Annotated in this window: 60 protein-coding genes, 1 other RNA gene and 1 pseudogene; 35 read left to right on the forward strand and 27 right to left on the reverse strand. The window is 60.5% G+C overall.

Going from position 1 to position 55373, the window contains the following annotated elements; genetic code table 11:
* The 3 genes from BMY36_RS00005 to ychF form a co-directional block, all read right to left on the reverse strand.
* Positions 1-273: IS3 family transposase (locus BMY36_RS00005; RefSeq protein ID WP_074818330.1), on the reverse strand; the 273-nt coding region annotated here is incomplete at its 3' end.
* Positions 245-553 carry a hypothetical protein gene (locus BMY36_RS00010; protein ID WP_139193888.1) on the reverse strand — a complete coding sequence of 103 codons (309 nt, stop codon included), beginning with the start codon at positions 551-553 and terminating at the stop codon, positions 245-247. The genes BMY36_RS00010 and BMY36_RS00005, both read right to left, overlap by 29 nt.
* 381 nt (positions 554-934) lie before the next feature.
* Positions 935-2032: a redox-regulated ATPase YchF gene (ychF, locus tag BMY36_RS00015; RefSeq protein WP_050521302.1), complete on the reverse strand. Its 1098-nt coding sequence runs from the start codon at positions 2030-2032 to the stop codon at positions 935-937.
* Between the two features lie 141 nt (positions 2033-2173).
* Here ychF and trpA point away from each other — a divergent pair, with 141 nt between their 5' ends.
* The 5 genes from trpA to BMY36_RS00035 all read left to right on the forward strand — a co-directional run bounded on the left by trpA (position 2174) and on the right by BMY36_RS00035 (position 6845).
* Positions 2174-2965: a tryptophan synthase subunit alpha gene (gene trpA / locus BMY36_RS00020; protein WP_050521459.1), complete on the forward strand. Its 792-nt coding sequence runs from the start codon at positions 2174-2176 to the stop codon at positions 2963-2965.
* An 88-nt stretch (positions 2966-3053) separates the two neighbouring features.
* Positions 3054-3821 carry an aminotransferase class III-fold pyridoxal phosphate-dependent enzyme gene (locus BMY36_RS00025; protein WP_231579798.1) on the forward strand — a complete coding sequence of 256 codons (768 nt, stop codon included), beginning with the start codon at positions 3054-3056 and terminating at the stop codon, positions 3819-3821.
* Positions 3793-4116 (forward strand): hypothetical protein, encoded by a 324-nt coding sequence (locus tag BMY36_RS20380; protein WP_231579799.1) that lies wholly within the window; start codon positions 3793-3795, stop codon positions 4114-4116. Before BMY36_RS00025 ends, BMY36_RS20380 begins: the two co-directional genes overlap by 29 nt.
* 99 nt (positions 4117-4215) lie before the next feature.
* The gene (locus tag BMY36_RS00030) at positions 4216-5607 is read left to right on the forward strand and encodes a glutamine synthetase family protein (RefSeq protein WP_050521303.1); all 1392 of its coding nucleotides are present in this window, start codon (positions 4216-4218) and stop codon (positions 5605-5607) included.
* 71 nt (positions 5608-5678) lie between these two features.
* Positions 5679-6845: an alpha-hydroxy acid oxidase gene (locus BMY36_RS00035; protein ID WP_050521304.1), complete on the forward strand. Its 1167-nt coding sequence runs from the start codon at positions 5679-5681 to the stop codon at positions 6843-6845.
* Between the two features lie 3 nt (positions 6846-6848).
* Here the strand turns inward: BMY36_RS00035 and BMY36_RS00040 are convergent, their stop codons facing one another.
* Positions 6849-7988, reverse strand: coding sequence for an MFS transporter (locus BMY36_RS00040; RefSeq protein WP_139193889.1), 1140 nt, complete (start codon positions 7986-7988; stop codon positions 6849-6851).
* 188 nt (positions 7989-8176) lie between these two features.
* Between BMY36_RS00040 and BMY36_RS00045 the strand changes: the two genes are divergently transcribed.
* From BMY36_RS00045 to BMY36_RS00065, 5 genes are all read left to right on the forward strand, one after another.
* A complete protein-coding gene (locus tag BMY36_RS00045) occupies positions 8177-8794 on the forward strand; it encodes a 50S ribosomal protein L25/general stress protein Ctc (protein WP_050521306.1) in 618 nt (205 codons plus the stop codon).
* 112 nt (positions 8795-8906) lie between these two features.
* Complete coding sequence (pth, locus tag BMY36_RS00050) at positions 8907-9611, forward strand: aminoacyl-tRNA hydrolase (RefSeq protein ID WP_050521307.1); 705 nt, start codon at positions 8907-8909, stop codon at positions 9609-9611.
* Positions 9612-9636: 25 nt separating this feature from the next.
* Entirely contained in the window at positions 9637-10788 is a 1152-nt protein-coding gene (locus BMY36_RS00055; RefSeq protein WP_050521460.1) for a serine hydrolase domain-containing protein, read from the forward strand.
* A gap of 18 nt (positions 10789-10806) precedes the next feature.
* Entirely contained in the window at positions 10807-11178 is a 372-nt protein-coding gene (locus tag BMY36_RS00060; protein ID WP_050521308.1) for a DUF2237 family protein, read from the forward strand.
* Positions 11179-11241: 63 nt separating this feature from the next.
* A complete protein-coding gene (locus BMY36_RS00065) occupies positions 11242-11640 on the forward strand; it encodes a group III truncated hemoglobin (RefSeq protein ID WP_050521309.1) in 399 nt (132 codons plus the stop codon).
* On the opposite strand, the gene BMY36_RS00070 is transcribed toward BMY36_RS00065, so the two are convergent.
* From BMY36_RS00070 to aroA, 13 genes are all read right to left on the reverse strand, one after another.
* On the reverse strand, positions 11637-11819 hold the full coding sequence (locus BMY36_RS00070) for a hypothetical protein (RefSeq protein ID WP_050521310.1): 183 nt from the start codon (positions 11817-11819) through the stop codon (positions 11637-11639). The genes BMY36_RS00065 and BMY36_RS00070 overlap by 4 nt on opposite strands.
* A gap of 160 nt (positions 11820-11979) precedes the next feature.
* On the reverse strand, positions 11980-13212 hold the full coding sequence (gene trpB / locus BMY36_RS00075; protein ID WP_050521461.1) for a tryptophan synthase subunit beta: 1233 nt from the start codon (positions 13210-13212) through the stop codon (positions 11980-11982).
* 2 nt (positions 13213-13214) lie between these two features.
* The gene (locus tag BMY36_RS00080) at positions 13215-13406 is read right to left on the reverse strand and encodes a hypothetical protein (RefSeq protein ID WP_050521311.1); all 192 of its coding nucleotides are present in this window, start codon (positions 13404-13406) and stop codon (positions 13215-13217) included.
* 145 nt (positions 13407-13551) lie between these two features.
* Positions 13552-14007 (reverse strand): GNAT family N-acetyltransferase, encoded by a 456-nt coding sequence (locus BMY36_RS00085; RefSeq protein WP_050521312.1) that lies wholly within the window; start codon positions 14005-14007, stop codon positions 13552-13554.
* Entirely contained in the window at positions 14004-14642 is a 639-nt protein-coding gene (locus BMY36_RS00090) for a phosphoribosylanthranilate isomerase (RefSeq protein ID WP_050521313.1), read from the reverse strand. Before BMY36_RS00090 ends, BMY36_RS00085 begins: the two co-directional genes overlap by 4 nt.
* 3 nt (positions 14643-14645) lie before the next feature.
* Complete coding sequence (locus BMY36_RS00095; RefSeq protein ID WP_331458155.1) at positions 14646-15008, reverse strand: LapA family protein; 363 nt, start codon at positions 15006-15008, stop codon at positions 14646-14648.
* Positions 15009-15017: 9 nt separating this feature from the next.
* Positions 15018-15299, reverse strand: coding sequence for an integration host factor subunit beta (gene ihfB, locus BMY36_RS00100; RefSeq protein ID WP_022704589.1), 282 nt, complete (start codon positions 15297-15299; stop codon positions 15018-15020).
* 191 nt (positions 15300-15490) lie between these two features.
* Positions 15491-17173, reverse strand: coding sequence for a 30S ribosomal protein S1 (gene rpsA / locus BMY36_RS00105; protein WP_074818332.1), 1683 nt, complete (start codon positions 17171-17173; stop codon positions 15491-15493).
* A 218-nt stretch (positions 17174-17391) separates the two neighbouring features.
* Positions 17392-18021: an NAD(P)H-dependent oxidoreductase gene (locus BMY36_RS00110; protein ID WP_050521315.1), complete on the reverse strand. Its 630-nt coding sequence runs from the start codon at positions 18019-18021 to the stop codon at positions 17392-17394.
* Between the two features lie 123 nt (positions 18022-18144).
* A complete protein-coding gene (locus tag BMY36_RS00115; RefSeq protein WP_050521316.1) occupies positions 18145-18660 on the reverse strand; it encodes a glutathione peroxidase in 516 nt (171 codons plus the stop codon).
* A 45-nt stretch (positions 18661-18705) separates the two neighbouring features.
* Complete coding sequence (locus tag BMY36_RS00120) at positions 18706-19314, reverse strand: (d)CMP kinase (RefSeq protein WP_050521317.1); 609 nt, start codon at positions 19312-19314, stop codon at positions 18706-18708.
* Positions 19311-20423, reverse strand: coding sequence for a cystathionine gamma-lyase (locus BMY36_RS00125; protein WP_050521318.1), 1113 nt, complete (start codon positions 20421-20423; stop codon positions 19311-19313). Before BMY36_RS00125 ends, BMY36_RS00120 begins: the two co-directional genes overlap by 4 nt.
* A 3-nt stretch (positions 20424-20426) precedes the next feature.
* Positions 20427-21770, reverse strand: coding sequence for a 3-phosphoshikimate 1-carboxyvinyltransferase (gene aroA / locus BMY36_RS00130; RefSeq protein WP_050521463.1), 1344 nt, complete (start codon positions 21768-21770; stop codon positions 20427-20429).
* 120 nt (positions 21771-21890) lie between these two features.
* On the opposite strand from aroA, the gene BMY36_RS00135 reads away from it, so the two are divergent.
* The gene (locus BMY36_RS00135; RefSeq protein WP_082224982.1) at positions 21891-22958 is read left to right on the forward strand and encodes an MBL fold metallo-hydrolase; all 1068 of its coding nucleotides are present in this window, start codon (positions 21891-21893) and stop codon (positions 22956-22958) included.
* A gap of 60 nt (positions 22959-23018) precedes the next feature.
* Here BMY36_RS00135 and BMY36_RS00140 read toward each other — a convergent pair whose 3' ends face one another.
* On the reverse strand, positions 23019-23555 hold the full coding sequence (locus tag BMY36_RS00140) for a L,D-transpeptidase family protein (protein WP_050521319.1): 537 nt from the start codon (positions 23553-23555) through the stop codon (positions 23019-23021).
* Positions 23552-24724, reverse strand: a complete 1173-nt coding sequence (locus BMY36_RS00145) for a MalY/PatB family protein (RefSeq protein WP_050521465.1) — start codon at positions 24722-24724, stop codon at positions 23552-23554. The genes BMY36_RS00140 and BMY36_RS00145 overlap by 4 nt, the downstream gene beginning before the upstream one ends.
* 145 nt (positions 24725-24869) lie before the next feature.
* Here BMY36_RS00145 and def (BMY36_RS00150) point away from each other — a divergent pair, with 145 nt between their 5' ends.
* The 4 genes from def (BMY36_RS00150) to fmt are packed head-to-tail and all read left to right on the forward strand — an operon-like array spanning position 24870 to position 27315.
* Positions 24870-25391, forward strand: a complete 522-nt coding sequence (gene def, locus BMY36_RS00150; RefSeq protein ID WP_050521466.1) for a peptide deformylase — start codon at positions 24870-24872, stop codon at positions 25389-25391.
* Positions 25391-25867, forward strand: a complete 477-nt coding sequence (gene def / locus BMY36_RS00155) for a peptide deformylase (RefSeq protein ID WP_050521320.1) — start codon at positions 25391-25393, stop codon at positions 25865-25867. Before def (BMY36_RS00150) ends, def (BMY36_RS00155) begins: the two co-directional genes overlap by 1 nt.
* On the forward strand, positions 25864-26358 hold the full coding sequence (gene def / locus BMY36_RS00160; protein WP_050521321.1) for a peptide deformylase: 495 nt from the start codon (positions 25864-25866) through the stop codon (positions 26356-26358). Before def (BMY36_RS00155) ends, def (BMY36_RS00160) begins: the two co-directional genes overlap by 4 nt.
* A gap of 60 nt (positions 26359-26418) precedes the next feature.
* Entirely contained in the window at positions 26419-27315 is an 897-nt protein-coding gene (gene fmt / locus BMY36_RS00165) for a methionyl-tRNA formyltransferase (protein WP_050521322.1), read from the forward strand.
* A 7-nt stretch (positions 27316-27322) separates the two neighbouring features.
* On the opposite strand, the gene BMY36_RS00170 is transcribed toward fmt, so the two are convergent.
* Positions 27323-27673 carry a hypothetical protein gene (locus BMY36_RS00170; protein WP_050521323.1) on the reverse strand — a complete coding sequence of 117 codons (351 nt, stop codon included), beginning with the start codon at positions 27671-27673 and terminating at the stop codon, positions 27323-27325.
* 160 nt (positions 27674-27833) lie between these two features.
* Here BMY36_RS00170 and BMY36_RS00175 point away from each other — a divergent pair, with 160 nt between their 5' ends.
* From BMY36_RS00175 to BMY36_RS00190, 4 genes and pseudogenes are all read left to right on the forward strand, one after another.
* On the forward strand, positions 27834-28769 hold the full coding sequence (locus tag BMY36_RS00175) for a threonine-phosphate decarboxylase (protein ID WP_050521324.1): 936 nt from the start codon (positions 27834-27836) through the stop codon (positions 28767-28769).
* Complete coding sequence (cbiB, locus tag BMY36_RS00180) at positions 28766-29674, forward strand: adenosylcobinamide-phosphate synthase CbiB (protein ID WP_050521325.1); 909 nt, start codon at positions 28766-28768, stop codon at positions 29672-29674. The genes BMY36_RS00175 and cbiB overlap by 4 nt, the downstream gene beginning before the upstream one ends.
* Positions 29675-29772: 98 nt before the next feature.
* Positions 29773-30934 (forward strand): annotated as a pseudogene (locus BMY36_RS00185) (lytic murein transglycosylase).
* Positions 30931-31824, forward strand: coding sequence for a glycosyltransferase family 2 protein (locus BMY36_RS00190; protein WP_050521326.1), 894 nt, complete (start codon positions 30931-30933; stop codon positions 31822-31824). Before BMY36_RS00185 ends, BMY36_RS00190 begins: the two are co-directional and overlap by 4 nt.
* Here BMY36_RS00190 and BMY36_RS00195 read toward each other — a convergent pair.
* Together BMY36_RS00195 and smc are read right to left on the reverse strand one after the other, a co-directional pair.
* Positions 31821-32843 (reverse strand): lysine-2,3-aminomutase-like protein, encoded by a 1023-nt coding sequence (locus BMY36_RS00195; RefSeq protein WP_050521327.1) that lies wholly within the window; start codon positions 32841-32843, stop codon positions 31821-31823. The two genes, BMY36_RS00190 and BMY36_RS00195, sit on opposite strands and share 4 nt — an antisense overlap.
* Positions 32843-36298: a chromosome segregation protein SMC gene (gene smc, locus BMY36_RS00200; RefSeq protein ID WP_050521467.1), complete on the reverse strand. Its 3456-nt coding sequence runs from the start codon at positions 36296-36298 to the stop codon at positions 32843-32845. The genes BMY36_RS00195 and smc overlap by 1 nt, the downstream gene beginning before the upstream one ends.
* Positions 36299-36549: 251 nt before the next feature.
* Here smc and BMY36_RS00205 point away from each other — a divergent pair, with 251 nt between their 5' ends.
* Positions 36550-37002, forward strand: coding sequence for a GNAT family N-acetyltransferase (locus tag BMY36_RS00205; RefSeq protein WP_050521468.1), 453 nt, complete (start codon positions 36550-36552; stop codon positions 37000-37002).
* A 94-nt stretch (positions 37003-37096) separates the two neighbouring features.
* Here the strand turns inward: BMY36_RS00205 and BMY36_RS00210 are convergent, their stop codons facing one another.
* Together BMY36_RS00210 and mnmC2 are read right to left on the reverse strand one after the other, a co-directional pair.
* Positions 37097-37990 carry a DMT family transporter gene (locus BMY36_RS00210; RefSeq protein WP_050521328.1) on the reverse strand — a complete coding sequence of 298 codons (894 nt, stop codon included), beginning with the start codon at positions 37988-37990 and terminating at the stop codon, positions 37097-37099.
* A complete protein-coding gene (mnmC2, locus tag BMY36_RS00215) occupies positions 37987-38661 on the reverse strand; it encodes a tRNA (5-methylaminomethyl-2-thiouridine)(34)-methyltransferase MnmC2 (protein WP_050521469.1) in 675 nt (224 codons plus the stop codon). Before mnmC2 ends, BMY36_RS00210 begins: the two co-directional genes overlap by 4 nt.
* Before the next feature lie 52 nt (positions 38662-38713).
* Here mnmC2 and BMY36_RS00220 point away from each other — a divergent pair, with 52 nt between their 5' ends.
* The gene (locus tag BMY36_RS00220) at positions 38714-39754 is read left to right on the forward strand and encodes an NAD(P)/FAD-dependent oxidoreductase (RefSeq protein ID WP_050521329.1); all 1041 of its coding nucleotides are present in this window, start codon (positions 38714-38716) and stop codon (positions 39752-39754) included.
* Positions 39755-39757: 3 nt separating this feature from the next.
* Here BMY36_RS00220 and BMY36_RS00225 read toward each other — a convergent pair whose 3' ends face one another.
* The gene (locus BMY36_RS00225; protein ID WP_050521330.1) at positions 39758-40309 is read right to left on the reverse strand and encodes an NADPH-dependent FMN reductase; all 552 of its coding nucleotides are present in this window, start codon (positions 40307-40309) and stop codon (positions 39758-39760) included.
* A 118-nt stretch (positions 40310-40427) separates the two neighbouring features.
* On the opposite strand from BMY36_RS00225, the gene BMY36_RS00230 reads away from it, so the two are divergent.
* Positions 40428-42077, forward strand: a complete 1650-nt coding sequence (locus BMY36_RS00230; RefSeq protein WP_050521331.1) for a thiamine pyrophosphate-binding protein — start codon at positions 40428-40430, stop codon at positions 42075-42077.
* An 88-nt stretch (positions 42078-42165) separates the two neighbouring features.
* Here the strand turns inward: BMY36_RS00230 and BMY36_RS00235 are convergent, their stop codons facing one another.
* Entirely contained in the window at positions 42166-44121 is a 1956-nt protein-coding gene (locus BMY36_RS00235) for a lytic transglycosylase domain-containing protein (RefSeq protein ID WP_050521332.1), read from the reverse strand.
* A 162-nt stretch (positions 44122-44283) separates the two neighbouring features.
* Here BMY36_RS00235 and dapA point away from each other — a divergent pair, with 162 nt between their 5' ends.
* The 10 genes from dapA (at position 44284) to rsgA (ending at position 51774) form a co-directional block, all read left to right on the forward strand.
* Positions 44284-45159, forward strand: coding sequence for a 4-hydroxy-tetrahydrodipicolinate synthase (gene dapA, locus BMY36_RS00240; protein WP_050521333.1), 876 nt, complete (start codon positions 44284-44286; stop codon positions 45157-45159).
* Positions 45160-45247: 88 nt separating this feature from the next.
* Entirely contained in the window at positions 45248-45913 is a 666-nt protein-coding gene (locus tag BMY36_RS00245; protein WP_050521470.1) for a cupin domain-containing protein, read from the forward strand.
* Positions 45914-45957: 44 nt separating this feature from the next.
* Positions 45958-46824 carry a DMT family transporter gene (locus BMY36_RS00250; protein WP_050521334.1) on the forward strand — a complete coding sequence of 289 codons (867 nt, stop codon included), beginning with the start codon at positions 45958-45960 and terminating at the stop codon, positions 46822-46824.
* Between the two features lie 42 nt (positions 46825-46866).
* Positions 46867-47340, forward strand: a complete 474-nt coding sequence (smpB, locus tag BMY36_RS00255) for an SsrA-binding protein SmpB (protein WP_050521335.1) — start codon at positions 46867-46869, stop codon at positions 47338-47340.
* A 79-nt stretch (positions 47341-47419) separates the two neighbouring features.
* Positions 47420-47698, forward strand: a complete 279-nt coding sequence (locus BMY36_RS00260) for a hypothetical protein (RefSeq protein ID WP_050521336.1) — start codon at positions 47420-47422, stop codon at positions 47696-47698.
* A gap of 131 nt (positions 47699-47829) precedes the next feature.
* Positions 47830-48690, forward strand: a complete 861-nt coding sequence (sseA, locus tag BMY36_RS00265) for a 3-mercaptopyruvate sulfurtransferase (protein ID WP_050521337.1) — start codon at positions 47830-47832, stop codon at positions 48688-48690.
* 22 nt (positions 48691-48712) lie between these two features.
* Positions 48713-49897, forward strand: a complete 1185-nt coding sequence (locus BMY36_RS00270) for an amino acid aminotransferase (protein ID WP_050521338.1) — start codon at positions 48713-48715, stop codon at positions 49895-49897.
* Positions 49898-50527 carry an HAD family hydrolase gene (locus BMY36_RS00275; protein WP_050521339.1) on the forward strand — a complete coding sequence of 210 codons (630 nt, stop codon included), beginning with the start codon at positions 49898-49900 and terminating at the stop codon, positions 50525-50527.
* Positions 50528-50566: 39 nt separating this feature from the next.
* Positions 50567-50665: signal recognition particle sRNA small type (ffs, locus tag BMY36_RS00280), an RNA gene on the forward strand.
* Between the two features lie 101 nt (positions 50666-50766).
* On the forward strand, positions 50767-51774 hold the full coding sequence (gene rsgA / locus BMY36_RS00285) for a ribosome small subunit-dependent GTPase A (protein ID WP_231579801.1): 1008 nt from the start codon (positions 50767-50769) through the stop codon (positions 51772-51774).
* Positions 51775-51787: 13 nt separating this feature from the next.
* Here rsgA and BMY36_RS19760 read toward each other — a convergent pair whose 3' ends face one another.
* On the reverse strand, positions 51788-52237 hold the full coding sequence (locus BMY36_RS19760) for a protein-tyrosine phosphatase family protein (protein ID WP_050521340.1): 450 nt from the start codon (positions 52235-52237) through the stop codon (positions 51788-51790).
* 93 nt (positions 52238-52330) lie between these two features.
* On the opposite strand from BMY36_RS19760, the gene BMY36_RS00295 reads away from it, so the two are divergent.
* Genes BMY36_RS00295 through recR form a run of 3 tightly spaced genes read left to right on the forward strand, consistent with a single transcriptional unit; the run spans position 52331 to position 55065 of the window.
* Positions 52331-54082 carry a DNA polymerase III subunit gamma/tau gene (locus BMY36_RS00295; protein ID WP_050521341.1) on the forward strand — a complete coding sequence of 584 codons (1752 nt, stop codon included), beginning with the start codon at positions 52331-52333 and terminating at the stop codon, positions 54080-54082.
* Positions 54083-54084: 2 nt separating this feature from the next.
* Positions 54085-54429: a YbaB/EbfC family nucleoid-associated protein gene (locus BMY36_RS00300; RefSeq protein ID WP_050521342.1), complete on the forward strand. Its 345-nt coding sequence runs from the start codon at positions 54085-54087 to the stop codon at positions 54427-54429.
* 3 nt (positions 54430-54432) lie between these two features.
* Positions 54433-55065 (forward strand): recombination mediator RecR, encoded by a 633-nt coding sequence (gene recR, locus BMY36_RS00305; protein ID WP_050521343.1) that lies wholly within the window; start codon positions 54433-54435, stop codon positions 55063-55065.
* The last annotated feature ends 308 nt before the right edge of the window (positions 55066-55373 follow it).

The following is a 55373-nucleotide window of genomic DNA, read 5'->3' on the forward strand; positions in this document are numbered from 1 at the left end:
CGAGGCATTGGCCAAAAAATCCCGTTCCACCACAAGTTGGCCAATCTTGGAATGCAGCTTGTCGAGTTCAGCCGCACTTACCTGCTCCGGGGCGGCACCTCGGCGCGCAAAAGCTGTCGCCATGTTCTCTATCGCCGCGCGCTTCCAAGTGTCGATTTGTGTCGGATGAACATCGTACTTCTTCGACAGCTCCGCCAGCGTCAGCTCCTCACGGATCGCTTCAAGCGTAACCTTGGCCTTGAAATCAGGCGAATGGTTCTTTCGTTTCTTCATTCTGGATCACTTCTCTCATCATGCGATCCAACTTAACAACTGGTCCGAAATTCCGCGACCAACTCTCTTTTTCACTTAAGACCGGAACGAAGATGCCGAAGAAGAACATGAAGGCGGCTGAAACCCACACTATGACGAAAATCGCCTTCATAGGTGCTTCGTTAAATTCAGCGACTAACTTTGCCCGTTCGTCTTTGCTTTTTATCGCGCCCCATATAGTGACCGCAACGCATCCAAACAAAAGGCAAAATGCCAAGAAACCCATAGTATCCCCGATCAAAGTAATCTTCTTTGACAGTCGGCGGAACCTTCGAAGTTTACACGAAAAAACCGCCCACAAAGGGACGGGAGTTCCTTCTTAGTGGCCTTGGGAAGATCAAAACGCTTAGGCGGGGATGCCCCAAGATCTTTTCCGTCAGCCATCTCACGCGCCGCAACCGTCCTGTTCTGGCTTGGAAAATCAATGGGTCTGATGCCTAAATGCACAACCCAAACCCACGCCGCCCCCCAGCGCGACAGGCCACCCCAAACCGCAATGGAAAACCCCCAAACCGCACTGCGATTCAGGGGTTAAATTTCAGTTAACAAAAAAAACGAAAACTACTTAAAACAATTGCTTACCGAAAGCATCGCGCGCGATGCACCCCGCAAATCGCGCCCCTCAGCCGGAAAACAGAAAGTGCAAAACATCCCCATCCTTCACTAGATAGGTCTTGCCTTCCACCCGGAATTTGCCCGCTTCCTTGGCCCCGGCTTCGCCATTTCCGGCGATATAATCATCATATCCAACCGTTTCGGACCGGATAAATCCCTTTTCAAAATCGCCATGAATAACGCCCGCCGCCTGCGGGGCCAGCGTGCCTTTCGGGATCGTCCAGGCCCGCGCCTCTTTCGGCCCCACGGTGAAATAAGTCTGCAAGCCCAGCAGCGCATATCCCGCGCGGATCAGGCGGTCCAACCCCGCTTCCTCCAGCCCCATTTCGCCCAAAAACATCTCTGCCTCATCCGCTGCAAGCTGACTGATTTCTTCCTCAATCCGGGCGGAAATTACCACCATGCCGGCCCCCTGTTTGGCCGCCATTTCCGCCACGCGGGCCGATTGGGAATTGCCCTGAGATGCCGAAGCCTCCTCCACATTGCAGACAAAAAGCACAGGTTTCGATGTCAAAAGCTGCAACAGCCGCCAGTTCCGCACATCATCCTCCGCCACCGCAATCGACCGCGCCGGGCGGCCTTCTTCCAGCACCTTTTGGGCCATTTGAAGCAGCCGCACCTGATCGCCCGCATCCTTGTCGCCGCCCTTGATCTTGCGCGCCAAATTCGCCAGCCGCCGCTCAATAGACTCCAAATCAGACAGCATCAGCTCCGTCTCGATCGTCTCGGCATCCGCGATGGGGTCGATTTTGCCCTCAACATGGGTGATATCATCATCTTCAAAACAGCGCAGCACATGGGCCACCGCATCACATTCGCGGATGTTGGCCAAAAATTGGTTGCCCAACCCCTCGCCCTTGGACGCGCCCCGCACCAGCCCTGCGATGTCCACAAAGGTCATCCGGGTCGGGATAATTTGCTTCGATCCCGCAATCGCCGCCAGCTTTTCCAACCGCGCGTCAGGCACCGCCACATCGCCCACATTCGGCTCAATCGTGCAGAACGGAAAATTCGCCGCCTGCGCCGCCGCCGTGCGGGTCAGCGCGTTGAACAAGGTGGACTTGCCCACGTTCGGCAGCCCGACAATTCCCATCCGAAAACCCATGCGCGTCTCTCCTTGCTTTTCCCGGCCCTCATAGGCCAAAACCACAGCAATCCGCAAGCGGGCCCCGCATATTCGCATCAGCCATTGATTTCCGCGCCACCTTTGGGCAAACCGGGCAGCAACACGCAAAAGGACGCCGCCATGACCCGGATTGACCAAAAATTTGCCAGCCTGCGGGCCAGCGGCACCAAGGCCTTCGTTTCCTACATCATGGCGGGGGACCCGGATGTGGAAACCTCGCTGGCGATTATGAAGGGGCTGCCGGGCGCGGGCGTCGATATTATTGAGATCGGGTTGCCCTTTACCGACCCGATGGCGGACGGCCCGACCATTCAGCTGGCAGGCCAGCGCGCGCTGGAAGGCGGCATGACGCTGGACAAAACCCTTGCCATGGTCGCGGATTTTCGCACGGACGACGACACGACCCCGATTGTATTGATGGGCTATTACAACCCGATCTATTCCCGCGGCGTGGACCTGTTTTTGACCCAGGCCAAGGCCGCCGGCATCGACGCGCTGATTGTGGTGGACCTACCACCCGAGGAGGACGCAGAGCTGTGCATCCCGGCGCAAAAAGCTGGCCTCAACTTCATCCGACTGGCGACACCCACCACCGATGACCAGCGCTTGCCCGTGGTGCTGCAAAACACTTCAGGCTTTGTCTATTACGTTTCTATCACGGGCATCACGGGCGCCGCCGCCCCGCAGGCCGCCGATGTGGCGCCTGAGGTGAGGCGCATCAAGGCGCAAACCGATTTGCCCGTGATCGTGGGCTTTGGCATCACCACACCCGAGGCGGCGCAGGCCATTGCAGGCATTGCGGATGGCTGCGTGGTAGGTTCTGCCATCATCAAAGACATTGCCGAGGGCAAGCCCGTGGCCGAGGTGTTGGCCCGTGTCGCCGCCCTGGCTGCCGGGGCGCATCGCGGCTGACCGCACAACCAGCGGGCCGAACCATAATGGGTAGGGTGGGTGCAACCCACCGCCCCCGTCGGCACCGCCCGCAACCCAAGGGACCCGCATGATCGCCGGAATTGATCCCACCCGACTGGCCACCTTTACCCAGCGCGAAATCGCCCGGTTCGCCGCCAGCCGCCCCAACACCCAAGCGGCGCTTGCCACAGGCGCAGCGGCCTATCTGGCAGGCGTGCCGATGCATTGGATGCGCGACTGGCCGATGCCGTTTCCCTTGGTCATCGAATCCGCCAAAGGCGCGCGGATTACCGATATTGACGGGTATGGCCTTGATGATTTTTGCCTTGGGGATACGGGCAGTTTGTTTGGCCATTCCCCTACCCCCGTGGCCCGCGCAGTCGCGCAGCAAGCGCGGCGGGGCTTGACCTATATGCTGCCGTCCACCGATGCGCTGGAGGCGGGGCGGCTGTTGACCAAACGCTTTGGCAATTTTCGCTGGCAGATCGCGACCACCGCATCCGATGCCAACCGCTGCGCCATTCGCATCGCGCGGGGGGTGACGGGGCGGCCCAAGATTTTGGTGTTCAACGGCTGCTATCACGGCACGGTTGAGGATGTGATGGTCACGCTGGACGCCGGGCGCACGGTGACGCGCCCCGGCATGGTGGGCCAAGTGGCGGACCCCGCTGCGCATGCTGTGGTGGTGGAATTTAACGATTTGGCTGCCCTGCACGCGGCACTTGCGACGGGTGACGTGGCGGCGGTGCTGGCCGAACCTGTGATGACCAATTGCGCGATGGTCCTGCCCCAGCCCGGCTTTTGGAACGCCATGCGCGCGGCCTGCGATGCGGCGGGCAACCCTGTTGATTATTGATGAGACCCACACCGTATCGAGCGGTTTGGGCGGCTGGGCGCGTGGGCATGTCGTGCGGGTTGGCGCGCGGGTGGAGTTTATTTGCGCCCCCGGCCCTTTGCAAAACGGGGCACAGGCGATGGATGCGCATGTGCCCGCGGTGGAACGGGCGGTGCATCTGGCCCTTGTGAACCGGGGCTGTTTGATTGCACCGTTTCACAATATGATGCTGGTGTGCCCTGCCACCAAAAAGCGGCAGGTCGATGGGTTGATCGGTGCCTTTGTTGAGGTGTTGGAAGCGTTGTTTAAAAGATGACCTTGATGGCGAACGCCGGGGGCGCGTTGCCCCCCGGACCCCCAAAAGATATTTGAGCCAAGACGAATTGACGTTTGAATGTGTTAAGGAATTGAGAAGATGAGCGCAGAATTGAGCCCTTCAGGATCCACCGTGGCCGAAGCGGAAGCGTTTTTGGCCGCGCACCCCGAAATTGAAGCAATTGATCTGGTGATGCATGACGCCAATGGGATTGGGCGCGGTAAGATCATTCGGCGGCACGAGTTGTTGGGGTTTTACAAATCTGGGCGACATTTGCCGATCTCCATCCTCGGCCTCGATATTTGCGGCGAGGATGTGCATGAGACAGGGTTGATTTGGGACCAAGGCGACAGCGATTTGCGGGCTTGGCCGGTGCCGGGCAGTTTGGTGCCGCTGCATGGAACGGTGCCTGCGCGCGCCGAAGTGTTCATGTGCATGTATGGATTGGACGGCACCCCGATGACTTCGGACCCGCGCCACGCGTTGCAGCGCCAAGTCGATGCATTGGCCGCTGATGGATTATACCCGGCGGGCGCGTTTGAGCTGGAGTTTTTTCTGTTGGCCAATGAGCGCGGCCCTGACGGGCGGGTCCAGCCTGCGCGCGATGTGGTGGACGGGCGTTTCAGCACCAAGACCGAAGTGTATTCGGTGGACCATTTGCATGGTATGTTGCCCCTATTTTCTGCGATTTACGCTGGGGCAGCGGCGGCGGGCATTAAGGCCGAAACGATGATTTCGGAATATGCGCCCGGGCAGTATGAATTGACGCTGCATTACCGCGAGAACGTGATGCAGGCGGCAGATGACCTGATGCGGTTAAAGCGGATTGTGCGGGCGCAAGCGCGGGCGCAGGGGGTCACCGCCTGTTTCATGGCGAAACCGATTGAACATTATGCCGGGTCTGGGATGCATTTTCATGTGTCGATGCTGGATAAATCTGGGCGCAATGTGTTTGTGGAGGCGGTGGAGGGGCAATGGTCGCCCAATATCTTGCACAGCATTGGCGGTTTGCGCGCGACGATGGCGGAATCGATGCTGGTGTTTGCGCCCCATGCCAATTCGTGGCGGCGGTTTGTGGGGCAATCTTATGCGCCTATCAGCCCCTCTTGGGGGGTGAACAACCGGTCGGTGGCGCTGCGGATTCCGGCGGGCGACATTAAGGCGCGGCGCATTGAACACAGGCCAGCGGGGGTGGATGCGAACCCTTATCTGGTGGGCGCAACCGTTTTGGCGGGTATTCGCGCCGGGTTGTCGTACCGCGTCGATCCGGGGCCAGAAACGACCGGGAACGGGTATGAGGGCGCAGAGGCGGGCGAAATGCCCGTCGATTGGCGCGGCGCGATTGAAGCGGCGCGCGCATCAACCTTTTTGCGCGATGCTTTGGGCGAGGATATGCACCGCACCTTTGTTGCGATCAAGGCGGCGGAATATGCACGCGTGGCGCGGACCGTGTCCGAGGTGGATTTTGACCTGTATTTGCACTCCGTTTAGGGCGGCGCAAAAGGGTTGTTTTCTGCCCGATATATTGGTAAACAAATATTACCACTTATAGGAGCCACCCCATGCCCGTCATCACCTGCATTGACGACCTGAAGCGTTTACACAAGCGCCGCACGCCCAAGATGTTTTATGATTACGCCGAAAGCGGCAGCTATACCGAACAGACGTTCCGCGAAAACACGTCTGATTTTGCGCAGTTGCGGCTGCGCCAAAAGGTGGCCGTGGATATGTCGGGGCGCAGCACGACAAGTACCATGATTGGCGAAAAGGTCGCGATGCCTGTCGCGCTGGCCCCTGTGGGCCTTACGGGCATGCAGCATGCGGATGGCGAGATTTTGGCAGCCAAGGCAGCCGAGAAGTTTGGCGTGCCCTTTACCCTGTCCACCATGAGCATTTGTTCGATTGAAGATGTGGCAGAGCACACCACCAAGCCGTTTTGGTTTCAGGTTTACACCCTGAAAGATGATGATTTTATGCGCCGGTTGTTTGAACGCGCGCGGGCGGCGAACTGTTCGGCGATCGTGATCACGGTCGATTTGCAGATCATGGGGCAGCGCCACAAGGATTTGAAAAATGGGCTGTCTGCACCGCCGAAACTAACCCCTGCCTCCATCGCCAATATGATGACCAAGGTGCAATGGGGCCTTGGCATGCTGCAAACCAAGCGGCGGTTTTTTGGCAATATCGTGGGACACGCCAAGGGGGTGTCGGACCCATCCAGCCTGTCGTCTTGGACCGCCGAGGCGTTTGACGAGAGCCTGGATTGGGGCCGGATTGCCAAGTTCAAAGAAATGTGGGGCGGCAAAGTGATTTTGAAAGGCGTGATGGACGCCGAGGATGCCAAGAACGCGCTATCCGTCGGGGCCGATGCAATTGTGGTGTCGAACCACGGCGGGCGGCAATTGGACGGTGCGCTGTCGTCCATCCGCGCGCTGCCGAGCATTGTGGACGCGGTGGGCGACAAGATTGAAGTGCACATGGACAGCGGCATCCGGTCGGGCCAAGACGTGTTGAAGGCGTTGTCGCTGGGGGCCAAGGGCACTTATATTGGCCGCGCATTTGTGAACGGTTTGGGCGCGATGGGTGAGGCGGGTGTGACCAAATCGCTGGAGGTTATTCATAAGGAATTGATCACCACGATGGGGCTGGTGGGCGAGCGCCGGGTGGCGGATTTGGACCGCAGCAACCTTTTGATCCCTAAAGGGTTTGAAGGCGATTGGGTGGACTGACCCCTAACGCGCCCGCCGCATCATGGGCGCAAGGACAAGCACAAACGATATGCCAATAGCGGTGACCACAAAGGCCGCGCGCAGCCCAAAACTGCCCGCGATCAGGCCCAACAACGGCGGGCCAAAGAAGTAGCCGAAATAACCGAGCAAGGTGGCGCGGGCGACGGCACGGGCGCGTGCCTCGGGGCGTGCCCCTGCGCCGACCATCGAAAATGCGGTCGGCGCGATCACCGATGCGCCAATGCCCATGATGATGAACCCGGCGTAGGCCATGGCGGGGCTGGTGGCCAAGGCGGCGATCAATGCGCCAATGCTGGCCACAACAGAACCCCATTGCAACAAGGTGATAGGGGCCACGCGTTGAATGATGACTTGCCCACCCAACCGCGAGGCGGCCATGGTCAGCGCCAAAGTGGCGGGGCCAAGCGCGCCTTGGGCCGGGCTGCCGCCAAGGGTTTTTTCGATATGCAGCGCCGACCAGCTTTCCGCGGCGTTTTCGGTCATGAAGGCGACCAGCACAATCGCGCCGCCGATCAGGGGTAGGGTGCCAAGGGCGGCGGCGGCCTTGTCCGTGGGGCGGCGCAAACCGTCGATGCGGCCCGCCGCATCCCATGTGAACAGGGCCACAACCAAGGCGGCGACGGACAGGCTGCCCATCACCAGCGCGGGGTCCGCACCCCCCGCCCGCAACGCGCCGGTGGTCAGCGCCCCCGCCGCGTATCCCAGTGAATACAGCGCGTGGCACAGGTTCATCAGGGGCCGCGCATGAGTGTTTTCAAGCGCGGCTACCCGTGCGTTCATCAACACATCGGTCAATCCCGTGGCCGCCCCGCAGGCCATCATCGCAAGGGGAAACAGAACCATTGAGGCGGTTTGCCCCGGCAATGCGAAACTGGCCGCCATCATAATGGTCGCCAGTGGCAGGGCATAGCGCCCCAAGGCCGCGCCAAAGGCGGGCGCCACCAGCATCGCCAGAACGGCGGTAACGGGGGTGAGAAACAGCAATAGGCCCAGCTGCGCCTCATCCACGCCCAGCATGGTTTTTAGGTCCGGCAACACGGCAGCAAAGGTGCCCCACATCATGCCCATCACGGCAAAGGCACAAAGAGGCGCGCGGGCGATGATAAGGGCGTTGGGGCGCATTTTCCGGATCCATAAGGGCGTTGATCAGCCGTAGAACGGACGCGCAGGCCACACAAGCCCGCATAATACTAAAGAAACCGCCGGAAAAGGGCGATTTCGGCTTTCCCCCCTAGTGATTCCCCGCTATGCCCCGCCTGTCGCGTCGCACACCCTTGGAGGGCGGCGGATTTAACATATGGAGAATTACAATGGCAAAAGAGATCTCAGATCTTGTAGCCGAGGTACGAGTGGGGACAGGCAAGGGGGCCGCCCGCCAAGCGCGTCGTGAGCAATTGGTACCCGGTATCGTTTATGGTGGTGGGATTGACCCACAGCCGCTGAACATCAAGTACAACTATTTGATGAAAAACCTGAAGGCAGGCCGCTTTTTGTCGCAGCTGTTCAACCTAAAGGTTGAAGGCCAAGACGATGTGCGCGTGATCTGCCGTCATGTGCAGCGCGATGTTGTGAAGGATATTCCTTTGCACGTCGACTTGATGCGTTTGCGTCGCACCAGCCGTATCAACCTGTTCATCAACGTTGAATTTATCAACCACGACAAGGCCCCCGGCCTGAAGCGTGGTGGCACGTTGGTTGCAGTGCGCAACGAAGTGGAACTGGAAGTCACCGCTGGCGACATTCCAGAACTGATTACCGTTGATTTGACCGGCAAGACCATCGGCGATGTTATTCACATCAGCGACGTGGTTTTGCCAGCGGGTGCCAAGCCAACTGTCGACCGTAACTTTGTGATCGCCAACATCTCGGCACCATCGGGGCTGCGGTCCAGCGGTGTTGATGAAGCGGACGACGCAGCAGAAGAATAATTCGCACCAGATTGGGCGAATTGGAAACGCGGTAGGGCAACCTGCCGCGTTTTTGCGTTTTGGTGGCGCGGTGGGGCTGGTATAGCGGTTGAAGATTAGAAAGGGATTGGCGATGAAACTGTTTGTGGGTCTGGGCAATCCGGGTGCGAAATATGCGGGAAACCGCCACAATATCGGGTTCATGGCACTGGACCGGATTGCGGCGGACCACGGGTTTGGTCCGTGGCGGCGCGCGTTCAAAGGGTTGGTGGCCGAAGGGCGGTTGGGCGATGAAAAACTGCTGCTGTTAAAGCCCGAAACGTTCATGAACCTGTCGGGCGAGGCGGTGCAAGCGGCGCTGGCCTTTCACAAACTGGCGCTGGCGGATGTGACCGTGTTCCATGATGAATTGGATTTGGCCCCCGGCAAGATGCGTTTGAAACAGGGCGGCGGGCATGCCGGGCACAATGGATTGCGATCCATCCACGGGCATCTGGGCGAGGCCTATGGCCGCGTGCGGTTGGGCATTGGCCACCCGGGGCACAAGGATGCGGTGGCGCATTATGTGCTGCATGATTTTGCCAAAGCCGATCAAGATTGGCTGGACGACCTGCTGCGCGGCATCAGCGATGGGGCGGCAGCGCTTGCGGCAGGGGATGGGGCGACGTTTTCCAATCTTGTGGGCTTGCGCACAGCGCCCCAGCGGCCCTCGACTGGGCAGGAGCGGGCGTGGGCTGCAAAGCTGCCTGCTGCGCCTGAGGCCGCGCCCCTTACCGTCGATACAACAATGCCCGACACCCGCAGCACGTTGCAAAAACTTGCGGATCGGTTTCGGTGACAATTTCGTGTTTCAGGGGGATATAATGCGCCGGAGCATCAAGATTTTAGGGGCGGCGCTGCTGTTGATCGCAGCGCTGGCGGTTTGGAAGCGCGAAGAGATTGGGCGCTTGCAGGCGGTGCTGGGCCTGTTTGATGCGGACACGATTGTTGCAAACTTCAGCCATATGGACCGAGCCTTTGTTAGTCGCGATATTGCTGTATCTGGCCCGGTGATGGCGTTGCCCGCGGGCCCGGCGATGCCTGCGGTTGCAGGGCTTGCCGAATGGCAGGCCGCGCGCAGTGTGACTGCGATGGTGGTGCTGCACGACGGCGCGCTGGTTGCTGAGGATTACCGCCTTGGCACAGGCCCGATGGATCAGCGCATTTCATGGTCTGTTGCCAAAAGCTATTTATCCGCCTTGTTTGGGATTGTTTTGGCCGAAGGTTTGATTGACGACATCAATGACCCCGTCACCAAATATGCGCCCACGCTGCTGGGGACCGCCTATGATGGAGCCACAATCCGCGATGTGCTGACCATGCAATCAGGGGCCGCCTTTGATGAGGATTATCTAGATTTTTGGAGCGATATCAACAAAATGGGCCGCGTTATGGCGCTGGGTCAGTCGATGGACGGGTTCACGGTCGGAGTGACCGACCGCGAAAAGCCGCCGGGAACTGCGTGGCAATATGTGTCAATCGACACCCATGTGATCGGAATGGTGATGCGGGGGGCCACGGGGCGCGCGATTGTGGACTTGATGGGCGAAAAGCTGCTGCACCCCTTGGGGATCGAAGCACGGGCCTATTATGTAGCCGACGGGTTGGGGGAGCCGTTTGTGCTGGGCGGTTTGAACATGATCACCCGCGATTATGCCCGGTTGGGGCAGTTGTTTTTGCAGCGCGGCCAAGTGGGGGACCGCCAGATTGTGCCCGCCGCTTGGGTGGATGCATCCACAAGCCGCCAAGCCAACACAGTACCGGGAGACATTGGTTATGGCTATCAATGGTGGGTGCCGGAAGGGGCTGCACCCGGCGAGTTTTTGGCGCGTGGCATTTATGGCCAATACATCTATATTAATCGAAGCGCGGGTGTTGTTATTGCAGTCAATTCCGCTGATCGCGGGTTTCGCGATGTCGGATCTGCACAAAGCAACATGGCGATGTTTCGCAGCATTGCTGCCCTGTACCAATAGCCCACAAAGGGGATCAGCATGACCAAACTGCCATCCATAAACGTGCTGGGCACCGCCCTTGCCGCCTGTTCCACCACACCGTTGACCGGGTTTTTTCGCAATGGCTGTTGTGACACCGGGCCGATGGACCAAGGCCAGCACACCGTTTGCGCCGTAATGACCGCCGAGTTTTTGGCGCTGTCGAAATATCTGGGCAATGATCTGTCGACCCCGCGCCCGGCATACGGGTTTGCGGGGCTGAAACCGGGCGATCAATGGTGCCTGTGCGCAGGCCGTTTTTTGCAAGCGCATGAGGAAGGGGCAGCCCCAATGGTCAAGCTGGACGCGACCCATGCCCGCGCGGTGGATGTGGTGCCGCTGGAGATTTTGCAGCTTTACGCATTGACCTAAGCGCATGCGCCTGCCGCAGCCTGCCCCTTGCAGTCACCGCCCGGCAGGTTTAGCCGTTTGCGCATGAGCTTTGCCCGTTTTCCCATTGCACCCGAACAGATCGACACGGTTGTGGCCGCGTTTTATGCGGGCGTGCGGGCGCATCCCCGGTTGGGTCCGGTTTTTGCCGTGCATGTCACGGATTGGCCGGGGCATGAGGTCAAAATTGGCGCGTTTTGGCGCAATGCGATTTTGATGGAACGGGGGTATGACGGCAACCCGATGGCGGCGCATCGCAATGCGGGCAACGTGCGGCCGGGCATGTTTGATGATTGGCTGGCGCTGTTTGATGCCACCCTGACGGCGCATTTACCCGACGATACCGCAGAACAATGGTCGGCATTGGCGCACCGCATCGGGCGCGGGCTGCGGTACGGCGTGGTGGATGGTGTAACACAACCCAGCCAAGTGCCGCGGTTTTAGGCCTGCAGGGCCAAGACCGCGATGCCATATTCCAACATATCGGCGGTCATATAGACCGGGCCGTCGGGCAGGACCTGTTCGATCTGTCCGGCGTCCACCATCGGGGCTGCCTGCGCCATACCGGCCATGCCAACGCTAAGCCCAAAACCGACCAGAAACCCGACTGTATTGTTGTTCATCGCACCCTCAATTCATCTGTGCCGCAGCGCGGCGCGTTTGGGGCGGTTTGCGGCCTGATTGTGGCGAAACTGGGGCGAATCGGGCGGATTGTTTCGCGTTTAAAAACGATAACGCGGGTGTGAAAAAGGCCAGTCTGTGCGGCTGGCCTTTTTCATCGTGTCAGACCTTCATGTCAAAGCCGAGGTGCTTGGCGACGGTAAAGATGTCTTTGTCGCCGCGCCCGCACATGTTCATCACCATGATATGGTCGCTGGGCAGGCTGGGCGCGATTTTCATCACATGCGCCAGCGCGTGGCTGGGTTCCAGCGCGGGAATGATGCCCTCCAACGCGCAGGACAGTTTGAACGCCTCCAGCGCCTCCATATCCGTGATGGAGACGTATTTTGCGCGGCCCGTATCATGAAGCCACGCATGTTCGGGACCAATGCCGGGGTAATCGAGGCCCGCCGAAATGGAGAACCCTTCAAGGATTTGGCCATCATCGTCTTGCAGCAAATAGGTGCGGTTGCCGTGCAAAACGCCGGGGCGGCCGCCTGTTAGGCTGGCGCAATGTTCCATGCGGTCATCCACGCCTTTGCCACCTGCCTCCACGCCGATGATGTTGACGGTCGGATCATCAAGGAAGGGGTAAAACAGGCCCATCGCGTTGGACCCGCCACCAATCGCCGCGATCAGGGTGTCGGGCAGACGGCCTTTGCCCTCTTGCTCCTCCAATTGCCAGCGGGTTTCTTTGCCGATGATCGACTGGAAATCGCGGACCATGGCTGGGTACGGGGCGGGGCCTGCAACGGTGCCGATGCAATAAAAGGTGTCGCGCACGTTGGTCACCCAATCGCGCAGCGCATCGTTCATCGCGTCTTTCAGCGTCCCACGGCCAGAGGTGACGGGGATCACCTCGGCCCCCAAAAGGCGCATACGAAACACGTTGGGTGCTTGGCGTTCGACATCATGCGCGCCCATGTAGACCACACATTTCAGCCCGAACTTGGCGCAGACGGTGGCGGTGGCCACGCCGTGCTGGCCCGCGCCAGTTTCCGCGATGATGCGGGTTTTGCCCATGCGGCGGGCAAGGATGATCTGGCCCAACACGTTGTTAATTTTATGCGCGCCGGTGTGGTTCAACTCGTCGCGCTTCATATAGATTTTTGCGCCGCCAAGATGTTTGGTCAGGCGTTCTGCGTAATATAGCGGGCTGGGGCGACCAACGTAGTGTTTCCACAAATAGTCCATCTCCGCCCAGAATGTCGGGTCGGTTTTGGCAAATTCATAACGCTCCTCCAACTCAAGGATAAGCGGCATCAGGGTTTCGGACACAAAGCGGCCCCCGAAAATGCCAAAGCGGCCCTGCTCATCCGGGCCGGTCATGTAGCTGTTCAATCCATCCTCGGCCATCGTCATCGCCCCCCGTTTGATTTTGTTGTGCGGCGCCAGACTGTGGGCGCTGCGAAAAAGCCAATAAAGCCGCCGATCGTAAATAGCAGTGCAGCGCCCAAAGGGCCGCCGATGCCAAAGCCGATCAGGCCGGATACGCCGCCAAAAGCGGCCAGTCCGACCAACCGGATCGCCAAGCCGATGATGCGTGCCATGCTGCTGCCCTTTGCGCCGTTTCAAGTGATCTAGCGCAGCGGAACCCGGTTGAAAACCTTTTGCAGCGCTTTAAGGCCAACGATTGAGAAGTTAGGTATTTAAGCCAAGCCGAATTGGGGACCGCACACAAATTTTAGATAAATTTTAAGCAGTTTGATCGAGCGCTTTTTTGAAACCAATGTGGGACGCGGTGTAGCCTGCACGTTCATAAAACCGCTGAGCATCCTCACGGGTTTTGTTGCTGGTTAGCTGTATCAGGCTGCATCCGGCGTGTGTTGCACGCATTTCGGCGTCGCGCATCAGGGCGGTTCCCACCCCTTCGGAGCGCAGTTTGGCGGAAACGCGGACCGATTCGATCTGCGCGCGGCGGCTGGCGACAAGGGACAGGCCCGTGATAAAGGTAAGTTGATAGGTGGCGACCACGCGGCCATCCGCCTCACCCACGATCAGGGCGTTACCGTATTCATAGGTCATTGCATCAAACGCGGCAAGGTATTGGGGCAGATCGCCACTTTCGCGGACTGCGCCCATCGTATCATCGCGCAGCAGGGCCACAATGGCAGGAACGTCGGCGCGCAGCGCCTCACGCCAACGGATCATAATGCAGCCTCCACAAATGCGGCGATTTTGGCGGGGTCTTTGACACCCGGCGCGGATTCCACGCCCGATGACACATCAACTTGTCGCGCGCCGGTGAGGCGGATCGCATCGGCCACGTTGTCGGGCGTAAGGCCCCCGGCCAGCATCCACGGGCGCAACCATTTGCGGCCCACCAGCAAGCGCCAATCAAACGACAGGCCGTTGCCGCCCGGCAGGTCCGCGCCTTTGGGGGGTTTGGCGTCGATCAGGATTTGGTCGGCAGCAAGGGCGTAATCGGTCAGGCCGGCAAGATCAGAGGCATCCGCCACGCCAATCGCCTTCATCACGGGCAGGCCGTAGCGCGCACGGACATAGGCCACGCGGGCGGCAGATTCGTGGCCATGCAGTTGCAGCATATCCAACGGCACCGCGTCCATAAGCGCGTCCAGCGCGGCATCATCGGCATCGACCGTCAGCGCAACTTTGGCCAAGCCGGGCGGGGAGGCGAGGACCAAAGCGCGGGCCTGGTCCAACGTTAGATTGCGGGGGGATTTGGGGAAAAACACGAAACCCGCATAAGCGGCACGCGCAGCAACCACTGCATCCATATCAGCCAGACTGCGCAGGCCGCAGATTTTTACGCGAATATCTGCCATACATCAGCCCGCTTTTGCGGGGCGGTCCAACAGGGCCAACACATCATCTTGCGGGCTGGGGGTTTCGCGGCGCAGCGCCTCAATCTCACGCTCCAACCGGGTGATTTCGCGGGCACGTTCCTTGGCCGAGGAGCGATGTTTGTGTTCGCGTAACCATTCCCACACAAAACCAATCATCAGCCCGACAACGATACTGCCAAAAATCACCAGATACAGCGGCACTGTCAGCGCAAAGTTCAAGTTGGCAAAAGCCGCCATATCCGCAGGCAACGCGTTCAACGTGACAGCGCCCCGATTGGCCAAAGCCACGGTCAACAAGACAATGGCCAAAGCGACGAGGAGCAAGTAGCGCGTGTAGCGGATCATTACTGGCCTTTACCTTCCGTTCAATCGGTCGCGCAGCAGTTTGCCGGTTTTAAAGAAAGGAACTTTCTTATCTTCGACCTGAACCGATTCCCCGGTGCGCGGGTTACGGCCCGTTCTGGCATCCCGCGATTTGACCGAAAATGCGCCAAATCCGCGCAACTCTACCCGGTCGCCACGCGACAACGCCTCAATAATCTCTTCAAACACGGTGTTGACGATACGCTCCACATGGCGTTGCGTCAGATGCGGATTTTCGTCCGCAATCTTTTGGATCAATTCCGAACGGATCATCCGCTTATCCCCCTGAGGTCATCGGCGATCTAGGTGCCACCGATTGATTTTACCCCTCTGACTATAGGGAAAAATTGAGGCGTGATAAACAGGAAAACCAAGCAATCCCGTGCAATTGCGCACATAATGCAAAGGCCCCGCCGTTTGGCAGGACCTTCTTTGTGTGATTTCAGGCAGTAATCAGCCCAAGATCAGTTTTTGTCGCCTTTCAGCGCCGCACCAAGGATATCACCCAAGGATGCGCCCGAATCGGAGGAACCGTACTGTTCCACGGCGTCTTTCTCTTCGGCGATCTCGCGTGCTTTGATCGACAGACCCATACGGCGGGTCTTTGGGTCGATGTTGGTCACGCGCACGTCGATCTTGTCACCCACGCCAAAACGCTCTGGGCGCTGGTCGGCACGGTCACGCGACAGGTCGGAGCGGCGGATGAACGACTTTTGGCCGTTGTAATCCACTTCCACGCCGCCTTCTTCAATCGCGGTCACTTCGACCGTGATGATGGAGCCGCGCTTTACGCCGTCAACCGCATCGGTGAAGGTGTCTTCGCCAAGGGCTTTAACCGACAGGCTGATACGCTCTTTTTCAACGTCCACTTCGGTAACAGCGGCTTGCACCGTGTCGCCTTTGCGGTAGTTGGCAATCGCGTCTTCACCGCGCTGGTCCCACGACAGGTCGGACAGGTGAACCATGCCGTCGATGTCGTTATCAAGGCCGACGAACAGACCGAATTCGGTGATGTTTTTAACTTCACCTTCGATGTTCGTGCCAACGGGGTGGGTTTCTGCAAACACTTCCCATGGGTTGCGCTGGGTCTGCTTGAGGCCCAAGGAAACGCGGCGCTTGGCGCTGTCGATTTCCAGAACCATAACGTCCACTTCCTGGCTCGTGGAAACGATCTTGCCGGGGTGTACGTTTTTCTTGGTCCAAGACATTTCCGAGACGTGAACCAGACCTTCAACCCCTGCTTCCAGTTCCACAAATGCGCCATAGTCGGTGATGTTGGTGACACGGCCCTTGTGGATCGTGCCCAGTGCGTATTGCACTTCGACAGCATCCCATGGGTCGGACTGCAACTGCTTCATGCCAAGGCTGATGCGGTGCGTTTCTTTGTTGATCTTGATAACCTGAACCTTGACGGTTTCGCCGATTGTCAAAATCTCCGACGGGTGGTTGACGCGACGCCAAGCCATATCGGTGACGTGCAGCAAGCCATCAACGCCGCCCAGATCAACGAACGCACCGTATTCAGTGATGTTCTTGACCACACCGTCAACGGTCTGGCCTTCGGTCAGGTTGCCAATGACTTCGGCGCGCTGTTCTGCACGGGATTCTTCGAGGATGGCGCGGCGCGACACAACGATGTTGCCACGGCGACGGTCCATTTTAAGAATCTGGAACGGCTGCTTCATGCCCATCAACGGGCCAGCGTCACGCACGGGGCGCACGTCAACTTGGGAACCCGGAAGGAAGGCAACAGCGCCGCCCAGATCGACCGTAAAGCCGCCTTTGACGCGGCCAAAGATGGCGCCGTCAACACGGGTTTCATCGGCGTATGCACGCTCCAACCGATCCCACGCTTCTTCGCGCTTGGCTTTGTCGCGCGAAATCTGTGCTTCGCCGCGGGAGTTTTCCACGCGGTCCAAGAACACTTCGACTTCGTCGCCAACCTGAATTTCAGCGGTGCCGCCGATTTCAGCAAATTCTTTCAGATCAACGCGGCCTTCCATCTTGTAGCCGACGTCGATGATGGCCTGGCCCGCTTCAATCGCGATAACCCGGCCTTTGACAACAGAACCCTCTTGGGGCGTGTCAATCTCGAGGCTCTCTGCCAAGAGGGCTTCGAATTCTTCCATAGTGTTCATAGTAGCCATTAAAATCAGTTTCCTTTGCGTCGTGTTTTTCTGGCCATGCGGTTGTCTCCGCCGGTCTTTGGGTGGGGCCTTTGCGGAAAACCAAAAGCGCGCCGTAATGCGGCACGCGACAGAATCCCCCTTTAGCTTGGGTGGGGCATAGACCGATTGCCCCTTGCTGGCAAGGGGAATGGGCAGCGGATGCGCGGGGAATAAGCGCGTTTCCCCGCGCGGCCTGCTTATTCGACCACGGTCACAAACTTGTCCATCGCACGGCGCACTTTTTTCGCGCCATTCAACCAATCGCCGTCTTGGGCGCGGTATCCCACGGGCAAAACCGCAACCGATTTCAGGCCACGCTGCGCCAGCCCAAGGATTTCGTCGAATTTCGCGGGGTCAAACCCTTCCATCGGGGTCGCGTCCACTTCTTCAAACGCGGCGGCGGTAACGGCAAGGCCCAAACCGATATAGGTTTGGCGCGCGGCATGTTCAAAATTCACCTTTGCATCCCGGCCAACATAGTTTTTGCGCAGCCCGTCGAAATAGGCGCTCAGCGTCTCGGATGTTCCGCGCTGGTCCTCGTGCATTGCCACCACGCTGTCGATGCGTGCATCGGTGTAATCCGCCCAAGCGGCGAACACCAAAACGGCGGTACCATCAATGATTTGCGCTTGGCCATACGCCGCTTCACGCAGTTTTTCGCGGATTTGCGGGTTTTTTACCACAATCACTTCGAACGGCTGCAGCCCGCTGGAGGTGGGGGCAAGGCGAATCGCCTCTAAAATCTGGTCAATCTTGGCTTGGGGGACCACTTTAGACGGGTCCATTTTCTTGGTGGCATAGCGCCAGTTCAAACGTTCATTCAGCATGTTCACATCCTATGTTCAGGGCGGGGACGCCCGACACTTCCTTCCAATCACAGATAATCTGCGGCCTATGTGCGATAAAGGGCCAAAACCGCAAAGCGACTGTGCGAAAATCGCAGAAGTCGGTTATTGCAGCGCTGCTTTGACCGCCGCAGTGATCTGCGGCCCATCAGGTTTCACAGCCGAATCCCAAGTGCCAACAACTGCACCATTGCGGTCAATTAACACCTTGTTGAAATTCCAGCGCGGCACAAATCCTGCCTGATCGCGCAGCCAGCCGTAAACCGGATGCGCCTGCGCGCCGCGTACACGGGTGATATCGGTCATCGGCAAGGTCAGGTTGAAATTAACCTCACAAAACTCTTTCACCTCGGCGGCGCTGTTCAGTTCTTGTTTGAAATCATCCGATGGCACGGCGACAACGACCAATCCTTGGTCCTTGTACTGGTCATACAACGATTGCAGCGCATCAAACTGCGGGGTGAATCCGCATTGGGAGGCGGTGTTGACCAAAAGGATCGGCTGGCCCGCATAATCCGTCAACGACAAATCCCCCCCGTCGATAGAGGCGAAGGGGACGCTCGGGGGCGCTGCCACAGCGGTTGTTGCGGACAGTATCAAAGCCAGAATAGATGCTTTCATCGCGATCTCCTTTGCAACCAATACGCGCGGCGGCCCAGATTGGTTTCAAAGTTTCTGGCGCATTTGTGCCATGACCGCTGCGGTTGCGCGGTCCACCGCCGTATCAATGTCCATATCCGAGGTATCGAGCATTAGCGCCCCTGCCGCAGGGCGCAGCGGTGCATCCGCGCGGTTGGTGTCGCGGGCATCGCGTTCGACCACTTGGGCCAACACATCGGCAATGGATTGGGGGGCCGCATCGCCGCCCAGTTCCAGCCAGCGGCGGTGTGCGCGAATTTCAGCGCTGGCGGTGACAAAAATTTTCATCTCCGCCTCGGGGCAAATCACGGTGCCGATGTCGCGACCGTCCAGTACCGCCCCGCCCGTGCGGCGCGCAAACTGGCGTTGAAAATCCGTCAGTGCCGCGCGCACATCAGGCAGGGCCGCAACCACGCTGGCCGCCTGGCCCGCGCCAAGCGTGCGCAGATCGCCGCGCGCAAGGTCAGCATCACACAGGCTGCGGGCGGCCTGCACCGGGTCGCCGCCTTTGATGCCAACCGCGCGATAAAGCAGCCCGGTATCCAGATGTGCAAATCCAAATTGCGCGGCGACCGCCCGGCTGATCGTACCTTTTCCAGCGGCGGCGGGGCCATCAATGGCGACGGTAAAGATCACTGGGTGACGTCCAGCGCAGTTTTGATCGCGCCCCACAGCGGCTCCAACGGTTCTACACCGACGGACAGGCGGATAAAGCCGGGTGCCACCGGATCCCCCCACCGCGCGCGCCGCTCCCCCGCGCTGTGTGTGCCGCCAAAGCTGGTGGTTTGTGTGACAAAGGGACAAGCGGCCAAGAAGGCCTCGGCACTTTCGGCGCTGGCAAGTTCAAACCCAATCAGAAACCCAAATCCAGACATTTGCCGTTTGGCGATGGCATGCGATGGGTCGGTGGGCAGGCCCGGAAAGCGCAGGTTGGTCACGCGCGGATGCGCCGCCAACCGTTCGGCGATGGTTTGGGCGCTTGCGCACATCCGTTCCATCCGCACTTCCAACGTCTCAATCCCGCGGTGCAACAGCCACGCCTCAAACGCGCCAGGAACTGCGCCTGACAGTTTGCGCCAATTGCGCACCCGCTCCTCAATCCCCGCATCGCGGGTGGCAACGTGGCCGAACAGAATGTCGGAATGGCCACCGGGTGCCTTGGTATCGGCGGCAACCACAATATCCGCGCCCAAATCCAAGGGGCGCTGCAACAGCGGCGTCATGGTGGTGTTGTCGACAATCAACAAACCGCCCGCCGCCCGCACACGCGCAGCGATCAGGGCGATGTCGCAACATTCAAGGCCGGGGTTGGACGGGGTTTCCAAAAACACAACGGCCCCGCCCGATACATCGGTGGTTTCCATCTCGGCGGTCGGCACCTCGATAACCTCCACCCCATATGCCGCCAGAATTTCGGCAGAAAACACGCGGGTGACGTAATACCCATCCGCCGGGATGATCAGGCGCTTGCGATCTGTCAGCACCGCCATCAACGCCGCCGAAATCGCCGCCATGCCAGAGGGAAAGGCAACACAAGGCGCATCCTCCAATATCCCCAACTGCGCCTCAACCGCCTCCCATGTCGGCATCGACATACGGCCATAGACATGGCTAGCCCCCGCCACTTCGGGCAAATGGAATGTTGTGGCGGACACGATTGGCGGGGCCACGGGTTCGCCCTTTTGCAAGGCGGCTGCTCGGTGATGCAGCAGCTTGGCGAACCGTTCTTTGCCTTGATTGTCCATGGCTTACCCCTTTGTCAGCTTTGCACCCAAACCCATCATCAACCCTTCGAACAAGGGGAATGACGTGGCAATCGGGCTGGCATCATCTACGGAAATCGGGCGCTGGCTGGCCATGCCCGCCACCAGAAACGACATTGCGATGCGGTGGTCAATATGGGTGGCACAGGTCGCCCCACCCGGCACGCCGCCGGGACCACGTCCATGCACGATCAACGTGTCCTCATCCTCCTCCACCACAACACCGCAAGCCTCCAGCCCCCGCGCCATGGCATCAATGCGATCAGATTCCTTGACGCGCAATTCCTTGACGCCGCGCATCACGGTTTTGCCCATGGCATTGGCCGCGACCACTGACAAAATTGGGTATTCATCTATCATCGACGGCGCGCGTTCCGGTGGCACCTCGATGCCGCGTAAATCCGAAAACCGCACGCGCAGATCGGCGACAGGTTCGCCGCCTTCCTGCCGCGGGTTTTCAAAGGTGATATCCGCGCCCATTTCCACCAAAGTCAGATAAATCCCATTACGCGTCAGGTTTTGACTGACACCCGGCACAAAAATATCCGACCCCTCCACAATCAGCGCTGCACACACCGGAAACGCGGCCGATGATGGGTCACGCGGCACGGCCACCACCTGCGGGCGCAATTCAGGCTGGCCTGTCAGGGTAATCACATTGCCCTCCGCCGTCCGCTCCACCGTCAACTCAGCACCAAAGCCCAGCAACATGCGTTCGGAATGGTCGCGCGTGGGCTCACGTTCAATCACCACCGTTTGGCCCGGCGCGTTCAGGCCCGCCAACAGCACCGCCGATTTTACCTGCGCAGATGCCACGGGCAAAGCATAGCGCACGGGCACCGGGTTGGCCGCCCCCACCACAGTCATCGGCAACCGCCCGCCCTTGCGCCCAAAGGCCTGCGTGCCAAACAGCGACAATGGGTCGGTCACGCGCCCCATCGGCCGCTTGCGCAAACTGGCATCGCCGGTAAACGTCGCGGTCATCGCCGTCGTCGCCATGCAGCCCATGATCAGGCGCACACCGGTGCCCGAATTGCCGCAATCAATCACCGCATCGGGTTCGCGAAAACCGCCCACCCCCACACCATGCACCGACCACGCACCGGGGCCATGCTGCACCACCACTGCACCAAAAGCCCGCATGGCGCTGGCAGTGTCCAGCACATCTTGCCCCTCCAGCAACCCGGTGATCCGCGTTTCGCCCACGGCCATTGCACCAAAAATCAACGCGCGGTGGCTGATGGATTTATCGCCCGGCACCTCCGCTCGGCCTGTCAACGGGCCGGATTTGGTTGCGGTCATCATTTGGGCTGCGCCATGGGCCGACATAACATTCTCCTGCAACGGGTTGCAGGTTTGATAGCGCAAGCGTTCCGGGGCGTCCATGGGGGCCATCAACACCAAGCGGCAAGGGGTTGAAACCACCACTATGCGCCGCATATCCGAATGATGAAGCGCAGACAGATCATCAAAGGGACCGCCGCACTTGGCGCGCTTGGCGCATGCGGGGGTGGGGCAGCCGTGGCCGTGACAAACAGCAAAAACCGCTATTATTCCGGCCCCGTGTCGGATCATTTTGACGGCGTGCAGTTTTTCAACCCCGATGGGGCCGCGCCAGCAGGCTTTGGTGATCTGTTAAAATGGCAGCTTGGCGGCGGAAAAGCCGAATGGCCCGATCTCGTGCCTGTGCCGCAAAAGGCAAAACCCGCATCATCAGTGCAAGATGTGACGATAACAATGGTCGGCCATGCCACCATGCTGATTCAAACTGCGGGTATGAACATCTTGACCGACCCCGTGTGGTCTGATCGCGCCTCACCGCTTGCATTTGCAGGGCCAAAACGCGTGACCGAACCGGGGATCGCGCTGGTCGACCTGCCGCGCATCGACGCGGTCCTTCTTAGCCACAACCACTATGACCACCTTGATATCGCGACGATGAAGGCGCTGCATGCGGCCCATCAGCCGATGGTCGTGACCCCCTTGGGCAATGACACGATCTTGCAAAACGCGATTCCCGGCATCCGCACCACAGCGGGCGATTGGGGCGACACTGCAACCCTTGGCCTGCTTTCGGTACATTTTGAACCCTGCCACCATTGGTCCGCACGCGGCATCGGCGATCGATCTTGTGCGCTGTGGACAGCTTTTGTGATCGCAGGCCCCAACGGCAAAATTTTGCACATCGGCGACACGGGTTTTGACCAAGGCCGCCCCTACCGCGACCTTCCCGCCAAACATGGGGCCATCCGCGCGGCAATCTTGCCCATTGGCGCTTATGAACCACGTTGGTTTATGCGCGACCAACATCAAAACCCGGATGAAGCGGTGCAGGGCTTTAAACTGTCTGGCACCGCACATGCCATCGGCCACCATTGGGGCACGTTCCAACTGACGGATGAAGCCCGCGATGCCCCCCTGATTGCATTGGATGCGGCCTTGCAAAAACATAAGGTCTCCAGCGACCGCTTCCGCGCCTTGGCCCCCGGACAATCTTGGGCAATCCCACCCCTCTAAAGCCAACGCCTAATTTCGGCTTGGCTTAAATACCTCCTTAAAGCCGTTCGTCACGCGCTTTCACGGCAAAATTTCTACCTCTGTGCCAATCAAAACCACTGGCCAAATCTCGTGCATTACCGCGTCCGTCAGCGCCAAACAGCCCGCGGTCCAATCACCTGAAAGAACCGAACCGTCCGGCATCGCATTGGGCTGGCCATGAAAAAAGATATCGCCGCCGGGAGAATATCCCCCTTTTGCTGCCCGTGCCACATCTTCAGGCCGGGGACAATTGATCCCTAGCGACAGATGATAGGCGCTGGCTGCATTGCGCCGATCAATTTTGAACACCCCTTCGGACGTTCGACCATCCCCTTGGCGGTCCTTGGTGCCAAGGGCCGCAAACCCAAGTGCGACCCGGTATTCCCGCACCATCGCGCCATTTTGGAACAACATCATGCGCCGCGTCGCCTTTTGCACCACAATCCGGTCAATCAGCCCCAGCAGCGGTGGCAAATCCACCACCGGCGCGGGCGGGCGCATCACGATCAGCACCACCACGGCGGCACAGACCACCAACAGCACCAGCGCCGAAAATGTCCCCGCCAACCGCTTCATTGCAAATCGGAAAATGCCACTTTCAACCGGGCCACAGCCTCTATCATGCGCGCGCGTGGCGTGGCGATGTTAAAGCGCATCCAATCCTCACCACCTTTGCCAAAGCTTGGGCCATGATTGGCCGCAATCCGCGCGCCTTTTTGGACACGGTCGGTGAATTCGGCGCGCGTCATGCCCGTGCCCGAAAAATCCACCCAAGCCAAATAAGTCGCCTCAAGCGGCATCGAGCGAAGCCCGGGAATGGCATTCACGCCCTCGTCGAAAATCCGTTTATTTTCCTCCAGATACGCGATCAGCGCGTCCAGCCATTCCGCCCCCTCGGGCGAATAGGCAGCGGTGGCCATGAACAGCCCAAACGAATTTGGCGAAATACCAAGGCCGTTCATCACTGCGCCAAACCGCGCGCGTAAGGCTGCATCTGGAATAATGACATTGCCAATATGGCTGCCCGCGATGTTAAAGGTTTTGGTCGTCGCCGTCATCATCACCAAACGGTCCGCAATGTCAGGCGCTGCCAACGGCATCACGGTGTGTTTGTGCCCTGCGAACACCAGATCATGGTGAATTTCGTCTGACACCACGATCAGGTCATGGCGTTTGGCAAAATCGGCCACACCGCGCAACTCCTCCACGCTCCACACTTGGCCGCCGGGGTTGTGCGGCGAACACAGGATCAGCATCCGCTCGTCCCCCGTCATCTGCGCATCCCAAGCGTCAAAATCCATTACATGGCGGCCCGCTGTGATTGGCATTTGACATTCCACCACGCGCCGCCCCGCTGCCTCAATCACGCGGGCAAAGGCGTGATAGACGGGCGTCATCAACACCACCCCATCGCCGGGCTGGCTGAACGCTTGCACACACAGGCCCGTGCCATTGACCAACCCATGCGTGGTGAAAATCGTAGCCGCCGCGACATCCCAACCATGGCGGGTTTTCATCCACCATTGGATCGCCGCCAAATACGCGCTGTCATCGCCGAAATAGCCATACAGGCCATGGGCGGTCATCTCCTCCAGCGCCTTTTGAACACAAGCCGGGGGCCGGAAATCCATGTCGGCTACCCACATCGCAATCCCATCACCGGGGGCCACGCCATACAGCTTTTCCATCGCGTCCCATTTTACCGAATGTGTGCCGACGCGGTTGATGTCTTCGTCAAAATTCATGGCCATTCCCCGTTTGTTTTGCCCACCCTAACGGCAGGTTTTGCGCCAATCCAGCCCCGCAATGTTCGGGGTACAATCACAAACTGCGCAAAAGCGCGCACGGGCAGCATTGCGCGACCCCGCCCTATCCCTTACATCACCGCCCATGATACGCCCCATTTTGATCCATCCCGACCCCCGCCTGAAAAAAACCTGCACCCCTGTGGATGCGGTCACGCCCGAGGTTGGGCAATTGGCCGAGGATATGCTGGCCACCATGTACGCGGCCCCCGGCATTGGGTTGGCCGCGCCGCAAGTTGGCGTGATGTCCCGCGTTTTGGTACTCGATTGCATCAAAGACCCCGCGCAATCCCCGCGCCCGTTGGTGATGATCAACCCAGTGATCAGCTGGGCGTCTGAAGATGTGTCGATCTATGACGAAGGCTGTCTGTCCATCCCCGACCAATACGCCGAGGTGACGCGCCCGGCGATGGTGCGGGTGGAATGGCTGGGCCTGAACGGCAAAAAGCAGGAGGAGGAGTTTGACGGTCTGTGGGCCACTTGCGTGCAGCACGAAATTGACCATTTGAACGGCAAACTGTTCATTGATTATCTGGGGCCGCTGAAACGCCAATTGATCACCCGCAAAATGGAAAAGCTGAAGCGCGAAATGGCGCGGCGCGACTGATGGCAATTCGCCCCATCCTTGAACTGCCAGACGCTCGGCTGCGGCAAGTTTGTGCTGATGTAATCGTGTTTGATGCGGACCTGCGGCAGCTCGCCGACGATATGCTGGAAACCATGTATGCCGCCCCCGGTCGCGGGCTGGCCGGGCCGCAAATCGGCGTGATGCAGCGCATTTTCGTGATGGATGTGGGTTGGAAAGACGGGCGGCCCAGCCCGCTGGTTTGCATCAATCCGGTGATCAAAGACGCCTCTGGGCTTGTTGCGAATACCGAAGGCTGTCTGTCGATCCCCGATCACCCTGTGGTGATCGAACGCCCCGCGGTGGTCCGACTGGCGTGGCTTGATGTCGTGGGCCGTGCCTGTGAAGGGTTCTTTGATGGATTTGCAGCGGTCTGCGTACAGCATGAACGCGACCATTTGGACGGTGTGTTGTGCATTGATTACCCTGACATGACCCCGGAAAAGGTGATCCATTGACCATCCGCCGCTGCATCCCTTGGCCCGACAAACGCCTACAAACCATGGCCACCCCGTTGGAGGCTGTAACAGACGAGGTGCGCGGCGTTTGGACCGATATGATCGACACGATGGAGGCGATGCCGGGTTACGGGCTTGCCGCCGTGCAAATCGGGGTGATGCTGCGATTGGCGGTGGTGGATTGTTCGGCGGAACGCGGGCAAGCGGTACGCATGGCAAACCCGGTTATTCTGCACGCCTCCGCGCAGCCGCGCGACCATGAAGAGGCAAGCCCGAATTTGCCCGGCGTGTCGGCCAAAATCGCCCGCCCCCGCGCGGGAACTGTGCGGTTTTTGAACGCCGATGGCGTGGTGGAGGACCGCGATTTTGTGAACCTTTGGGCCACATCGGTGCAGCACCAAATCGACCACTTGAACGGCAAGATGTATTTTGACCGCCTTAGCAAAATGCGGCGCAATATGCTGTTGAAAAAAGCGCTGAAACCCAGGTAGCGGTGGGTTGCACCCACCCTACGCCCCACGGTTGAAAGCTGGCACCAAAAGGATAATCCGATGCGCGTGATCTTCATGGGAACCCCCGATTTTTCCGTCCCTATCCTGCAAGCGCTTGTGCAAAAACACGAGGTTGTTGCCGTTTATTCCCAACCCCCCCGCCCCGCTGGGCGCGGCAAAAAAGACCGCCCATCAGCGGTCCAAACCTGCGCCGAAGGGTCGGGATTGCCCGTTCACACCCCCGTTTCGCTGCGCAGCGAAGATGCCGCAAAAACCTTTGCCAGTCACCGCGCCGATATCGCGGTCGTGGTCGCATACGGCCTTATATTGCCGCAAAATATTCTGGATACGCCACCGAACGGCTGCCTGAACATCCATGCGTCCCTGCTGCCGCGGTGGCGTGGTGCGGCCCCTATCCACCGCGCGATTATGACGGGGGATGCAGCCAGCGGTGTGTGTATCATGCAGATGGAGGCGGGGCTGGACACTGGCCCGGTTTTGCTGCGCAGCGAAACCACGATTGAGGCAGAGGATACCACCGCCGATTTGCACGACCGACTGTCCAGCATGGGGGCCGCGCTGATTGTGCAAGCGTTGGACAACCTGCCGCGGCTTGTGCCCACACCGCAGCCAATCGATGGCGTGACCTATGCCCTAAAAATCGACAAAGTGGAATCGCGCATCAATTGGTCCCAACCCGCCGAAACTGTGGACCGGGTGATTCGCGGTCTGTCCCCGTTTCCGGGCGCGTGGTGTGATGTGGCGGGGGAACGGGTAAAACTGCTCCGATCACGGGTCACACAGGGCACAGGCGCGCCGGGGCAAGTGCTGGATGGGTTTACAATTGCCTGTGGCACCAGGGCCATTGAGGTCTTGCAGGCCCAACGCGAGGGCAAACGCCCCGCCACCACCAACGACATTCTGCGCGGTTTCACCTTGCCGGACCGCCTGACGTAAAGCGGGGTTAATGCCGGGGCAAATACCCCACTGGGGCGTGGTCATCGCGCACAAAATCCAACGCTGCATGATCTGCCACCGGGGTGGAGCGTTTGAAATCACAAATCAGCTCACCATTTTCAGCGGTGGAGGCGACGATCAAACATTGAAAAATGTGGTTCGCACCATCATACAGATCGACCAGCCCGCGCAATTGCGGCGTCAGCGCGGCATCCAACGACAGCCCATCCCCCCACATCCGCAGCACGGGAAACACCGCATCGCCAACCTGCAGCCGCAGGCGCGACCGCCGTTTTTGATCCCGCTTTTTCGCGGCTTCCAGACCATCCCTAATCTCTTGTGGTAGAAATTCCAGCATGTTGCGTCCTTTCTTTACCCTTCAGTCTGCCCTTAAATGGGTTAAAATCAAGACAACGTCGTGACAGAATTTATGTAACCTCGCTGCGCGGCACAAAAGCCACGTTGCCCTTTGGCGTGAAATCGGTTTTCTGGGCGCATGTGCGAAAAGGACCGATCAAATGGCGGATAAGGCAGATCACGGCGGCGGGGTGGATGCAGCGGCGGCGCGGTTTGGCGGCGCGCGCACCGATTGGCTGGACCTGTCGACGGGCATCAATCCGCAACCCTACCCGGTCGAAGATTTGCCCGCAGCGGCATGGAACGACCTGCCAGATGAAGGCGCGTTTGCAGCGCTGGAAACCGCCGCGCGCTGTTTTTGGCGTATCCCCGATGGGGCCGCTGTTTTGGCAGCGCCGGGGGCAAGTGCGCTGATTGCGCGGATGCCCAGCATCGCCGCGGCACAGTCGATCAACATCCCAGCGCCAACTTATAACGAACATGCCCGCGCTTTTGCAGCCGCAGGATGGACGGTTGGTGACAGCGCAACAGCGCGGGTTTTGGTGCATCCGAACAACCCAGATGGCCGATTGTGGCAGGCGCGCGATTGCGCCGATCTGACCATCATCGACGAAAGCTTTTGTGACGTGACACCCAACGACAGCCTGATGGACCAAGCCACACAGCCCGGTCGCATCATATTGAAAAGTTTTGGTAAATTCTGGGGGTTGGCGGGCCTGCGCCTTGGATTTGCCATTGGTGACCCCGCACTGATCGCACGTTTGGCGCAAGGGATGGGGCCGTGGGCCGTATCTGGCCCCGCGTTGGCCATTGGCACCCGCGCGCTGTCTGATGATATTTGGGCAGGGGCCACCCGCGCCCGCCTTGCCCATGATGCCGCACGGCTGGATGCGCTGATGGGCCTGCCCATCGTCGGCGGCACCACCCTGTTCCGGCTGTACGACACGCCCGATGCCACGGCGTTGCAAACCCATCTGGCCCGCGCCCAGATTTGGACCCGCCGCTTTCCCTATTCCGACCGCTGGTTGCGGCTGGGCCTGCCCGGCACGCCACAAGGCTGGCACCGATTGGAAACAGCTATGGGGGCATGGACATGAGCGCGGCGTTGCTAATCCCCGCCCTCTTGCTCGACGCCGCTTTGGGCGAACCGAAATGGCTGTGGGACCGCTTTCCCCACCCCGCCGTTTTGATGGGCCGCGCGGTGGCCGCGATGGACGCGCGCGTGAACACCGGCACCAACAAACGGCAAAAAGGCGTGCTGGCGATGTTGGTTTTGGGCCTTGGCGCTTGGGCTTTGGGCTGGTTGATCGCAGCTATTCCCGATTTCGGGCTGCTAGAGGTGATTGCAGCGGCCATTCTGCTGGCGCAACGGTCCTTGGTTGATCACGTTCGCGCCGTGGCCGACGGTCTGCGCCGGTCACTGGCCGAAGGGCGGCAAAAAGTTGCGATGATCGTGGGGCGCGATGTCGCGCAGCTTGATGAACCCGCCGTGGCCCGCGCTGCGATTGAAAGTGCCGCGGAAAACCTGTCGGATGGTATCATCGCGCCTGCGTTTTGGTTCCTGCTGCTGGGGCTGCCCGGCCTGATGCTGTACAAAGTGACCAACACCGCGGACAGCATGATCGGCCACCGCACCCCCCGGCATGAAGAATTTGGCTGGGCCGCCGCCAGGTTTGATGATCTGCTGAACTTGATCCCCGCGCGCCTAACCGCCGCTTTGATCGCCATCAGCCACATGCGCTTTGACCCCACGCCCATCCTGCGCGATGCGCCCCTGCACCGCTCGCCCAATGCAGGCTGGCCCGAGGCGGCAATGGCCGTGGTCTTGGATACGGCACTGTCCGGTCCACGCAGCTATCATGGGCAGATGCAGGATTTTCCGTGGGTTTGGCCGACAGGCAATCGCACCCCCGGCCCCGATCAAATCGACGCGGCCTGTTCGGCGCTGTGGCGGGCATGGGGGTTGATGCTGTTTATCACTTTGGTGATCGCCAGCCTGTGACATGCCCCGCAAAAAAGCTGGACGCGCGCCCCAGAATGTCCACATTTCCACGTCAAAGCTACTGGTAACATTGCATTTTTCAGCCTACAGAGCCGTCCATGCGTCTAACCACCCTCGCCCTTTGTGCCCTTGTTGGCAGCGCACCCGCCTTTGCCGCCCCTTCCGGCGGTGATTTCAACACTTTCATCAAAGCGATGAAAACCGAGGCTGCGGGCCTGACCGAGGCAGAGGCGAACCAGTTTTTCGACGCTCTCCCCCCCGACCCAAAGGTGCTGCAAGCCGACCGCAACCAAGGCGTGTTTCGCAAACCCTTTACAGAATTTGCACGCAGCTTGATCAGCCAAAACCGCATTGATGCTGGCCGCGCCAATGCCGCAAAACACGCCAATATTTTTGCCCGCGCGCAGGCCGATTATGGCATCCCCCAAGGGATCCTGCTGGCGTTCTGGGCGTTTGAAACCGATTTCGGCAGCTATTAAGGTGATTTCAACACCGCCAACGCGCTGGCCACTTTGGCGCATGATTGCCACCGCCCCGAATTGTTCCAACCCCAACTGCTGGCCGCCGCAACCTTGTGGCAAAAGGGCGAATTTGACCCTGCCACGACCACGGGCGCATGGGCTGGCGAAATTGGCATGGTGCAAATGCTGCCCGCCGACATCTTGGCGCGCGGAATTGATGGCGATGGCAAAGTAACGCTGAAAACATCGGTGGCCGATGCCGTGCTATCGGGGGCGGGGGCGGGGCTGCTGCGCGATTTCGGCTGGCAAGCGGGCCAGCCGTGGCTGCAAGAGGTGACGCTGCCCCCCGATCTTCCTTGGGCCGAAACGGGCCTGCGCAGCACGCGCCCGGCATCCGAATGGGTGGCGCTGGGATTGGCCCCGCGCACAGGCACCGTGGCCGACCTGTCCGCGTCCCTTTTGCTGCCCGAGGGGCGCAAAGGCCCGGCCTTTCTGGCCTATCCCAATTATTCGGTGCTGTTTCACTGGAACCAAAGCGCTGTCTACGTCACCACCGCCGCTTATTTTGCCAATCGGCTGGGCGGTGACCCGGTGTTCATCCCCGGCACCCCTGACCCGCAATTGTCGCTGGACGAAATGAAATGCTTGCAAAAAAAAACTGCAATCGCGCGGCTATGACGTGGGCGGGATTGATGGCATCCTTGGTACCAACACCCGCGACGCCGTGCGCCGCGAACAAATCCGCCTTGGCCTGCCTGCCGATGGTTGGCCGACACTGAATTTGCTGGAGGCGCTATGACCGACTGGGGCATTTGCACGACCATAAAGGCCCCACCCGAACAGGTGCAGGCCTTTGTCGCCCACCATCTTGGCCTTGGGGCCGCGCATATCTGGCTGCATTTTGATGATCCCGACGACCCGGCGGCAGACCTGTTTGATCACCCGCAAATCACCACCATCCGTTGCACCGATGCCTATTGGATGGATATGATGGGTAAACGCCCCGGCAAGCATCAAAACCGCCAAAGCCGCAATGTGCTGCGGGTGTACAAGGCCACATCGCTGCCATGGCTTGCGCATATCGACGTCGATGAATTCATCCTGCCGCAAACGGGTATTCCAGCGGCGCTTGATGCGATGCCAACAAATCAATCCATGCTGCGAATGACCCCGTGGGAGGCGCTGCATGACCCCGCCTTGCCCGATGACATTTTCACAGCCACCGCCTTTCGCGCGCCCCTTTCCGGGGATCGCAATGCCGCCGCGCGGGGCCGGGTATTTGGCCAATATGCACCCCTTTTGCCCAATGGGGTTCTGTCCCATTCCGCGGGAAAATGTTTTTTTCGCACTGGCATCGCGCGGTATGAACCCCGCCTGCACGGCGCGTTTCGGGCGGGCGAACGCGTGGCGGGCGGCCCGTTCCACCCCCAAATCCCTGTGCTGCACTTTCATGCCCAAGATCCCGGCGCATGGCGCGCCCGCCTGCAATTTCGCCTGACCAAAGGGGCGTATCAATACAATCCTGACTTGCAAAGCTGGCTGTTGGCGGCGGATGATATGGCGATTGATGCGTTTTATCTGGAAACCCAAACCGCAACGCCCGGCACTTTGGCTAAGCTGCGCGCCGAAGGCATAATGATGCAGGCAAACCTGAATTTACGCGCAAAAATTGCCACCATGCAGGCTTAATCCGGGTCTGAATAGCTGTGCTGGCGCCCCTGTGGGTCGGCGACCACCCAAGCGTCATCCCCCGCTTCCACATAACCGGGACCGATGGGCACCTTGCCAAAACCGCCCGGAATATCCAGCACATAAAGCGGTATCGCCATGCCAGACAACCGCCCGCGTAGCCCCGCCATAATCGCCTGACCCGCTGCAATCGTCGTACGAAAATGCCCCGCACCCCGCGCCAAATCGCAGTGGTGCAGATAATACGGTTTTACCCGCAACCCGATCAGCGCGCGAAACAACGCCTCCAGCACCGCCACACTGTCATTCACCCCGCGCAGCAAAACGGTTTGCGACAGCAAGGGCACACCCGCATTCACCAAGCGCGCCAATGCCGCCCCCGCCGCATCCGTCAATTCCTGCGCGTGGTTGGTGTGGATGACCACAAATACCGCCGCCCGCCCCACCATCGCGGCCACAACGCCGTCCGTTATCAACTCCGGCGCGACCACGGGAACGCGGGTGTGCAGCCGGATCATATCGACATGTGGCACACCGTGCAGCCGTGCCATGATCGCGCCCAAACGGCGTGGCGACAACGTGAACGGGTCGCCGCCGGTCAATATCACCTCCCGAACAGCCGGGGTTGCGGCGATATAACCCAAAGCGCCCTCTAGATCGGCATCCGGCAAAACCCCCGTCGCCCCCACTGTTTCGCGCCGAAAACAAAACCGGCAATAGACCGCACAGGTCTGCGTCACATGCAAAATCACCCGGTCAGGGTAGCGGTGGGTCAACCCCGGCACAGGCGCGTGAACTGCGTCGCCAATCGGGTCCGTCATCTCCTCTGGTCGGGTGATCAACTCCGCCGCCGATGGCAAAAACTGCCGCGCCACACCATCGTTTGGCGTGGCAATCGCGCCGCGCATCGTGTCGGTCAACAAAACCTGAAACGATTGCCCCACAGTTTCCAAAACCGGGGCATCGGCAGCATCCACCAAGCCGTCACCCACCAAATCCGCAACCGATGACAGCGCCATCAGGCCACCATCGCCGCAGCGCGTTTCAGGTCCACCGACACCAACTGGCTAACGCCTTGTTCGGCCATAGTAACGCCAAACAAGCGGTCCATCCGCGCCATGGTCACGGCGTGGTGGGTGATAATCAAAAACCGTGTTTCGGTGCGGCGCGTCATTTCATCCAACAAGTCACAAAACCTCGTCACGTTGGCATCATCCAGCGGCGCGTCCACCTCATCCAACACGCAGATCGGCGCGGGGTTGGCCAAAAACACCGCGAAAATCAGCGCCATCGCGGTCAGCGTTTGTTCGCCCCCCGACAGCAGCGACAGCGTGGCCAGTTTCTTGCCCGGCGGTTGGCACATAATTTCCAAGCCCGCCTCCAGCGGGTCATCGGATTCGACCAACACCAAACGCGCCTCACCACCGCCGAACAAATGCGAAAACAGCGTGCCGAATGATGCGTTGACCTGCTCAAACGCGGTCAACAACCGCTCGCGCCCTTCGCGGTTCAGGCCTGCAATTCCGGCACGCAGGGTCTTGATCGCATCGGCCAAATCGGTTGCCTCGGTGGCCAGCGCGTCATGTTCTTCCTGCACCGCTTTTGCATCCTCCTCGGCGCGCAGGTTCACGGCGCCCAGCGCCTCGCGTTGGCGTTTCAACCGACCCACTTCGGTTTCCAAATGGTCCACGCCGGGCATTTTCTCGGGGTCCGCGTCCAGCGTTTCCAACAAATCGGCAGGCGCACAGTCCAATTCCTCATGAATGCGCAGGGTCGCGGCCTCGCGCGCGGCAACCGCTGCCTCATTCAGGGCCTCACTGCGCGCGCGGGCCTCGCGCGCCTCACCTGCCAGCCGCTCCGCTTCGCGCTCGTGCAGCGCCGCTTCGCGCAGCGCAGTTTCGGCCAGCGCAAGCGCATCGCTTGCCGCCACGCGCCGCGCCTCGGCTGCCTCCATCGCCTCCACCAACGCCTCGCGTTGCAGCGCGATTTCTTCGGGGGCGGCGGTTGCGTCTTCCAGCTCCTCCTCGGTCATGGCTTTGCGTTCGGCCAGTTCCTGCGCGCGGGTGGATGCGGTTTCCAAGCGGTGCTTCCAGCCCGATATTTCCTTGTTCACCTCTTGGCAACGTTTCAAGCGCGCCTCGCCTTCGCGGCGCAACTCGTCATGCGCAGACCGGCGGGTCATCATGGTAATCCGCGCCGCCTCCACCGTGGTTTTCAACGCCTCCACGGTCGCACGCGCCGCGTCCAGATCGGGCAACGCCTCCACCGCGTGGCGTGCATCGCGCAAAACCACCCGCGCCTCAGTCGCCTCGGTGTCATAGCGGCTGACGGCCAGCAGCGCCGCCTCGCGCTTGCCGCCTGCGATGGATCGGTCCGCCTCGGCCCGCGCCAAGGCGCGGTTGGCATCGGTCACCCGCGCATCTGCAGCGCGCCTTGCATCGCGCGCCATTTGGTCAGCGCGGGCAAGGTCGGCCAGCCGGGTTTGCAACGCCTCATGCGCCAGCCGCGCCCCATCAGCCCGCGCGCCCACATCCTCCAGATCGCGCTTCAACTGCACCAAACGGTTCAATTGCTTTAACCGCAGCGCCGCCGCCGATGGCGCGTCATCCGCCCCCACCCGAAACCCGTCCCAGCGCCACAAATCACCCTGTTCACTGACCAATCGCTGGCCGGGGCGCAGCGCGGGCTGCAACGCTGCACCTTGGTTACGAGACACAAGCCCAATCTGCCCAATCCGGCGCTGCAAAACGGCGGGCACCTGCACCCAATTGGCCAGCGGCACAGCGCCCAAAGGCAGGGCCGCGTTTTCATCATACCCCGGCATTGCGGCCCAACCCGACACCGCATCACCCGCCACAACAGGCGCGCGCAGATCATCGGCCAGCGCCGCCCCAAGTGCGGCCTCATACCCCGGCTCCACCACACACAGGTCCATCACCTGCGACCCAGCGGCGGATTCGCGCTCCACCAACCGCCCCAACGCGGCAACCTCGGCGCGCAATGCGTTCGCTTCGCCTTCCGCTTCGGACCGCATGGCGCGGGCGTCCGCCTCGCGCCCCTGCGCATCGCGGCGCGCCTCCTCGGCACTCGCCAGCGCCTCCTCGGTCGCTTCGGCCAGCGCGCTGGCATCCTCTTGCGCGACTTCCGCCGCCTCAAACGCCTCCATGGCGCGCGTCTCCGCCCCCGCCGCCTCTGCGGCCGTGTCGCGGGCGCGGGCGGCGTTCGCCTCGGCTTTTTCCACGGTGGTTTGGGTGTCGATCAGCAACCGCCCCGCTGATTGATGCCGCGCGGCAAGGCGGGCGACATCCTCGGTCATCTGCGACATGCCGCCTTCGCGGTCCGTCAGCAAAACGCCCGCCTCGCGCGCCGCCTCCAGCGCCTCGCGCAGCTTGTTGTCTTGGCCATCTGCGGCGCGGGCCAATTGCTCCGCCTCCCATGTCAGGCGATCAATCGTGTCTTGGGCATCGCGGTTCAGACCCGCCTCGCGGTCAATATCGCGGCTAAGCTGGTCAATCCGCCCGCGCAACGTGTCGATCAACTGCATCGCCCGCGCTTGGCTGTCGTTCAAGGTGCCCTGCTGCACGATTAAGCGTTGCAGAATGGCCCCCGCAATCGCTTCCTCCTCGCGCTTGGGCGGCAGCGCGGTTTCCGCCGCCGTACGCGCATCCTGCGCAGCAAGCGACAGGCTTTCGGCGCGGCCCGCCTCAATCAACCGTTCGCGCAGCTGGCTGGCGGCACTGTTCACGCCCAAATCCGCCTCGCGCCAGCGGCGAAACAGCAGCAACCCCTCCATCCGGCGCAATTCGGTGCCAATTTCGCGATAACGTGCGGCTTGGCGCGCTTGGCGGGCCAGCGTGCCCAGTTGGGCTGCCAACGCCTCCAGCACATCAGCAACGCGGGCAAGGTTGGTTTCCGTGGCGGTCAGCCGCAGCTCCGCCTCATGACGGCGCTGGTACAGGCCGGAAATCCCCGCCGCCTCCTCCAATATCCGCCGCCGGGATTTCGGCTTGGCGTTGATCAGTTCCGCGATTTGCCCTTGCCGCACCAGCGCGGGCGAATGGGCGCCTGTCGATGCATCCGCAAACAACATTTGAATGTCGCGCGCCCGCACATCGCGCGTGTTCGCCTTATATGCAGACCCAGCATCGCGCGTGATCCGCCGCGTGATCTCAATCGTGTCTGCTTCATTAAACCCGGATGGCGCAAGGCGATCTTCATTATCAATTACCAAGGCCACTTCGGCAAAGTTGCGCGATGGCCGGGTGGATGTGCCTGCGAAAATCACATCCTCCATCCCGCCGCCGCGCATCGCCGTGGGGCGGTTTTCGCCCATCACCCAGCGCAACGCCTCCAGCAAATTCGACTTGCCGCAGCCATTTGGGCCAACCACACCTGTCAGCCCCTCATGGATAATCAAATCCGTGGGGTCCACAAAGCTTTTGAAGCCGTTCAGGCGCAGGCGGTTGAAACGCAAAGAAGGTACCATTGATTCTGCATGACTGCAGATGGTCGGTTTGATCACGCAATGTGTCAACCCGTTAACCTGCTGTATCATGGGGCGTCCGGGGGCTTATCCACAACATCTTGGCATCACCCGGCAGGGCCGCGCCTCGCACCCGCTGCCCACAGCCAAACAGCCGCGCCAAAATGTCATTCGCAAACCATTAAAACCGCTTGACCGGGGGCGGACGGATGCGGAATGTCACCTCGAACATGGAATCCCGAATGACCCCTTTTCGACCGCAACCCCCTTATGATTGGGACGCGCTGTTTGCGCTGATGAAACGCGCTTTTGCCAGTATGGAAGGGCGCATCGACCCGCCATCCTCCCTGCACAAAATGACGGCCCAAGATCTTGCAACCCATCAGGGTGAGGTGTGGGTGATCGGCAAACCCACCCGCGCCTGCATGGTTCTAACCCCAAAACCCCATGCGCTGCACCTTGGCCGCCTGTCCGTCGACCCACCTTGGCAGGGCAAAGGATACGCCCACATCCTTATCACCCACGCGGAATCTCGGGCCCGCGACCTTGGCCTGCCCGCGTTGGAACTGCAATCACGCATTGAATTGGTTGAAAACCACGCGATTTTCTTTGCCCTTGGGTTTGAACAATCGGGCGCCACCACCCACGAAGGCTTCGACAATCCGACATCCTTGGTCTTTACCAAACGCCTGTAACCCGCGCTTGAAATCTGCCAGGCCGGCGCAGTGACGGGTGACAAATACAGCAGCAACTCGCAGCCAAAACAAACGTTTTAGTCGCGCAAACCGATCATCTTTGCGCCACCCTCATCGCTTTGCCTTGGTTTTTCTGGCGACCCCGTATCACGGTAAACAACCCCGCCAAAATCACGATCGCGCCGCCGATAATCACGTTCCGATGCAGCGCCTCATCAAACACCAGCATCGCAATCGCAGTCACAAAAACGATCTGCAAATAGGCGAACGGTTGCAGCGCACTCGCCTCGGCCATCGAATAGCTGCGTATCAACAGGTAATGCCCGAACAGCGCCAAAAACGAATAAATCATCAACATCGCCACATCAAACAACGGCATCGAAACCAAAAACGGCAGGCCCACCACAGTCATCAAAACGCAGCCCAAAACGCCCGACCAAAAGAATGATACGAACACCGGTTCATCCCGCGTCGCAAGCCGTGTCAGCAAACTGTACAGCGCAAACAGCAGCGCGCTGATCAACGGCAACAGGCTGTCCAACGCGAACACACCCCCATCAGGCTGCAAAATAATGGCCACACCGATCATGCCGATGAAAATTGCCACCCAGCGCCGCCACCCCACCTTTTCACCCAAAATCGGCACGGCAAGCCCCGCGATCAACAACGGGCAAACGGCAAAAACCGCATGCGTGTTGATCAATCCAATGCGGGTATAGGCCAAAACCATCACACAAATCTCAGTGATCAACAAAACCGTTCGCGTCAAATGCATCCACGGATGCCGGGTCCGCACGGCCGCGCGAAAATCACCCGTCAGGCCCGCTTGCACCATCACAAACGCCGCAAACACCCAGTACCTAATCATAATCAGCATCAAAACGCTGTAAATTCCGCCCAAATAGCGCGCAAACCCGTCCTGCACCGCAAAAATGAAAACAGTCAGAACCATCAACAAAATGCCAAGGCGGTTGTTTTGAATGATCATGGATGCAGGCTTCCTGTGGTCATGTGGCGCTTGGTGCCGTGGCCTTTGCGCCGCTCTACGCCAAATCCGGCGGCCTGCAAGCCCCGGCGCACAAACCCCGCCGCCGTATAGGTCGCAAATGTGCCGCCGGGTGCGGTGTGACGCGCGACCTGCGCCATCAAATCGGGCGACCACAGTTCCGGGTTTTTGGCGGGCGAAAACCCATCCAAAAACCACGCATCCGCGCGGCCACCCCATGCAGGCAAGGTGTCCCGCGCATCGCCCACAACCACTTCCACCGCGACATGGCCCAATTGAAACACGCGCTGCCCCTGTGCCCATACGTCCAAAAACGGCCCCGCCACCGCCGCCGCCTCTGGGAACGCCGCCAGCGCGCGCCGAATGTCAGGGGCCGCCATCGGATACGCCTCAAACGAGGTGAACCGGATCGGCACCTCTGCCACCAAAACAACCGCCAACAGGTTCAACCCCGTGCCAAACCCCAGTTCCGCAATATGAAACCCCGGGTGCAGCCGCACGGGCAGGTCATTGCCGTCCAAAAACACATGGCGCGTCTCTGCCAAACCATTGGCTAGACTAAAATACGGGTCATCAAACCGGGTGGAGACGGGCAAATCCCCGTTTCGCCAGTCAAGCACCGCTTGGATTTCGGGTGGGGTCTGGTTTGGCACGGGCAAATCGCCTAAAGCTGCAATGCGGCGACAATGGGCAAAGGAACGCGGAATGGCAACGCCGGATCTGACGGTACATGGCGCGGGCATCTTTGGCCTGTCCATCGCTTGGGCCGCCGCAAAACGCGGCGCAAAGGTGCGGGTGATTGAAGCGGCAGCGCCGGGCGCGGGGTCATCAGGCGGCATCGTGGGTGCGCTCGCCCCGCATGTTCCCGAAAACTGGAATGACAAAAAAGCTTTTCAACTCGACAGCTTGTTGATGGCCGAAAGCTGGTGGGCCGATGTGCAAGCCACAGGCGGCATTGACCCCGAATACGCCCGCACAGGCCGGTTGCAACCCATTAATGATGCCGCAGCACTGGACCTTGCCCATGATCGGGCCGCCACTGCAGAAACACTGTGGCAAGGCCGCGCCGCATGGCAGGTCGTCCGCGCAACTGGTGCCGCTTGGGAACCGCACAGCCCCACAGGCTGGCTGATCCACGACACGCTGACCGCTCGCTTGCACCCCCGCGCCGCCATCAACGCCCTAATCGCAGCCCTAGCCGCCAAAGGCACCGACATCGTCATTGGCCCCGCCCCCGCAACCGGCCCCCAAGTCTGGGCCACCGGGTACGCGGGCCTGCTGACACTTTCCAAAGGGCGCAACCGCCCCGTTGGCAGCGGCGTCAAAGGCCAAGCCGCCTGTTTGGACTATGCCGCGCGCGACCTGCCGCAAATCTTTACCGATGGGCTGCACATCATCCCGCATGCCAATGGCACCGTCGCAATCGGCTCCACCTCCGAACGCAAATGGGCGCGCGATGCCACCACCGATGCGCAGCTGGACACGCTGATCGCAAAGGCCCGCGCAGCCCTGCCCTGCCTTGCAGATGCGCCCGTGGTCGACCGCTGGGCAGGCATCCGCCCCCGCGCCCACAGCCGCGCCCCAATGTTGGGCGCGTGGCCTGACCGCCCCGACCATTTCATCGCCAATGGCGGCTTCAAAATCGGCTTTGGCATGGCCCCAAAAGTGGCAGAGGTGATGGTGGAGCTAATCCTAAATGGCCACGACACCATCCCTGATGATTTCAACGTCGCGGCTAATTTCTAACCCTTAGCGGGCCAGCAATTCCACCTCATCGCGCAACGCAGCCATCAAATCACCCAAGATTTTGGCAGATTGTGCGTCGCTCAAATGCCCATCCCCGTCAAACGCCGCGTGCGATGATGCAATCATCACCTCTGGGCCTTGCAACAGGCGCGGCCGAAACGGGGCCATGCACAGCCGCAACGAATATTGCGCCCGCGCGCCGCCTGCCCGCCCCGCCGCAGCCGAGACAATCGCCACAGGTTTGCCCACCCAAACGCCGCCCGGCACGCGACTGATCCAATCCAACGCGTTCTTCAACACGCCGGACAAGCCCGAATTATACTCTGGTGTTGCAATAACAATCGCGTCTGCCGCCGCAATTTGCGCGTGAACCGCTTGCACCGCAGCCGGGATTCCCGCAGCGGTTTCCAAATCGCCATCATACAGCGGCAGTCGCAAATCAGCCTCTTCATACGCCGCTGGTGCATAATGGCGCCGCGCCTCTGTCAACAGCATGCGGTTTGTCGATGCACCCCGCAAAGACCCGCAAAGGCCCAAAAGTTTATGATCTGCCATAACGCTCCCTTTTTTCTAATTACCCATATCTAACCCACGCCTCGGCCCTTACAACCGCCCCTTGCACCTGCCCGCGCCCTATCGCACTCTGCCTGCAACGGCGAAATGGGGGCATATCATGCGGCACGGCGGGCAAATTCTGGTCGATCAACTGGCGATCCAAGGGGTCACGCGCGTGTTTTCCGTACCGGGCGAAAGCTTCCTCGCCGCACTTGATGGCCTGCATGACAGCGGCATCCAAAACATCGTGTGTCGCCAAGAAGGCGGGGCCGCCATGATGGCCGAGGCGCATGGCAAACTGACCGGAACCCCCGGCGTTTTGTTCGTGACGCGCGGGCCCGGTGCCACCAACGCCAGCGCAGGCATCCATATTGCCAAACAAGACAGCACACCGATGGTCGTTTTCGTCGGCCAAATCGCCCGCCACCACCGCGACCGAGAAGCATTCCAAGAGGTGGATTACCGCGCCGTGTTCGGCACCCTTGCCAAATGGGCGACGGAAGTGGACCAAATCGAACGGCTGCCCGAATATATCAGCCACGCCTTCCATCTCGCCACCTCTGGCCGCCGCGGCCCCGTGGTTCTGGCATTACCCGAGGATATGCTGTCGGCCATGGTCGATGTCGCGGACCTGCCCGCCCCCGCCCCGCAACCCTTTGGGGTCAGCCGCGAACAGGTGCAGGCCGTGACCGATGCACTGGCACAGGCCCAGCGCCCCTTGGTGCTAGCGGGCGGCCCAAACTGGTCGGCAGACGCCGCGCAAAACCTTGAAACATTCGCGAAAAACTGGAACTTGCCTGTCGCCGTCTCCTTTCGCCGCCAAGACCGGATGAACAACGATCACCCCAATTTTGTCGGTGACTTGGGCGTGGGGATGAACCCGAAACTGGGCCAAATGCTCACCCAAACGGATCTTCTCTTGGTTCTCGGCGCGCGCCTTGGCGATACCACAACCAACGGGTACGAACTCCTGGACCCCACCCGCCCCGGCCCACGCATCCTACACATTCACCCCGACCCGTCCGAACTGGGCCGCGTTTTTCACCCCGCCCTCGCCATCCCCGCCCGCGCCGATCACATGCTGGAACGCCTTGCGCAAACCACAGGCACAGGCGCTTGGGCCGATTGGACCAAAACCGCCCGCGCCAATTACGACAGCTGGCAAAACCCGATTGCCACACCCGGTGCGATAAAATTGGAACAGGTCGTGACGTGGCTGTCCGCCAACTTGCCCCATGACAGCATCCTGACCAATGGCGCGGGCAATTATGCGGCATTTTTGCACCGCTATTACCGCTTTCGCCATTATGGCACCCAAGTTGCCCCCACATCCGGCTCCATGGGCTACGGCTTTCCGGCTGCTATTGCGGCAAGCCTGCAACACCCGGACAAAACTGTGGTCTGCATGGCAGGCGATGGTTGCTTTCAAATGACCTGTAATGAGGCGTCAACGGCCGTCCAACACGGCGCCAAACCCATCGTCATCGTCGCCAACAACGGCCGCTACGGCACCATCCGCATGCACCAAGAACGCCACTATCCCGGCCGCCCCTCGGGCACTGACCTTGCCAACCCCGATTTCGCCGCCCTCGCCCACGCCTACGGTGGCCACGGCGAAACCGTCACAGATCAGGCCGGTTTCCCCGCCGCCTTCGCGCGTGCCCAAGCGGCCAAGACGCTGGCAATCATCGAATTGAAACTGGACCCCGACATGCTAACCACAGGCCAATCTCTCAGCCAAATCAAAGCGGCCTCTAAACCCGCCTAACCTATTCATCTTGGTAAAAATACTTCGGGGGTCGCCAAGGTGCGCCATCGGTTCAAGCACCGCTGGCGACGGGGCAGCGCGCCCGCCCTTACCGCCCCGACAATTCCGCGCTGACGTTCACAACCCCAACCGACCCGCGCAACATCGCGCGGTAAATCACCAGCGATTCCACCACCCGCATCACATAGGTGCGGGTTTCCGAAAACGGGATCGTCTCTACCCAATCGACAATATCCACGCCCTCAACCCTAGGGTCGCCAAACTCGGTAATCCAGCGCCGTGGCCGCCCCGGTCCCGCATTATACCCCGACGCAATCAGCGCGATGGAGGTGCCAAACTCCTCCACCAACTGCGCCAAATATCCCGCCCCCAGCACCACATTATACGCCGGATCACGGGTCAAATCGCTTAAAACATAAGGTTTCCCCAGCTTAGCCGCCATCAACTCTGCCGTGCCCGGCATCACCTGCATCAACCCGCGCGCGCCCGCAGGGCTAACCACCACGGGGTTAAATTCACTTTCCCGCCGCGCGATGGACAGCGCCAGCGCCCGGCTTACCGCCAAACCATCGGGCACCATATCCACCACCGGGAAATAGGCGCGCGGCAAAATCACACCTCGCCCCGCCGCCTGCTTGCCAATCAGCACCGCGATATGCGGCTGCCCCAGCGCCAGCGCCGCATCGCCCAACTGGCGCAAACTCCGCGCATCCAGCCCTTCGGCCAAATGCAGCAGGAACCGCTTGGCCAGGTCCAAATCCCCCGCTGCCAACAATTGCGTCGCCGCCTCAAACACCGTCGATGTCGCAAACGCAGCCCCGCGCCAATCGCCGCCCTGCGCTGTGGAAATCAGCGCGCTGTCCAACGGCAGCCCCAATTTCTCGGCACTCAACAACCCGTAATAGGCGGTTTGATGCTGCGCGCCCGCCTCAAACGCCGCGCGGGCAGCGGCGAAATTGCCCAAGGCTTCCTCCGCCCGCCCTTCCCAATAATGCGCCCGCGACAGGCTGATGGGCGTGCTGACGCCTTGTTTCAAATGTTGGAAATGGGCCCGCGCTGTAGTCCCATCTTTCAGCTGGCGCAGCGCAATGAACCCCGCCAAAAACTCCAACTCGGCATAGTCTGCCCCTTCGGTCAAATGGTGCTGCGATGCCACGCGGTACGCATCGCGCGCACGCCCCGCCTTAACCAGCGCCCGCGCAATCCCCGCCCGCCTGTCCGCCCATTCGCCGGGCCGCCCAAGCGATGCCGCAGACGCCGACCGTTCAAACAGCAACTCAATCGCACCATCTTGCAAATCCGACCGCACGCGCCACAAAAACCGCTCATACGCCAGCCCCGGATCACCCGCCTGCGCCGCAGGCACCGCTGAAATCAGCGCATTCACCCCATCCGCTTTGTTGCGCAACGCAATCCGCGCGCGCGCCAGTGCTTGCCAACCAGCTGGCACCAAGGACAACATCCGCGCCGCCTCATCCTCACGCCCTTCCCACAGCAGCATGTCCAACCGCGCCACATGCGCCTCTTTCAAAACCGCACCTTGCAACGCGATCATCTGCGCTTGATCTGCGCTGGAAAACCGCAAATTGCCCCAGGCATTGCGCGCCACTTTGCCCGCCGCCTCTGTCTGCCCCAGCGCCAGATGTGCTTGCACCAAGGCCAAAGCGCCCGCAGCGGTCGATGGCCGATCCTTGGCAAAATAGGCGATCACGCGTTCGGGCTGTGATGTTCGCACCACCGCCACCTCACCCTTTTGGTGCAACAGCGCCATGCCCGGCCAATCCGACCGCCGCGTCAAAAACGCCTCGTAATCACCCAGCAACCCGTCGCCCGCACGCAGGCGCTGCCATTCCACAATATCAAGCGCCACCCCTCGCGGGGCCAAACTGCGCGCCTTGTCCCAATCGCGCGCACTGGATGCCGCCAGCGCCGCGCGCAACCCATCGGCATGGGCGGGTGCGGCCAGCACCAATGCCAACAAAAGGGCAAAAAGCAGCGCAAAGGATACGGCGAAGCGACGGCGGGGGGCATTTTGTGTGTTCATGCACCCTCCTTTGCCAGCCCTCCCGCGCCCTTGCAACTCACATCCCCGCCAGTCGGCAAATTCTCCCCACCGCACCCCGCTTGGCAAGCTGCAAACATGACGCTAGGAAGGCAACAAGACAGGGGCGATTCAACGCCTCCACCACAAAAAAGGATCAGCACCATGTTCAAAGGATCAATGCCCGCCTTGGTCACACCGTTCAAGGACGGCAAAGTGGACATCGCAGCCCTGAAAAAACTGGTGGATTGGCATGTGACCGAGGGCAGCCACGGCCTCGTCCCCGTTGGCACCACGGGCGAAAGCCCCACACTCAGCCACGCCGAACACGCCTTGGTGATTGACGAGGTGGTCAAAGCCGCTGCTGGCCGCATCCCCGTGATCGCAGGCGCAGGAAGCAACAACACCGCCGAAGGCATTGGGCTTATCCAACACGCCGAACGCGTTGGCGCATCGGCAGCACTGATTGTAACGCCCTATTACAACAAACCGACCCAAGCCGGGCTGATCGCGCATTTCACCGCGCTGCATGATTGCTGCAATCTGCCGATCATCATCTACAATATCCCCGGCCGTTCCGTCGTCGATATGTCGCCCGCCACCATGGGCGAACTGGCAAAATTGCCCCGCATTATCGGGGTAAAGGATGCCACAGGCGATCTGTCGCGCGTCCCCAAACAGCGCATCACCTGCGGCAAGGGTTTCGTGCAATTGTCGGGTGAGGATGCGACCGCTTTGGGCTTTAACGCGCACGGCGGTGTGGGCTGTATCTCTGTGACCGCCAATATCGCACCGCGTCTGTGCGCCCAGTTCCAAGAGGCGACACTGGCAGGCGATTACGCCAAAGCCCTTGAAATTCAAGACCGCCTGATGCCTTTGCACGATGCAATTTTCATCGAACCCGGCCTTGTCAGCGCCAAATACGGCCTGTCCGTTTTAGGCCTGTGCGCGCCCGATGTGCGCCTGCCTTTGGTCGGCCTAACCGACCATGCCAAGGCGAAAATGGACGCCGCCATGCGCTTTGCAGGCCTTATCAATTGATACCGTTCCCCGCCCGTCCCCTGGTCCGGCACCCGCCCGGACGGGGACCAAAACCACCGTCTTGGTGACCGACAATAAGGACGCGACAATGCACCTGAACGCCGATTTTGCCAAAGCGTGTGTCATTCGCCCCGCCGATCACACATGGACCAAATCCCCCGCCGCAGGCGTGGAACGCATGATGCTGGACCGCATCGGCGATGAAGTTGCGCGCGCCACCTCCCTCGTGCGCTTTGCCCCCAATTCCCATTTCGCCCCCCACAACCATGACGGGGGCGAAGAGTTTTTGGTGATGGACGGCGTGTTTTCCGACGATTCCGGCGACTACCCCGCAGGCAGCTATATCCGCAATCCCATCGGCACCCGCCATCAGCCTTTCACCCATCAAGGCTGCACGATTTTCGTCAAGCTCCACCAGTTCGACGCCGCCGATCAAACCCCGGTTCACATCAACACCAAAACCGCCGCTTTTCGTCCCGGCATGGTGGCGGGCCTGTCCGTCCTCCCCCTCCACTCCACTCTGAATGAAAACGTGGCAATGGTCCGCTGGGCCCCCGGCACCCGCTTTACCCCCCACGCCCACTGGGGCGGAGAGGAGATTTTCGTGGTCGAAGGCACGTTCCAAGACGAACACGGCGATTATCCCGCAGGCAGTTGGCTGCGCAGCCCTCATCAATCGCGCCATCAACCTTGGTCCAATGACGGCTGCCTGATCTATGTGAAAACCGGGCACCTTTACCCACACGCCGCGTAAAACCCCTGCACGGCGCAAACCCATCACGGCGAAAAGGCAACCCAATGACCCCCAACCTGCGCGGCAGCCTGTTGATGATCGCCGCAATGGCAGGTTTCGCAGTCGAAGATATGTTTTTAAAGACCGCTGCGCGCGCATTGCCCGTGGGCCAAATCCTAATGATTTTCGGCAGCGCAGGCATGATTTGCTTTGTCCTGCTGGCAAAGGCGCAAGGCGCGCGCCTGATCACCCCCGCACTCCTATCCCCCGCGATTTTGCTGCGCGCAGCGTCCGAGGTGGCGGGCCGTTTGTTCTATACCCTCGCGCTCGCGCTCACACCCCTGTCCTCTGCCTCTGCCATTTTGCAAGCGACCCCTTTGGTCGTGGTCGCAGGTGCCGCCCTTATTTTCAAAGAACGCGTGGGCTGGCGGCGCTGGTCGGCGATTGGCGTCGGCTTCATCGGCGTCCTTATTATCCTACGCCCCGGCCTTGATGGGTTCACACCGCTGTCCATCCTTGCGGTCCTTGGCATGCTCGGCTTTGCAGGCCGTGACCTTGCCACCCGCGCCGCCCCCAAAACCATTTCCAACCTCACGCTCGGTGTTTACGGCTTTGCCATGATGGTTCCCACGGGTGCTGCCCTTTTGGCATGGACCGGGGGCGCTGTTTGGCCCAGCCCCACCACCGCCGCCACATTGGCCGCCGCCACCCTGTTCGGCGTTGCGGGCTATTACGCGCTCACCGCCGCCATGCGCGTGGGTGAGGTGTCGCTGGTCACCCCCTTCCGCTATTCCCGCCTTTTGTTCGCCCTCATCCTCGGCGCGCTGGTCTTTGCCGAACGCCCCGATGCCGCCACCCTCATCGGCAGCGCGATCATCGTCGCCTCTGGCATCTATACCCTCTTGCGCGGGCGCCGCAGCAATCCGGCCTAACCCCATCTGGACAGTCGCCCCGCCAACCCTTATCTGGGGGGCATGGTAAAAATCAGCGACCCCAATTCTAAACTCATCGCCGAAAACCGCCGCGCGCGGTTCGATTTCGCGATCGAGGATGATATCGAGGCAGGCATCATGCTGCTGGGGTCCGAGGTGAAATCCCTGCGCAACGGCGGTTCCAACATCGCCGAAAGCTATGCGAGTGTAGAGGATGGCGGGCTGTGGCTGATCAACAGCTACATCGCCCCTTACCAGCAAGCCAAAACCTGGGGCCATGAAGAACGCCGCAAGCGCAAACTGTTGGTGTCACGCAAGGAACTCGCCCGCCTGTGGAACGCTACCGCCCGCGAAGGCATGACCATCGTACCGTTGAAAATGTATTTCAACGAACGCGGCATGGTAAAGCTGAAAATCGGCATCGCCAAAGGCAAGAAAAACGCTGACAAGCGGGAAACTTCCGCCAAACGTGACTGGGATCGCCAAAAAGCCCGGCTTTTGAAGCAAAACCGTTAATTTTCCCCGTTTTTCGCGGCCCCGCAGCGCTATCCACACCCCAACGGCACAAAACGTGCCCAAACATGGGGAGAATATTATGGAACTTATCATCAGCTTGATCGCAGGCGCATTGGGTGGCAACGCCGCAGGCGGCCTGTTGAAAAACCTCAGCCAAGGCCCGCTTTTGAACTCCATCCTTGGGGTCGTTGGCGGCGGTTTGGGCGGCCAAATTCTGGGCATGCTGGGCGCAGGCGGCATGGCGGCTGGCGGCGGTATGGATGTGGCGGGCATTATTGGCGCGCTGGCATCGGGCGGCGTTGGCGGCGGCGCGTTGATCGCGCTGGTCGGCACCGTACGCAAAATGCTAGGCAAATAAACGCGGGTCACACAACCCCAACCCACACACAAACGGCCCTTGCCCCCCGGCAGGGGCCGTTTTGCATGTTCGCGCCCTTGCCACACCGCCCCCATCCGCTATACCAAACCCTTGCAGATCAGGAGCCGACAATGACCCCCGCACCGCATGACGATCCCAAAACGCTTGTCTCCACCGAATGGCTGGCCCAACACCTCAAAGACCCCGATCTGCGCATTATTGATGCGTCTTGGCACATGCCCACAGCGGCCCGTGATGCGCGCGCCGAATATACCACCTGCCACATCCCCGGCGCGCGGTTTTTCGATATCGAAGACATCTCTGATCACCGCTCCGACCTGCCCCACATGGCCCCCCCGGTTGAAAAATTCATCAGCCGGATGCGCGCGATGGGTGTGGGCGATGGGCACCAAGTGGTGGTTTATGACAGCACGGGCCTGTTTTCCGCCGCCCGCGTGTGGTGGACGCTGCGCTTGATGGGCAAAACCGATGTCGCCGTGCTGGACGGTGGCCTGCCCAAATGGCTGGCCGAGGGGCGCGAAGTCGAGGATTTGCCCCCCATGGTCCGCGACCGCCACATCACCGTGCAGCGCCAATCCGGACTGGTCAAGGACGTGACCCAAGTGTCCGCCGCGTCCAAACTGGCGCAGGTCGAAATCATCGACGCCCGTGCGGCGGCAAGGTTCAAGGGCGAGGTGGCCGAACCACGCCCCGGTCTGCGCGCAGGCCATATCCCCAATTCAAAAAACCTGCCCTACACCGATTTGCTGGCAACTGACGGCACCCTAAAACAACCCGCGGCCCTGAAATCCGCGTTTGTGGCCGCTGGCATTGATCTGTCAAAACCCGCAATCACCACCTGCGGTTCGGGCGTCACGGCGGCCATTTTATCGCTGGGGCTGGAACGCATCGGCCACCGCGACCACGCGCTTTATGATGGCTCTTGGTCGGAATGGGGCATGTATGATGATCTGCCTATCGCCAAAGGCTGATTTAATTCAAAAAGGTTATCCCATGCTGAACGCCCTGCACCCACAACCCCAAGATAAAATCCTGCAACTGATCCAGATGTTCAAGGATGATCCGCGCACGGATAAAATCGACCTTGGGGTGGGGGTGTACAAGGATGCGACGGGCCTGACGCCCGTGATGCGCGCGGTCAAAGCCGCCGAAAAACAGCTGTGGGAAACCCAAGATACCAAAGCCTACACGGGCCTTGCGGGTGACCCCGCTTATGCCGCCGCCATGCAATCCATGCTGCTGGGCGATACCGTTCCCGCCGACCGTCTTTCCGCCATCGCCACCCCCGGCGGTACCGGGGCCATTCGCCAAGCGTTGGAGTTGATCAAACTCGCCAGCCCACAGGCCACCGTCTGGCTGTCCAACCCCACATGGCCCAACCACCCGTCCATCATCAAATATCTTGGTATGCCGATGGCCGAATACCGCTATTTCGACGACCAAACCCGCGGCGTCGATTTTGACGGCATGATGGCCGACTTGGCGGGCGTAAAACCGGGCGATGTGGTGCTGCTGCACGCTTGTTGCCATAACCCAACCGGGGCCAACCTAACCCTAAATCAATGGTCTGCCGTGGCAGACAACTTGGAAAAAACCGGAGCAATCCCGTTCATCGACATCGCCTACCAAGGATTCGGTGATGGCCTTGATGCCGATGCAGCAGGCATGCGCCTTCTCGCCGCCCGCCTGCCCGAACTTCTTATCGCCGCGTCATGCTCCAAAAACTTCGGTATCTACCGCGAACGCACGGGCATCCTGATCGCCGTGTCGCCCCGCGCCGATAAGCGCGCCGTGGTGCAGGGCAACCTCGCCTTTCTCAATCGCCAAAACTACAGCTTTCCGCCCGATCACGGCGCGCGGCTGGTCACGATGATTCTGAATGACCCCACCCTGCGCGCCGATTGGCAGGCCGAACTCGAATCCATCCGCCTGAACATGCTGACCCTGCGCGCGTCGCTGGCTGCCGAGCTGCGCCGCCTCACCAATTCTGATCGGTTTGATTTTCTGGGCCAGCATCGTGGCATGTTTTCGCGCCTTGGGGCCACGCCCGAACAGGTCGAAACCCTGCGCCGCGATCATGGGATTTACATGGTCAGCGACAGCCGCATGAACATCGCGGGCCTAAATGCCAAAACCGTGCCCATCCTTGCCGCTGCCATCATCGCCACGGGCATCTGAATGTTCGATGCAGTCATCTTCGACCTAGACGGCACGCTCTTGGATACCGAGGCGCTGACCCAAGCGGCGGGCATCAAGGCCTTTGCTGATTGCGGCGTCACCGTCGATCCCACCTTCCTGCACACCCTTATCGGGCGCGATGATAAAACAGGCGCGGGCATCATTCGCGCGCAGTTTCCCGATATGGATTTTGATGCATTTTCAATTGCTTGGACCTATCAAGTCACCACACATTACGCCGCAGGCATCCCCCTGAAACCCGGCACTCACGCCCTTCTCAGCGCGCTAAAACACCCCATCGCCCTCGCCACCTCCTCCAGCCGTGCGCAACTGGAATACAAGCTGTCTGTCACCGACATTGGGCCTTATTTCCAGCATTTCGTTACGGTGAACGATGTGCAAAACGCCAAACCCGCCCCCGATCCCTTCCTGCTGGCCGCCCGCCTTTTGGGCGTCGACCCCACCCGCTGCGTCGCGTTCGAAGACAGCGAGGCGGGCGCGCAATCGGCCCACAGCGCAGGCATGACCGTGGTGCAAATCCCCGACATCAACCCCGCCTCTGGCCGCTTTGCCCACCTTGTAGCACCCGACCTTTTAACTGGCGCACGCAAAATCGGCCTGCTGCCCTAGCGGCCTTGCGAATCCCCCGCACTCGTCCTATGTTAAGGGTGAGAGGTTGGCGCGGGCAGGTGCCTCGCCAACTTGGTCAGGTCCGGAAGGAAGCAGCCACAACGAGCCCCACTTGGGTCGATGTCCAGCCTCTCACCCCAACACGCGCGCGCGCCGCAAACGGGACGCACATCATTAAAACAGACAGCCCCACACTTCTAACCCTCGGCTGGGGTGATGATTTCGCCGACCAACTGACGGTGGATGACGCAGGCCATATCCCCGCACGCGTATCCCAAGTACACCGCGACCGCCTTGCCGTCCTCACCCCCGATGGCGCACGCGAGGTGGCGCTGCCCAACGGCCACCCTTCGGGCAGTTTTGCTGTGGGCGATTGGGTGCTGATTTCGGCCAGCCAATCGGTGATGCAACGCCGCCTTGATCGGCGCAGCCTGCTGCAACGCCGGGTTCATTCCCGCGCGGGCAGTCGCAATATCGGCGAATACCGCCTCATCGGTGCCAACATCGACACGCTGTTTATCACCACATCCTGCAACGCCGATTTCAACGTGGCACGGGTGGAACGCTACCTGACCCTCGCGCATGACGCAGGCGTTGAACCCGTGATTTTGCTCACCAAATCCGACATGGCCGACCACCCCGAAACATACCGCGATCAGGCCCAGGCGCTTGGCGCAAACCTTGCCGTGGTGCTGCTGGATGCCCACGCGCCCGATGTGCCCAACCGCCTTGCGCGGTGGACGGGCGCGGGCAAAACCGTGGCGCTGTCCGGCTCCTCTGGCGTGGGTAAAACCACGATCACCAACGCCCTAACAGGTATCGCCGCCGCCACCCAAGGGGTACGCGACGATGATCGCGGCCGCCACACCACAACCGCCCGCCACCTTTACGCCCTGCCCACGGGCGGCTGGTTGATCGACACACCCGGCATCCGCGGCCTTGGCGTATCGGACGCAGCATCGGGCATCGACGCCACATTTGTCGAAATAACATCCCTCGCCGGCACCTGCAAATTCCGCAACTGCCTGCACGAAGGGGAACCCGGCTGCGCCGTCCAAGCCGCGATCACAGCGGGTCAGATTGACCCCGACCGCCTGTCACGCTGGCGCAAACTGACTGAGGAGGATGCGGTCAACACCGCCACATCAGGCGCCGCGATGGGCAAAGGCTATGGCATTTCCAAACGGTCCAAAACCACCGCTTTGGCGAAACAAGACAAAGCCGCGAACAAGCACAAAAAACGCTAACGCCTCGCCTGTCTTAATCTCGCGCCTGCAACGCCCAATCCATTTGCGCCTCCGTCTCCACCGCGCAGGGCCGCACGGCCCGCAACCGCGCCAGCGCATCTGCCTCCCCCGCCTCCTCCATAAACCGCAGCGCAATCATCCCGGTGCGCCCGCAGCCGCCCCGGCAATGGATCACAACCCGCCCGCCAACCTTCAAAACCGCGTGCAAATCACCCGACAGCCCTGCCCAATCGCCCACAGGCACGCCGTAATCCGCAATCTCAAACCACCGCTGCGCAATCCCGGCCGCCACCAGCGCGCCTTCCAGATCGGGCGACAGGGCAACCGCCTCTGCCTGTTCCACCAGCGTCAAAACCAAATCGGTGCGCCACGCCTGCAACGCCGCCACATCGCCCGCCTGCGGCAGCGCACACAGGCCCAACACCCCGCGCCCCATTGCAATTTCTGCCAGTTCAAACGCCATTTCACCCCCCGCTTTGCGCCAACCCTACCCCTTCGGGTGGACGCGCGGCAAGCGAACGCATAGATTGCGGCAAGACGAATCCAAAGGAACCCTATGTCCGATACGCCCGCCCCCGTTTATCAGGTCCTCGCCCGGAAATATCGGCCCGAAACCTTTGCCGATTTGGTGGGGCAAACGGCCATGGTCCGCACCTTGAAAAACGCCTTTGCGGCCGACCGTATCGCCCAAGCGTTTATCATGACCGGCATCCGGGGCACCGGCAAAACCACCACCGCGCGCATCATCGCCAAGGGGCTGAACTGCATCGGCCCCGATGGCAAAGGCGGCCCCACGACCGAACCCTGCGGCGTCTGCGACCAGTGCAAATCCATCATGGAAGGGCGCCATGTCGACGTAATGGAAATGGACGCCGCATCCCGCACCGGTGTCGATGACATCCGCGAAATCATCGCATCCGTCGCCTACCGCGCCACATCGGCGCGCTATAAAATCTATATCATCGACGAAGTGCACATGCTGTCCAACAACGCCTTCAACGCCCTGTTGAAAACGCTGGAGGAGCCGCCGGCCCATGTGAAATTCATCTTTGCCACCACAGAAATTCGCAAGGTGCCCGTCACCGTTCTGTCGCGCTGCCAGCGTTTTGATTTGAAACGGATTGAGCCGGAGGTGATGATCGCCCTGCTGCAAAAAATCGCCGTTGGCGAAGGGGCGAGCATTTCCGACGACGCGCTGGCCCTGATCACCCGCGCCGCCGAAGGGTCCGCGCGCGATGCGACCAGTCTTTTGGACCAAGCGATCAGCCACGGCGCAGGCGAAACCACCGCCGATCAAGTGCGTGCGATGCTGGGGTTGGCCGACCGTGGCCGCGTGCTGGACCTGTTCGATATGGTCGTGCGCGGCGATGCGGCGGCGGCGCTGAATGAACTTGCGGGCCAATATGCGGATGGCGCGGACCCGATGGCTGTGCTGCGCGATCTGGCCGAGATTACGCATTGGCTGTCCGTCATCAAAATCACGCCCGAGGCAGCGGATGACCCGACCACCCCGCCGGATGAGCGTACGCGCGGCCTTGATATGGCGGGGCGTTTGCCGATGCGGGTATTGACGCGGATGTGGCAAATGCTGCTGAAAGCTTTGGAGGAGGTGGCGCTGGCCCCCAACGCGATCATGGCCGCCGAAATGGCCGTAATCCGCTTGACCCATGTGGCCGACCTGCCTGACCCAGAAAGCCTTATTCGCAAACTGCAAAATTCTGCGCCCACGCCGATGCCTGTATCTGGCGGTGCCCCTGCGGGCGGTGGTGGCGGCATGGTTCATGCGACCACGCGGCTGCAAGGCCCGGCGATGGGGCCGGTGTCCGGCCCCGTGATGCAGGGCGGGCAGGCCACGGCGCTGGCGCTGGCCCCTGGCGCGTTGGAAAGCTATGTGACGTTTCAGCATGTCGTCGACCTTATCCGCGAACGCCGCGACATGACCTTGTTGGTGGAGGTGGAAACCAACCTGCGGCTGGCGAAATATTCGCCAGGGCGGATTGAATTTGAACCCACGGACCGCGCCCCGCGCGACTTGGCGGCGCGGTTGGCGGGCAAATTGCAAGGCTGGACCGGGGCACGTTGGGCGGTGTCGGTGGTCAATACCGGTGGGGCCGCCACGATTGCCGAAGATCAGGACAAGGGCCGTGTTGCGGCTGAGGCGAAAGCGATGGAAAACCCGCTGGTGCAGGCTGTGTTTGCCGCCTTTCCGGGCGTGAAAATCAGCGCGCTGCGCCAGCCAGAGGTGGAGGCGGCGTTTGAGGCGCTGCCAGAAGTTGAAGATGAATGGGACCCGTTTGAGGAGGGCTGACGATGCTGAAAGGTTTGGGCGGGCTGGGCGATATGGCCAAGATGATGAAAGCCGCGCAGGAAATGCAGGGCAAAATGGCCGAGATGCAAGAGGGGCTGGACCAGATCGTAGTGATCGGAGAAAGCGGTGCGGGGTTGGTGAAAGCGCGGGCCACGGCCAAGGGTGATTTGACCGGGCTGGAAATTGACCCGTCGATCTTTGTCGCGTCTGAAAAAGAGGTGGTGGAGGATTTGATCCTTGCCGCGATCAAGGATGCGCAGGGCAAGGCGCGCGACCGGGCACAATCTGAAATGAGCAAGCTGACCGAAGGTCTGGGCCTGCCGCCCGGCATGAAACTGCCGTTCTGATTTATGGCGGATACCCCAAGGTTTTCCAGCGCCCCCAAAGTTTCTGGCCCGCGCGACATTGAACAGTTGATCGACCTGATGGCGCGGTTGCCGGGGCTGGGGCCACGGTCGGCGCGCCGTGCCGTGTTGATGCTGTTGAAAAAGCGGGGCGCGGTGATGGCCCCCTTGGCGCGCATCATGGCGGATGTGGCCGAAAATGCCCGCGATTGCCGCATTTGTGGCAATATCAGCGGGGCAGAGGTGTGTCAGATTTGCAGCGATGACAGGCGTGCCACTGGCGAGATTTGCGTGGTCGAGGATGTGGCCGATTTGTGGGCGATGGAACGGGGCCAAGCGTTCAAAGGGCGGTATCACATTCTGGGCGGCACCTTGTCGGCGTTGGATGCGATTGGGCCGGAGGAATTGCGGATTCCGGCGCTGGTGGCCCGCGTGGTGGATGAAGACGTGCGAGAGGTGATTTTGGCGCTGAATGCGACCGTGGATGGGCAAACCACGGCCCATTATATCGCTGAGGTTTTGGACACCACCGGGGTTTCGGTGACCAGTCTGGCCCAAGGGGTGCCGATTGGCGGCGAGTTGGATTATTTGGATGATGGGACGATCGGGGCGGCATTGCGCGCGCGCAGGCGGTTTTGATCGCGATAAAATCGCGCGCGATGCGCAGGACAACCTATTGACCTTAATAGGTTTTTGTTTTTCTGTTTACCAAATTTTAACGAATGGATCGCGATTTGGGCGCGATGTTCGCACCCTTTTGCCCGCCTGCGCGGCGGCGCAGTTGCACCCTTACACGCATGGCACGAAAAAAGGCCCGCAAACGGTGATTTTCTGGCATGGTAATTGCGCAAACTTACACTAGGGTAAATTGCCAAAGGTCGCCGTTGCGGATGGGTGGGGAAAAGTGGACCGGTATTCGCTAACCGAGTACTGGTGACGGGCGTAAG

This window comes from Pseudorhodobacter antarcticus, assembly GCF_900110135.1.
In the GTDB taxonomy this organism is placed as follows: Bacteria; Pseudomonadota; Alphaproteobacteria; order Rhodobacterales; family Rhodobacteraceae; genus Pseudorhodobacter; species Pseudorhodobacter antarcticus.

Coding starts and splice junctions, on each gene's coding strand:
- BMY36_RS00175 (WP_050521324.1), top strand. CDS start 27,834: ATGGCGGATAAGGCAGATCACGGCGGCGGGGTGGATGCAGCGGCGGCG.
- ychF (WP_050521302.1), bottom strand. CDS start 2,032: ATGGGTTTTCGGATGGGAATTGTCGGGCTGCCGAACGTGGGCAAGTCC.
- BMY36_RS00145 (WP_050521465.1), bottom strand. CDS start 24,724: ATGAATTTTGACGAAGACATCAACCGCGTCGGCACACATTCGGTAAAA.
- BMY36_RS00025 (WP_231579798.1), top strand. CDS start 3,054: ATGATCGCCGGAATTGATCCCACCCGACTGGCCACCTTTACCCAGCGC.
- BMY36_RS00230 (WP_050521331.1), top strand. CDS start 40,428: ATGCGGCACGGCGGGCAAATTCTGGTCGATCAACTGGCGATCCAAGGG.
- ihfB (WP_022704589.1), bottom strand. CDS start 15,299: ATGATCCGTTCGGAATTGATCCAAAAGATTGCGGACGAAAATCCGCAT.
- BMY36_RS00085 (WP_050521312.1), bottom strand. CDS start 14,007: ATGATCCGTTGGCGTGAGGCGCTGCGCGCCGACGTTCCTGCCATTGTG.
- BMY36_RS00250 (WP_050521334.1), top strand. CDS start 45,958: ATGACCCCCAACCTGCGCGGCAGCCTGTTGATGATCGCCGCAATGGCA.
- BMY36_RS00205 (WP_050521468.1), top strand. CDS start 36,550: ATGACCCCTTTTCGACCGCAACCCCCTTATGATTGGGACGCGCTGTTT.
- BMY36_RS00135 (WP_082224982.1), top strand. CDS start 21,891: ATGAAGCGCAGACAGATCATCAAAGGGACCGCCGCACTTGGCGCGCTT.
- BMY36_RS00245 (WP_050521470.1), top strand. CDS start 45,248: ATGCACCTGAACGCCGATTTTGCCAAAGCGTGTGTCATTCGCCCCGCC.
- sseA (WP_050521337.1), top strand. CDS start 47,830: ATGACCCCCGCACCGCATGACGATCCCAAAACGCTTGTCTCCACCGAA.
- BMY36_RS00030 (WP_050521303.1), top strand. CDS start 4,216: ATGAGCGCAGAATTGAGCCCTTCAGGATCCACCGTGGCCGAAGCGGAA.
- BMY36_RS00040 (WP_139193889.1), bottom strand. CDS start 7,988: ATGCGCCCCAACGCCCTTATCATCGCCCGCGCGCCTCTTTGTGCCTTT.
- def (WP_050521320.1), top strand. CDS start 25,391: ATGGCAATTCGCCCCATCCTTGAACTGCCAGACGCTCGGCTGCGGCAA.
- BMY36_RS00210 (WP_050521328.1), bottom strand. CDS start 37,990: ATGATCATTCAAAACAACCGCCTTGGCATTTTGTTGATGGTTCTGACT.
- def (WP_050521466.1), top strand. CDS start 24,870: ATGATACGCCCCATTTTGATCCATCCCGACCCCCGCCTGAAAAAAACC.
- BMY36_RS00065 (WP_050521309.1), top strand. CDS start 11,242: ATGAGCTTTGCCCGTTTTCCCATTGCACCCGAACAGATCGACACGGTT.
- smpB (WP_050521335.1), top strand. CDS start 46,867: ATGGTAAAAATCAGCGACCCCAATTCTAAACTCATCGCCGAAAACCGC.
- BMY36_RS00060 (WP_050521308.1), top strand. CDS start 10,807: ATGACCAAACTGCCATCCATAAACGTGCTGGGCACCGCCCTTGCCGCC.
- BMY36_RS00110 (WP_050521315.1), bottom strand. CDS start 18,021: ATGCTGAATGAACGTTTGAACTGGCGCTATGCCACCAAGAAAATGGAC.
- BMY36_RS00045 (WP_050521306.1), top strand. CDS start 8,177: ATGGCAAAAGAGATCTCAGATCTTGTAGCCGAGGTACGAGTGGGGACA.
- BMY36_RS00070 (WP_050521310.1), bottom strand. CDS start 11,819: ATGAACAACAATACAGTCGGGTTTCTGGTCGGTTTTGGGCTTAGCGTT.
- BMY36_RS00235 (WP_050521332.1), bottom strand. CDS start 44,121: ATGAACACACAAAATGCCCCCCGCCGTCGCTTCGCCGTATCCTTTGCG.
- BMY36_RS00270 (WP_050521338.1), top strand. CDS start 48,713: ATGCTGAACGCCCTGCACCCACAACCCCAAGATAAAATCCTGCAACTG.
- BMY36_RS00055 (WP_050521460.1), top strand. CDS start 9,637: ATGCGCCGGAGCATCAAGATTTTAGGGGCGGCGCTGCTGTTGATCGCA.
- BMY36_RS00115 (WP_050521316.1), bottom strand. CDS start 18,660: ATGAAAGCATCTATTCTGGCTTTGATACTGTCCGCAACAACCGCTGTG.
- BMY36_RS00195 (WP_050521327.1), bottom strand. CDS start 32,843: ATGGCGCTGTCATCGGTTGCGGATTTGGTGGGTGACGGCTTGGTGGAT.
- BMY36_RS00170 (WP_050521323.1), bottom strand. CDS start 27,673: ATGCTGGAATTTCTACCACAAGAGATTAGGGATGGTCTGGAAGCCGCG.
- pth (WP_050521307.1), top strand. CDS start 8,907: ATGAAACTGTTTGTGGGTCTGGGCAATCCGGGTGCGAAATATGCGGGA.
- BMY36_RS00125 (WP_050521318.1), bottom strand. CDS start 20,423: ATGGACAATCAAGGCAAAGAACGGTTCGCCAAGCTGCTGCATCACCGA.
- aroA (WP_050521463.1), bottom strand. CDS start 21,770: ATGTCGGCCCATGGCGCAGCCCAAATGATGACCGCAACCAAATCCGGC.
- BMY36_RS00090 (WP_050521313.1), bottom strand. CDS start 14,642: ATGGCAGATATTCGCGTAAAAATCTGCGGCCTGCGCAGTCTGGCTGAT.
- trpB (WP_050521461.1), bottom strand. CDS start 13,212: ATGGCCGAGGATGGATTGAACAGCTACATGACCGGCCCGGATGAGCAG.
- BMY36_RS00225 (WP_050521330.1), bottom strand. CDS start 40,309: ATGGCAGATCATAAACTTTTGGGCCTTTGCGGGTCTTTGCGGGGTGCA.
- BMY36_RS20380 (WP_231579799.1), top strand. CDS start 3,793: ATGCGGCGGGCAACCCTGTTGATTATTGATGAGACCCACACCGTATCG.
- BMY36_RS00275 (WP_050521339.1), top strand. CDS start 49,898: ATGTTCGATGCAGTCATCTTCGACCTAGACGGCACGCTCTTGGATACC.
- trpA (WP_050521459.1), top strand. CDS start 2,174: ATGACCCGGATTGACCAAAAATTTGCCAGCCTGCGGGCCAGCGGCACC.
- cbiB (WP_050521325.1), top strand. CDS start 28,766: ATGAGCGCGGCGTTGCTAATCCCCGCCCTCTTGCTCGACGCCGCTTTG.
- fmt (WP_050521322.1), top strand. CDS start 26,419: ATGCGCGTGATCTTCATGGGAACCCCCGATTTTTCCGTCCCTATCCTG.
- BMY36_RS19760 (WP_050521340.1), bottom strand. CDS start 52,237: ATGGCGTTTGAACTGGCAGAAATTGCAATGGGGCGCGGGGTGTTGGGC.
- BMY36_RS00080 (WP_050521311.1), bottom strand. CDS start 13,406: ATGGCACGCATCATCGGCTTGGCGATCCGGTTGGTCGGACTGGCCGCT.
- dapA (WP_050521333.1), top strand. CDS start 44,284: ATGTTCAAAGGATCAATGCCCGCCTTGGTCACACCGTTCAAGGACGGC.
- BMY36_RS00300 (WP_050521342.1), top strand. CDS start 54,085: ATGCTGAAAGGTTTGGGCGGGCTGGGCGATATGGCCAAGATGATGAAA.
- BMY36_RS00260 (WP_050521336.1), top strand. CDS start 47,420: ATGGAACTTATCATCAGCTTGATCGCAGGCGCATTGGGTGGCAACGCC.
- BMY36_RS00295 (WP_050521341.1), top strand. CDS start 52,331: ATGTCCGATACGCCCGCCCCCGTTTATCAGGTCCTCGCCCGGAAATAT.
- BMY36_RS00035 (WP_050521304.1), top strand. CDS start 5,679: ATGCCCGTCATCACCTGCATTGACGACCTGAAGCGTTTACACAAGCGC.
- BMY36_RS00190 (WP_050521326.1), top strand. CDS start 30,931: ATGACCGACTGGGGCATTTGCACGACCATAAAGGCCCCACCCGAACAG.
- recR (WP_050521343.1), top strand. CDS start 54,433: ATGGCGGATACCCCAAGGTTTTCCAGCGCCCCCAAAGTTTCTGGCCCG.
- BMY36_RS00140 (WP_050521319.1), bottom strand. CDS start 23,555: ATGAAGCGGTTGGCGGGGACATTTTCGGCGCTGGTGCTGTTGGTGGTC.
- rpsA (WP_074818332.1), bottom strand. CDS start 17,173: ATGGCTACTATGAACACTATGGAAGAATTCGAAGCCCTCTTGGCAGAG.
- BMY36_RS00220 (WP_050521329.1), top strand. CDS start 38,714: ATGGCAACGCCGGATCTGACGGTACATGGCGCGGGCATCTTTGGCCTG.
- BMY36_RS00095 (WP_331458155.1), bottom strand. CDS start 15,008: ATGATCCGCTACACGCGCTACTTGCTCCTCGTCGCTTTGGCCATTGTC.